Here is a 41,740-nt window from a genome sequence, read left to right on the forward strand (position 1 = left end):
GCCATGAGGCCGGGCTGACTGCGGATGGCCGGATCCGGCTGGAGGTCATACCGGGGACTACCCACTTCCTGCCGATGGAACGGCCAGACCTGGTGCGCCAGACCCTGACTGACCTGGTCGCGGGGTGAGCTTCCGGCGAGGGGCTGCGGCGAGACCGTAGACCCCCTCCGTCCCGGGGCCTTGGCCCCGGTCCACCTCCCCCTGATGGGGAGGAATTAGAGCCGCCCAATTGCTCCCCATCAGGGGGAGCTCCGGGCGGAGCCGGGTGAGGGGGTCACCGGATGCGCAGGGGTCCTTAGAGCCCGATCCCGGCGATGGCCCGGCTGCGGAACTCCGCCTGGGCCGCCTCCGAGATGTCGACCACCTTGCGCGCGTCGAGGTCGAAGCTGATCACCACCGCCTCGGCGCTGGCCCAGGGCCGGCCGGTGACCGGATCCACCATCCAGTGGAAGACCCGGCGGGTGCGGGACGTGCAGTCGGCAAAGCCCGAGCGGACCTCGACATGATCGCCGGCCGAGGGCCAGCCATGATGGACCACGCGGTATTCCAGGACGGCACCGCCGATGCGCAGGGGCAGGTCCCCGGGGGCGGTGTCCGGTCCAGGTCGGGTCGGGCCGAACAGGCGGGCGACACCGTCGGAGACCCGGCCGATGAACATTTCCGGCCGCATCCGCCCGAAGACATCGAGTTCATCGGCCCGCACGACGCCGAGGCCGATCCGGGTCATGCCGGTTTCCTCGGCGAAGGCGAGGCCCGCGCGGGTCTGGACCAGGGGGGCAAGGTCAATACTGCGAGGGGCGGCAAAGGCAGGAACCTCGCAGGCCAGGCCCGCGCAGGCCTTGCGAATGCGGTCTGGCCAGGGAAAGGGCAGGAGGTCTCCCGCCGTGGCATGGTCCACCTTGATCCGGAAGGTGGCGGCGGGCTCACCATCGGCGTGCCGCAGGACCACCAGAAGGTCGGCATCGGACTCGCCTAAGGCGATGACGCCGCCCGAGGCCCAGAGGCAGGCGCCCGCCCGAGCCTCACGCAGGAACCGCATATGCAGGTCGCGGACGGCCAGGGTGGCACCGCCGCCGCTCGCAAAGGCGTCGGGCATGCCCATCAGGCGCGACAGGCCGGCGAGGGCCTCCATGGCCTTGGCCACCCAGAACCGGACGTTCAGGTGACCCATCTCATCGCATTCCCAGGTGTTGACGCCGCCGCTCCACACCTCCACAGACTCACCCAAGACCGGTTCCCTTCGCCGTGACCACTCGAATCTGCAGAGGTTAGGCCCTGAAGCCCCAGGCGGCCAGTTCCCAAACCCGCCACAACCAGGCCCTGGTCCCTGGCGCTCTCGTGCGACTGGCCCACGTCCTGATCGCTGCCGGGGTCCTGCTATTGCTGCCCAGCGGCCTGCAGATCTTCAACGCCCATCCGACCCTCTATACCGGCGAGACTTCCGCCAGGGAGCAGGCCTGGCTGCAGATCGGTTCCCGGGAGCGGGGCGAGTCCCTCACCGGCTACCTCAGGCTGGGCGGACGCGAGATGGAGACCACGGGAGTGCTGGGATGGTCGGGGCCTGCGGGTGAGCGCGAGAAGCGGGCCTTTCCGGCCTGGACGACCCTGCCCAGCTACCCGTCCCTCGCCACGGGCCGGAACTGGCACCTGGCCGCCGCCTGGCTCCTGGGCCTGGGCCTGGGCGTCTACCTTGTGGTGGGCCTGGCGTCTGGCCGCCTTGCCTCGGTCCTGGCGCCGACGCGGGAAATGCTCCGGCCCAGGGCAGTCCTTGCGGACCTGGTCGGGCACCTGACCCTCAGGTTTCCGCCGGCGGAGCAGGGCTACAACCTCCTGCAGCGCCTGGCCTACCTTGCCGTCGTTGCCGTCGCCCTGCCCCTCATGATCGTCTCGGGCCTCGCCATGTCGCCTGCCGTCCACGCTGCAGCGCCCTGGACCGGAGACCTCTTCGGAGGGCGGCAGTCGGCCCGCTCGGCCCATTTCCTGGGCGCCCTGGCCCTCGCCCTCTTCTTTCTCGTCCACATGGCCATGCTCGTCCTGCACCAGCCCCTCCGCCGCCTGCGCCTGATGACCTTCGGCCCCGGGAAGGACAGGTCGTGACGGCCTCTCGGCGTTCCTGGCTGAGGGGTCTTTCGGCGGCGGCGGCGGCCGTCTTTGTCTCGGCCTGCGACCGGATCGCGGGCGACCCCGGGGTGCGCACGGGCCTGAGGAGCGCCGAGCGCCTGAACCTTGGCCTCCACCGGCGGTTGTTCGACCGCAGGACCCTGGCCCGGGAATATCCCGAGGCCGCCATCTCCGCCGACTTCCGGGCCAACGGCTCGACGAATCCCTCGGACCTGGACTACCGGGCCCTGGCCAAAGGCAGCTTTGCGGCCTACCGGCTCGTGGTGGACGGCCTGGTCGACAGGCCCCTGTCCCTCGACCTCGCCGCCCTCCGGGCGCTTCCGGCTCGCAGCCAGGTAACCCGACATGACTGCGTGGAGGGCTGGTCGGCCATCGCCCGCTGGTCTGGCGCGCGCCTGGGCCCCCTGCTGGCGCAGGCGGGGCTGAAGCCCGAGGCCCGCTATCTGGTCTTCCATTGCTTCGATACCCTGGACCCGGAGGCGGGGGAGCAGGGGCGCTATTACGAGAGCATCGACCTGGTGGACGCCCTGCATCCCCAGACCCTGTTGGCCTATGAGATGAACGGTGCCCCCCTCGGGATCGCCCATGGGGCGCCGGTCCGGCTGAGGGTCGAGCGGCAGCTGGGCTACAAGCACGCTAAGTATGTGCGGCGCATCGAGGTCGTGGCGGACTTCAGCCACATCTCGGGTGGCCGGGGCGGCTACTGGGAGGACCGCGGCTACGAGTGGTACGCGGGGATCTGAAGCGACCCCCGCGCCCGGTTCCGGCTTAGCTCGCCTTGGCGAACAGGTCTGCCCAGCGCCGCTTGCGACGGGTCTTCCAGGACCCGCGATGCCAGGCATCGGAGGCGATCAGGGGAATGACCGTGGTGGCCTCGGCGAAGACCATCTGCTCCCAGGTCACGTCCACCTTGCCCCAGGAGCAGGCCTCCTTGAGCGTCGAGGACGAGCAGGCACCGTCCCGGACGTCGGCCACGGTGATCTGGACCGCGTACTTGTGCATCTCGGCTTCGTGGCCAAGGATTTCTGCGCAGACGACGGTGTCCTGGGCGAAGTTCTTCGGCACGCCGCCGCCCACCATGAGGAGGCCGGTGGTCCCCGCCGCCAGCTTGATGTCCGTCAGTTCGCGGAAGTCGGCGATGGCGTCGATGGTCATGTAGGGCTTGCCCGCCTTCATCCGCTCGACCTGGTGTTTCACCAGGCCAAAGCCAGCCGAGGAATCGGTGAAGGCCGGGCAGAAGATCGGCGCGCCTTCGTGGAAGGCGGTCTCGATGAGGGAGCCGGGCTTGCGGGCGTTACCGGCCGCCAGCCACCGGCCCATCTCGTGGATGAACTCGCGGCTCGAATAGGGCCGGGGCTCCAGCATGTTGGCGATCTCATAGATCACCGCATCGCACTTCTGGAGCTCTTCCTCGTCGATGTAGGTGTCGTAGATGCGGTCGATGTAGAGGTCCCGCAGGTCGCGGTCGTCGACATTCGACTGGGCCTGGTAATGGCGGAAGCCCAGCGCCTCGAAGAAGTCCATGTCGATGATCGAGGCGCCCGTCGCCACGATGGCGTCGATCATCCCGTACTTCACCATGTCCCGGTAGATATGCATGCAGCCGCCGGCGCTGGTGGAACCCGCCAGGGTCAGCCAGGTCGAGCAGTCCGGGTCCTCAAGGGACATGGACCAGATATCCGCCGCGCGGGCGGTATCGCGGCTTGTAAAGCTCATGGCCCGCATGGCGTCGATCACCGGGCGGGCGTCATACTGGTCGATGGCTACGTGTTCGACCTTGGCCGACAGCAGCTCTTCCTTGCGATTGGGTTTCGAGGATTCAGCGTTCATTCTCTTCAGGTCTCCGGAGAGGTGAGCGCCCGTCGCAATGGGAGTGGCGCGGCCGGGACGGAGCGACCGACCGCGCTATTGGGGAATTGGGCAGTCCGACGAGCACTACTTCCGCCGCCGCTTGCGCCCGCGGGCCTTGTTCAGGCTCACCACGTTCTGGGTCTCGCTGCGGGGCACCGGTATGGACCTGCGGGCGAGGCCGAACATGGAGGCGGCGGGCGCGTCCTCGCAGGCCACGGTCTCGATGTCACCGAAGCCGTTGAAACGGGTGGCCATGGTCACGCCATAGGCCCCCAGCATGCCGATCTCGATGAAATCGCCTTCGGCGACGTCCTCGGGCAGCCAGAACGGGCCGGGCATGTAATCGATGGCGTCGCAGGTCGGACCGAAGAACCGGAACGGGCGCAGGGGGCCGTCCAGAACCTCCGCACCGTGCTCTGTCCGCCGCATGGCCTTGACCGGGAAGGGCCAGCGGGCATGGGCAGCGTCGAACAGGCCACCGTAGGCGCCGTCGTTCAGGTAGAGGGCGTCGTCCTTGCGCAGCTCCACGCAGGTGACGATGGACGAGGCCTCCGCCACGAGGGCCCGGCCAGGTTCGCACCAGAGCTCGGTGTTCTCATGGACCATCATTTCGGCGAAGCCGCGCTGGATGGCGTCGAAATAGTCGTCCAGGGCGGGAGGGGTCATGCCCGGATAGATTGACGGGAAGCCGCCGCCCACGTCGACCACGTCGGCCAGCACGCCGGCCCGCACGAGGGCGCGGGAGGCCTGGGCCATGGCCGCACTATAGGCGGTCGGGCGCATGCACTGGCTGCCGACATGGAAGGAGACACCCATCAGGTCCTGGGTCGCCCGGCGGGCGGCCAGCAGGAGGGAGGGGGCCTGGTTGAGATCGACGCCGAACTTGCCCGCCAGGGAATAGGCGGCTCCTTCGGTCTGGACGGCCAGGCGAACGATCAGGTTGAGGTCCTGGGCACCCTCGGTCGTCTCGAGGATCTTCTCGAGCTCCTCATGGGTGTCGAGGGCGAAGGTCCTCACTCCATGGTCGAAGTAGGCCGCGCGGATGGATGCACGGCTCTTGACCGGGTGCATGAAGGCCAGACGGGCGTCAGGCGCATGGGCACGCACGAGGGCGATCTCGGGAACCGAGGCGACATCGAAAGCCGAAACGCCGTTCTCTGCCAGGGCCTTGATGACCCAAGGAGACGGATTGGCCTTCACGGCATAGAAGACGTCGCCTTTGAAATTGTCCTGGAACCAGCGGGCCGCTAGAGACGCCGCAGCCGGTCGCGCAATGGCGACGGGATGCTCGGGCGACCGCTCGCGGACCAGGTCCAGGGACGTATGGTACATTTGCACCTCACGTAACCCCCAATAGATTGTTGAACCCAATCCGGCGTTAGCAGCGCTTTTGAGGACAACGGGTCCGCCGGAGCCGGGGAAATAGGGCCAGACGCCCCCTGTGTAAAGTATATTTTGAGTAACCTTGCCCCCCCTACGGCGGAGCGGGCTGGACCGGGGACGCCGCGCCGTGCGAATAAGCCGGTCGGGTCGTCGCCCTGCGCGGGCCCTGGAGTTATCAGGGGACGTCGCCGGTATGGCTGAGGAAGCGGTTCTGTCGATCCGGAACGTGTCGCGGACCTTCGGCACCCGCCGGGCGCTCGACGGCGTGTCCCTGGACGTCCGCCGCGGCGAGATGATCGCCCTCATCGGCCCCTCGGGATCCGGTAAGTCCACCCTTCTCCGGTCTATTTCCGGCCTCCAGGTGATCGATCCGGGCGCGGGCGTGATCGAGGCCTTCGGTGCGCCGGTCCAGTCGGGGGGGCGCATCTCCTCCGGCGTCCGCGAGGCGCGGATCCGGATCGGCTTCATCTTCCAGCAGTTCAACCTGGTGGGGCGCCTGTCCCTGTTCGGCAATGTCGCCCTGGGTTCGCTGGGTCGGATTTCCTTCCTCCGGGGCCTTCTCGGGCGCTGGCCGACGGAGATCGTCTCTGCAACCATGGCGGCCCTCGCCAGGGTCGGCGTGGCCGAGTACGCCGCCCAGCGCGCCAACACCCTGTCCGGTGGCCAGCAGCAACGCGGCGCCATCGCCCGGGCCCTGGTCCAGCGGGCCAAGATCATCCTCGCGGACGAGCCTGTGGCCTCCCTCGACCCGGTGTCGGCCCGCAAGGTGATGGAGATCCTGCGCGACCTGAACCGCACCGATGGCCTCACCCTGGTGGTCACCCTTCACCAGGTGGACTACGCCATGCGGTATTGCGACCGGGTGGTCGCCCTCAAGGCCGGCCAGATTGTCTATGATGGCCCCGCCTCGGGTCTGGACAAGGACCGTCTGATCGACATCTACGGCCCCGAGTTCGAGGACGTCTTCTGGGAAGGAGCCCCGCAATGATCGAAACCACGCTAAGCCGCCGCGGCCTGATCGCCGCCGCAGGCCTGGGTGCCGCCGCCCTCGCTGGCTGCAGTCGCCAGTCCCCCCCGCCCTCCGACGGATCTTCGGGCGTCCTGAAGTTTTCGATCGTTGCCCCGGAAAGCGCTTCCAGCCTGGAGTCGTTCTGGCGCCCGATCATCGTCGATATGGAGAAGGCGACCGGGCTGAGGATCGAGCCCTACATCGGGGCCAACTACACCGCCCTGGTCGAGGCCATGCGCTTCAAGCAGACCCATTTCGGCTGGTTCACCAACCTGTCGGGCCTCGAGGCCATCCGCCGGGCCAATGGGGAGGTCTTCGCCCGCACCTTCGATCCCAACGGGGACGATGGCTACAACTCGGTGATCCTGGTCCCCGCCTCCAGCAAGACCACCCTTGAGGATATCCTGCGCTGTGACCGCACGCTCAACTTCGGGATCGGCGACGCCAAGTCCACCTCGGGGACCCTGGCACCCAAGACCTTCCTGTTCTCGCCCAAGGGCATCGACGTTCAGACCTGTTTCAAGACCCTGAAGTCGGCCAACCACAACACCAACCTGGTGGGCGTTGCGAACGGCGTCCTGGATGCGGCGACGGGCAACACCACCAGCCTGCGCCTCCAGCGCGAGCGCGACGTGGAGCGCGCGGCCAAGGGCGAGCCAACCCTGGGCGACAAGGTGCGCGTGGTCTGGACCTCACCCCGCCTGCCCGAAGACCCGATCGTCTGGCGCAAGGATCTGGACCCCGCAATCAAGGAAAAGCTCCGCCAGTTCTTCCTGACCTACGCCCAGGGGGAGGGGCCCGAGGCCGAGCGCCAGCGGGGCCTGCTGGCTAAGCTCTCGATCGGCGGCTTCAAGCCCGCCGACGACAACCACCTCCTGCGGGTGCGCGAGATGGAGGCCACCGAGAACGTCCTCGAGTCCCAGCGCGGCGGGGATCCAAAGCGAATCGCCGACGCCCGTAAGGCGCTGGACGGGGTCAAGGCCGAGGAGGCCGCCCTACAGGCCCGCACTGGCCAGTCCGTCGACGCAAACTGATCCATGATCCAGACCGCACCCACCGTCCTTGAGCCGCCGTCCCGGCCCTTCGGGCAGAGGGTGTTCGACTTCGCCCTGTGGGGCGGGATCATCGTCCTGCTGATCGCCTCCTTCGGCCCGGCCGAGATCTCCAAGTTCCCGCTGTTGTTCTCCAACTCAGACAACATGCGGCAGTTCGCCTCGGGCTTCCTGCATCCGGACTTCTCGAACTGGCGCGACCTGATCGAGAAGATGTGGCTCACCATCCAGATGGCCCTTTGGGGCACGACCCTGGCCATCCTGCTCGCCGTGCCCATGGGGCTCCTCGGCGCGCGCAATGTAACCCCGCCCTTCATCCAGCTCCCGGTCCGCCGCTTGATGGACCTGATCCGGTCGGTGCCGGACCTCGTCATCGGCACGGCCTTCCTGGTGGCGGTGGGCCTTGGTCCCTTTGCCGGCGTCATGGCCCTGGCCCTCAACACCGGCGGTGTCCTCGCCAAGCTCTTCGCCGAGGCCGTCGAGTCCATCGATCGGGGTCCCGTCGAGGGCGTCCGGGCGACCGGCGCCGGGCGACTTCAGGAAATCGTATGGGGGGTGATCCCCCAGGTCGCGCCCCTGTGGACCTCCTACGCCCTCTACCGGTTCGAATCGAACAGTCGCAGCGCCACCGTGCTCGGTCTGATCGGCGCCGGTGGTATCGGCCAGATCCTGTTCGACAGCATGAACAGCTTCAACTATCCCCTCACCGCAGCCATCTCGATCGTCATCGTCACCGCCGTGACCCTGATCGACCTGCTCAGCCAGACCATTCGTGCGCGGCTGCTCTGACCCCGCATCGAAGGCGCCAACATCTGCGGCCTGACGGCGACCCTCGCCTTTCAGGGGGACGGTTTTAACAATCTCGGCCTCGACTTTGACGGTCCCGCGTCACCCGGAGCTCCGTAACGGCGGGCTGTGACAGCCAGGGTCGCGGGGGGTGTTCCCCTCGCCGGGAACACGCATCTTCATCTTGGCATCTGGGTCCGGAGCTTACAGATCCGAGCCCGGGATGACTTTTGAGTTCCACCCAAACGAAAGTGTCATGTTAAGCCGCTATTAACTCATGCAAACTGCGCATCTCCAGGCGCGGCCGCAGATCGGGAAGTTCTGAGACCAGGAGAGCACACTGATGACGTCCACTTCCTACCGGCCCCAGATCCGCCTGACCTTCGCCAAGATGGCACTGGCCGGATGCGTCACGCTTCTCGCAGGTGTCCAACCGGCCCACGCCGCTCGGGATTATGTCTGGGCCGCCGGCTCCTCCACCGTCTTTCCCTTCGCCACCCGGGTGTCTGAGCAGTTCGCTCGCAAGACCGGCATGAAGGCGCCCAAGGTCGAAAGCCTCGGCACCGGCGGCGGCATCAAGCTGTTCTGCTCGGGGGTTGGCGACGGCTTCCCCGACATTGCCACCGCCTCTCGCCGCATGAAGCGCTCGGAGTTTGACGCCTGCGCTGCCAAGGGGGTCAAGGACATCATAGAGCTGAAGATCGGCTTCGACGGTATCGTCGTTGCCGTGGACAAGGCGGGTCCCGACTACGCCTTCTCGACCTCGGCCCTCTACCTGGGCCTGGCGGCCAAGGTGCTGCGCTTCGGCCAGTACGAGACCAACCCCTACAAGACCTGGCCCGAGGTGGGCGCCGGCCTGCCGCGGGGGCGCATCCAGGTCTATGGGCCGCCGCCGTCCTCCGGCACCCGGGACGCCTTCGTCGAACTGGCCATCGAGGCCGGGGCCCTCATGTACCCCGCCAACCAGGCCCTCAAGAAGGCGGACGAGAAGCAGTTCAAGGAGAGGGTCGATCCCCTCCGCAAGGATGGCTGGATCGACGCCGGCGAGAACGATAACGCCATCGTCCAGACCCTCTCCAAGACCCCCGGGGCCCTCGGTGTGTTCGGTTGGTCCTTCCTCGAGGAAAACATGGACCAGGTGAAGGGCGCGGCGGTCAACGGCGTGAAGCCCTCCGTCGCCTCCATCTCGGACGGGTCCTACCCCCTGTCCCGGTCCCTTTACATCTACGTGAAGAAGGCCCACGTCGGCGTGACCAAAGGCCTGCGTGAGTACCTGGCCGAATTCGTCTCCGACGCCGCCACCGGCCGCGCCGGCTACCTCAAGGACCGCGGCCTGATCCCGCTACCCGCCGCCCAGCACGACGCCAATAAGGCGACGTCGGGCGCACTAACCCCCATGGCCCGGCCCGCAGCCTGACCCGCCGCTCCCAGCCATAGGCGCCTGCGCCGCAGATCTCAGGATCTGCGGCGCCTTTCGTTCAGGGGCAGGGCCGGAGCCGGGGCCGGGGCAGTGCCTAGACGTCCTCCCGACTTTTCCTGAGGCGGGTCATCCTCCGCAGGCGTCGCCAGAAGCGGTTCTTCTCAGGTTCCGGCCAGGGCTGGAGGTTGCGGACGAAATCCTCCGCGCAGGCCCGCCAGGAGAATCCCTCCGCGAAGCGGCGCACGGCGGTCCGGTCCAGCTTGACCGCCTCCAGGCAGGCTTCCCGCAGGCCCTCCGTGGCCGTCAGAGCCAGGACACCGGCACCAGATCCAGGGATGATGTCGATCGGCCCCGGGGCCGGATAGGCCGCCACGGGTGTTCCCGTTGCCATGGCCTCCAGGATCACCAGGCCGAAGGTGTCCGTCAGGGAGGGAAAGACGAAGACGTCGGCACCTGCAAAATGGGCGGCTAGGTCGTCATCGAACCGGGCGCCCCGGAAGATGGCTCCGGGGTATCGGGCCCCCAGCTCCTCGCGCTGCGGACCGTCCCCCACCACGACCTTCGTACCCGGCAGGTCAAGGGCCAGGAAGGCCTCGATATTCTTCTCAACCGCCACCCGTCCCACGGACAGGAAGATGGGGCGGGGCAGGCCTGCATAGACGTCCGGGTCTCCCTCCCCCAGGGGGTGGAACTGCTCGGTGTCGACGCCCCGGGACCAGGGGGTGATATTGCGAAAGCCATGCTGGACCAGCTCGTCGCGCATGGTCGGCGTGGCCACCATCAGCCGGCCGGATGGCTTGTGGAACCATCTCATATAGGCGTAGCCCGCCGATAGCGGCAGGGGCAGGCGGGCCGAGACGTATTCGGGAAACCGCGTGTGATAGCTGGTGGTGAAGGGCAGCTTCCATTCCACGCAGATCCGCCGGGCAGCCAGACCGATGGGTCCCTCGGTGGCGATGTGGATGGCCTGGGGCTCGAAGGCCTTGAAGTGCTCTCGCACGGGCTCATAGGCACCGACGGCGACCTTGATCTCGGGATAGGTCGGAAGCGGGAAGCTCCGGAACTGGTCCGGCGAGATGACCTCTACCGTGTGTCCCATCCCCCTCATCTCGTCGATCACCCGGGTCAGGGTCCGGACCACACCGTTCACCTGCGGCTCCCAGGCGTCTGTCGCGATCAGGATGCGGAGTTGCCGGCGTCCGTCGATCTCGGTCCGCACGCCCTCCCGGACCCGGCGCATGGAGGGCCGGCTTGGCGGCAGGCCCTCGGTCTGGAGCCGGGCCCAGAACGCGCCCATTAGGGCGTCGCGGGTGGGGAAATAGCGATAAACGGTCCGTTCGCCGACGCCGGCCAGGCGGGCGATCTCGGAGAAGGCGGCCTCTTCAAGCCGACCCTCTTCGAGCAGCCGGCTCACGACGTCGAGGATCCGCGCCTCGGTCTGGGCCTTCTGCTGGCCCCTGGAGAGACTCTCCGGCATATCGCCCATGGCCTTCATGACAGCTGTACTGCCACCAAATCAGGCGGCAGGTCAATGGGTTGGCTTCAGGCTGCCAGGCTGGGCTCGGGCGCTCCAGCAACCTCGCCCTGGGGGACGGCACGCAGAAGGCGCCTCTGCTCCCGGCTCCAGTCCAGCAGGATCAGTTCGCCGTCTTCCCGTTCGGCAATCGCCGTGCAGCTTTCGACCCAGTCGCCGTCGTTGACGTACAAGATGTCGTCGAACTGGCGGATCTCTGCCTTGTGAATGTGTCCGCAAATCACCCCGTCGACGCCCCTGCGACGCGCCTCCTCGGCGACAGCTTCCTCGTAATTTTCGATGAACTGGACGGCGTTCTTCACCTTCATCTTCAGGTAGGCGGACAGGGACCAGTAGCCAAAGCCGAACCGCCGGCGCAACCGGTTAAAGACTGTGTTCACGGTCAAGAGCGTCCGGTAGGCCCAGTCGCCGACAAAGGCCAGCCAGCGGGCGTGCTGCAGGACGCCGTCGAATTCATCGCCATGGGTCACAAGGAAACGCCGGCCATCTGCAGTCACGTGGATCGCGTCCCGCATGACCAGGACGTCCCCGAAGCGATGACCAACGAAGTCCCGCGCCGCCTCATCATGATTGCCGGGCACGTAGATAACCTTCACGCCCTTGCGGGCCAGCCGAAGGATCTTCTGCACCACGTCGTTGTGGGCCTGGGGCCAATACCAGCCGTTCCGGAGCTTCCAGCCGTCGATGATGTCGCCTACGAGGTAGAGGGTGTCGAATTCCGCGGTCTTGATGAAGTCGAGCAGGAGTTCGGCCTGGCACCCCTTGGTGCCGAGGTGGACGTCCGAAATGAAGACCGTCCGGTATCGGTGTTCGTTGTGCATCATCACCGCAGCCCCCCGCCGATGACCCCATGTCGGCAAAGTGAGCTAGTTTGATTGCATGTCAGATCAATGACGTGCGCAAGTGCCGGGCCGCGGTGCCCAAAGCTTTGACACAATGGGTGCGTCCGGACATCCGCGTCATGCTGGTCATTGCCACAGCGACGCCGAGCATGGACAAGGCCCGTCATGTCCGGAACTGAACAGGGTCGCCGCGGGACGCGGTCGGAGCGCACACGGCGCGCCTTGATGGAGGTCGCGGTTAACCTGATCGCGACCGGCGGGGTCTCGGTGGCGACGCCCGCCGCTGTGGCGTCCGGTGCCGGGGTCGCCCGCACCGCCCTTCTCTACCACTTTCCGGACCGTCCCGCCTTCCTGAGGGCCCTTGCCGCTCACCTTGCACGGGAGATGGCCGCGCTCTTCGACGCCTCAGGACGGCCCCCGCCGGGCGTCGACGCCTCAGACCATGCCATCGACACCTACTGGGCGCTTCTCCAGGAGCCGGTGTTCCGGGTCTTCGTGGAACTCCGTGCCGCCGCCCGGGGTGATGCAGAGGTCGCCTCCGCCCTGACCGGGCTGATGGCCGACTTCGACGCCGGCCGCCTCGGCGGGCGGTTCGGTGCGGTGTCCCAGGCCGGGGAGGATCCGCGGTCTCAGGCCAGCCGGGACCTGGGGCGGTTCCTCCTCGAGGGCCTCGCCCTTGGCGGCCTGACCTACGACTCCGACGACCGCCGCCGGCGGCTGATCGAGGTGGTCAAGCGCGCCGTCCGCGGCCTCAACCGGAAGGGCGCGGCCCAGGACCTCTGGCCGGGCTAGATCTTGTTCCGATAAGTGGGAACCGGTTATCGGAACAGGATCTCACTTTTTACCTAGGGCTTGCGCGCGGCCTCCGCCTCGGTCCAGGCCTGGATCCGGGTCTCCAGCATGTCCAGGGGCAGGGGACCCGCCAGCAGGACCGCATCGTGGAACCGCCGGATGTCGAACCGCTCGCCCAGTCGCCGGTGAGCCGCCTCGCGCAGGGCGACGATGCGCATCTCGCCGGTCTTGTAGGCCAGGGCCTGGCCGGGCCAGGACACGTAGCGGGCCAGTTCGACCTCGATGTTCAAGGGCGAAAGCGCGCTGTTCTCGATAAAGCAGGCCCGCGCCTGGTCCAGGGTCCAGCCCTTCCAGTGAATGCCCGTATCCGCCACCAGCCGGCAGGCGCGCCACATCTCATAGGACAGGCGGCCGAACCGCTCCCAGGGGTCGCGGTAGATCCCCATCTCGCCGCCCAGCTTCTCGGCGTAGAGGCCCCAGCCTTCGGTAAAGGCCGTCACGTCCGCCGAGCGGCGGAAGCGGGGAACCCCCGTCGCCTCCTCGGCCAGGGCGATCTGCAGGTGATGGCCCGGCACCGCCTCATGCAGGGTCAGGGCCGGCAGTTCGTAGAGCGGACGCTGGTCCAGGCGGGAGGTATTGACCATGTAGCCGCCCGCGACGCCCCGGGCTGCAGAGCCGCCGAAATAGCGCCCCGTGGTGTAGGTCTCCTCGATCTCGGCCGGCACCGGACGGACGCCATAGGTGAGCCGGGGCAGGGTGGCGAACCAGGCGGGCAGTTCATCGTCGATCCGCTTGGCAATCCGCGATGCCTTTTCCAACAGGGCCTCACGGCTGTCCGCATAGAACCGGGGATCGGACCGCAGCATGGCCAGGAAGGCCGGGAAGTCTCCTTTGAAGCCGGTCTCGCCGATCACCCCCTCCATCTCGCGCCGGATGCGTGCCACCTCCGCAAGGCCGATGGCGTGGATCTCGTCGGGTGTCATCCGGGTCGTCGTGTGGTCGGCCACGAGCCAGCGGTAATAGGCCTCTCCGCCCGGCAGAGAGCGGGCGCCCAGGGACTTGCGGGCGGCGGGCAGGTACTCGGTCTCGAGGAACTGGACGAAGCGCCGACGGGCCGGCTGCAGGCCATCGCGTACGGCGGCCTCCGCCTCGACCCTTAGGGCGGCGCGGGTGTCCGCCGCCATATCGGCGGGCAGACGCGACAGGGGCGAGAGCAGGGGATCCGTAGCCGGCGGCGTCGCGGCGGCTGCCCGGGCCCGGGCCAGGACCTGTTCCACGGTCGAACGCGGCTGGGTGAAGCCCGAGGCTACCCCCCTCCGGGCGTTGGCGATGTGGGCGTCGAAATAGGCGGGAGCCGCCTTCAGCCGGGCGATCCAGGCGCGGGCATCCGCCGCCGTCCGCATGGGCGTTCCCCCGGCGATGTAGGCCAGGGTCTGGTCGAAGCCGCCGTCGGAATTGAAGGGCATGCGGGCCTCATCAAAGTCGAGGCTGGCAATCCGGCGGTCCAGGGTCCAGCCCAGGAAGTCGCGGTTCAGGCGATCTGTGGCGTCGCCACCCCCGGCTGGCAGGGCCTGAAGCCGGGCACGGAAGGCGACAAGGGCGGTCCGGCGGCGGGCGTCTGCGGCGGGGCTTGGATCCGGAAGGCGCTCCAGGGCCGCCCGATCGCCCTCCCGGCTCGCATCGAAGGGATCGTCCGAAAGGCTCCAGGCCTCGTAGTCGGAGATCAGACGGGTCAGGGCCGGAGCGTCCGCCCGGGCGGCACCCGCAAGGGCCAGGACGACCGCCGCGGCCACGCCCGCAAGCTTTCCGAGTCCCGGCATGTGCAGCCCCCCTTACTTTCTTGAATGAGCTGGACTTCCTACCCCTCTTGCCCGCCTGCGCCAATGCAGGCCAAGGTCTGGTCGACAGTGGGTCCCTTTTGGGGGCTGGGGGACGACGACCATGAGCTTCATCACCCGGCGAAGGGCCGTGGATCAGCGGCCCGCCACCCAGGGCGAGCATGAGCTTCGCGCCACCCTGCGATGGCCCCACCTCATGGCCCTGGGGGTCGGCGCCATCGTCGGCACCGGCATCTACACCCTGACGGGGGTGGGGGCCGGCCTTGCGGGACCGGGGGTCATCCTGTCCTTCGCCATTGCTGGCGGGGTCTGCACCCTAGCTGCCCTCTGCTATGCCGAGATGGCTACCCTCATGCCCCATGCGGGCAGCGCCTATTCCTATTCCTACGCCGGCATGGGCGAGATGGTCGCCTGGATCATCGGCTGGAGCCTGATCCTCGAGTACACGGTGGTGTGCTCAGCCGTGGCTGTGGGCTGGTCCGGCTATGCCCAGGGCTTTCTGGCCGCCCGGGGGATGGACCTGCCTCCGGGCCTCGCCGCCGGACTTCTGGCCGGCCAGGCCGGAGGACTCGTCAACCTGCCTGCGGTGCTGATCACCCTGGCCGTAGCCGGCATGCTGCTGGTGGGCCTGAGGGAGAGCGCCAACCTCAATCTCGGCCTGGTGGTCCTGAAGATCGCCGCCCTGGCGGCCTTCGTCGCCCTGACCCTGCCGGCCTTTGACCCCGAACGGTTCACCCCCTTCCTGCCCTTCGGGTTTTCCGGACAGGTCGGGCCCGACGGGGCACCCCGGGGGGTCATGGCCGCCGCCGCCCTGATCTTCTTCGCCTTCTATGGATTTGACGCCATCTCGACCGCCGCCGAGGAGGCCGAGAACCCGGGCCGGGACCTGACCCGGGGCATCATCGGGTCCATGGCGGCCTGTGCAGTGATCTACATGGCGGTGGCCGCCGTCGCCGTGGGCGGCTCGCCCTGGCAGGTGTTCTCCGAGAGCGGCGAGCCCCTGGCCTTCATCCTCCGCTCCGGTGGGCATGACCTGGCCGCCGTCCTGATCGCCGCCGTCGCTGTCGTCGCCCTGCCCACCGTCATCCTGGCCTTCATGTTCGGCCAGAGCCGGGTCTTCTTCGCCATGGCCCGGGACGGTCTCCTGCCTCGCGCCCTGGCCCGGATCAGTCCGCGTGGCGCCCCTGTCCGCGTCACGGTCTTCACGGGGCTGCTGGCCGCCGTCATCGCCGGCGCCGCGCCCCTGAAGCTGATCGCCGAGCTTGCCAACGCCGGCACCCTGGCGGCCTTCGTGGCCACAGCGGTCTCGATGATGATCCTGCGGGTCCAGAGACCGGACCTTCCCCGGCCCTTCCGCACACCCCTCTGGTGGATCGTCGGCCCCCTGGCGATCGCCGGATGCCTCTACCTCTTCTGGAGCCTGCCGGCCTTGACCCGCTGGCTCTTCCTGGGCTGGAACCTGGTGGGCCTTACCGTCTATCTACTCTGGAGCCGCCGGCACAGCGTGCTGGCGGGCCGTTAGATCGCCCCGGCGGGTCCCGGGACCTGCAGGCGCATATGGGTCTTTCGCAGCCGGTTCTCGGCGACGTCGATTGGCCCTAGGCCCGCCCAAGGACGTCCACGGACAGGCCTTCCGGCCCCCGCCGCAGTGCCGTGCGCACGCCGAAGGCCCGGGCCAGGACGTCCGGGGCGAGGGCGGTCTCCGGCGCTCCGTCGGCGACGAGGGTGCCGTCGCCCAGCACCAGGACCCGGTCGGCGAGGCGGGCGGCCAGGGTCAGGTCGTGCAGGGTCAGGACCACGCCCTTTCCGGACTCCCGGGCCAAGCCCGACAGGGTCGTCGCCGCGTCGATCTGGTAGCCGGGGTCCAGCCCGGCGAGGGGTTCGTCCGCCAACAGCCATTCGGGCTCCCCGGCCAGGGCCCTGGCGATCATCACCCGCGCCCGCTCGCCGCCGGAGAGGGTGGAAGCGTCCCGCCCTGCAAGGTCCGCGGCGCCCGCCCCGGCCAGGGCCGCATCGATGATCCGGGCATCCTCCGACGACAAGCCCCGGGCGCCGACGTGGGGGATCCTTCCCAGTCCGACCAGGATCCGGACCTCGAGGGGCCAGGCGATCTCATGGGTCTGGGGCAGGAGTCCGATCCGCCGGGCCCGCGCGGCGGGCGCTAGGGCGGCCAGGTCGCCGCCGTCCAGCAGGACCTGTCCGGAGGCGGGCCGGAGCAGGCCACAAAGAGCCTCTAGCAAGGTGGACTTTCCTGCACCATTGGGGCCCAGGAGGACGGTGACCTCCCCGGTGCGGAGGGTCACGTCGATGTCGCGGACCACTGGGCGGCTGCCCCGGGTGAGGGTCAGGCCCCGGGCTTCGAGCCGGCTCATCCCAGTCTCCGTCGCAGCATCAGCAGCAGCCCGAGGAAGAAGGGGCCGCCCAGGCAGGCCATGGCCACACCCAGCCTCACCTCAGCCTCCGAGGGGATGAGGCGGACCGCCAGGTCGCCGGCAAGGACCAGGACGGCGCCTCCCAGGGCCGAGGGCCAAAGGAGCCCGCCGGGCCGGGCGCCGATCAGTGGCCGGAGCAGGTGGGGCGTCACAAGGCCTGCAAAACCGATCACCCCAGCTACGGCGACCCCGGCACCCACCGCCAGGGCCGTTCCCGCCGCCAGGACGACCCGCGTCCGGTCGAGGTCGACCCCCAGGCTCCGGGCCCCGGTCTCGCCCAGGGTCAGGGCGTCCAGGGCCCTGCCCGTGCTGGAGAGGAGAAGTAGGCCGGCAAGGATGAAGGGCGCTGCGAACAGGGTCTCCGGCAGGCCGCGGTCGACGAGGGAGCCCATCAGCCAGTCGATGATCCCGTTCACCGCCCAGGGCGTGGGAGCCAGGGACAGGGCGAGGGCCACGCCGGCACCGGCGATCGTGTTCAGGACCACCCCGGCCAGCAGGAAGACGGTCATGGAGCTTCCCCCGGCGGCCAGGGCCAGGAGGAGGCCCGTCCCGGCCAGGGCGCCCGCCATGGCCGCCGCGGGCTGGACCCATCCTGCGGCGGCGGGAATCCAGAGGGTGAGGACGGCCCCGAGTGCAGCGGCGGAGGAGACACCGAGGACCCCCGGGTCGGCCAGGGGGTTTCGGGTAAAGCCCTGCAGGGCGGCACCTGAGAGGCCCAGGCCGGCGCCGATCAGCACGGCCAACAGTGTCCTGGGCAGGCGGAGTTGGACCAGCACGGCCCAACGGGGGTCCGAGGGATCGGTGGCCATCTCGGCTAGGGGCAGGGGAATCCGGCCGGTCATCAGGCTGGCAGCGACGAGGGCCGTCAGCAGCAGGGCCAGCAGGGACAAGACCACCAGGCGTCGACGGCTCATGGACGCACCCCCAGGGCGGAGTCGCGAATCCGCGCCAGTTCCGCCGCAGCCTCAATCAGGACCGGTCCGCCGCAGAACAGCAGGCGTTCGGGAAGATCGCGCTTCAGGACCCGGGCGTCCAGCGCCACGAGGGCCGGGTGTCTTACGGTCTGGTCGGCGCGTCCCGAGCGGCCCCCGTCATCTGCCAGGACCAGGACTTCTGGTGGCGCGGCGAGCAGGGCCTCGAGGCGCACGAGCCCCCAGCCGCGCACGCCCAGGCGTCCCGCTGCATTGTTGAGGCCCAGCCGGGACAGGAGGTCGTCGGTCAGGGTGCCGGCTCCCGGGCTGATGCCTCCGGACATGCGGATCAGGACCTCGGGCCGCCGGCTCCCCGGCCGCGGCGCTGCCGTTTCGAGGGCGGCTCGGATGCGCGCCGCCAGGGCCTCGCCGCGCTCGGGCCGGTGCGCCAGGGACGCGATGCGGCGCACCTGGTCCAGGCTGGCGGCGAGGCTGGCCGGGGTCTCGAAGACCGCGACGGGCACCCCGAGTCGCTCGAGAGCCCGCCGGGTCGCGGCTGAGGTGTGCGCACTGGCCAGGACCAGGTCGGGCCGCTTCAGGATGACCGCTTCAGCGGTGTCGCCCACCGAGGGCAGGGTGGCGGCAAGGTCGGCCAGGGTCGAGGTCGCTGGATCCCGGGACAGGCGGCTGAGGCCGGCGATCTGGCGACGATCGGCGATGTGGACCAGCTGGGCGTCCAGGCAGGGGTTGAGCGAGACGATCCGGTGGGGACCCACCGGCGCCGCGCCCAGCCCCACCGCCGCCGCAAGCCCTCCGGCCGCGACCCTCCGGCTCACCGTCCTGTGGAAACCCGCCGCCATGGTCAGAATCGGCCTCTCAGGCCGAGGGTCGCCACCCGGCCGGGTGCGCCATAGCCGCGTACGGTCTCGGGTGCCTCGTCTGTCACATCTTCAATCCGTCCGTATACAGATAACATAGGTCCCAAGGGCATCTCGGCCCGCAGGCCGGCGGTCAGGTAGGACTTCAGGGGCGGACCGCCCCAGAGGTCGCTGAGACTTTCGCCCACGTAGTTCAGGCTCATCCCCAGGCGGAGGTCCCTGGCGAGGGTCCGGCTGACGTCGAGCGCGGCCATGTCCCTGGGCCGGCGCGCCAGGTCCTGGTCGGGCGCGCCGGCCTGGCCCTCAAGCCGGGCTTGCGTCCAGGTATAGCTGGCGTCGATGTCGAATCCGGCGAGCCGTCCGGAGGCCGCCGCCTCCAGGCCGAAGGCCATCGTCCGGTCGAGGTTGGCGTAGTAGCCGTAGCGCCCACCTGCACAGTTTGGGTCGCCTCCGCCCGAGCAGACGGCGAAGTTGACCTGGTCCTCGGTGCGTCGCCCGAACAGGGTCAGGGAGAGGCGGACATCGCCGGCCTTCTGCTCGACGCCCAGGTCCCCGGCGACGGCGGTCTCGGGCTGCAGGGCGGCGTTCCCGTACTCGCTATAGAGCTGATAGAGGCTGGGCGCCCGGAAGCCCTGTCCCAGGCTCGCCCGCAGGAGGGTGTCGCCACCGCCGGGGTGCCAGGCCAGGGCCACCTGCCCGGAGCCGTGGTCCCCGAAGGCGTCATGCCGGTCGAGGCGGGCCGCCAGCGTCAGGGTCAGGTCCGCCGCCGGGGTGCCCAGGGCCTGGATCCAGGCTGAGTCCACGCCGGTCGAGCGGGTCAGGGCCTCAGGTTCCGGATCGAAGGACGAGGGCGAGGCGATCCGCATCCGGCTGCGTTCGCTCTCTGCGCCGAAGGTCAGCCGCCAGGCGGGGGTGAGGCTCGCTTCGCCCTGGTACTCCAGGCGGCGTACCTGCCCCTCGGCGCGGAAGGTCTGGTCGGTCACCGCCTGGTCGGGGTCGTAGGTCCGGCGCTGGGTGTCGGTGAGGGCAAGGCCCAGCCGGTTCTTCACCCGGCCGCCTGCGACCGGGAAGGTCAGGCCGGCATAGCCGAGGGCTTCCCGGGTGCGGCCTCGCTCGCGGGTATCGGCGAAGACATAGGCGGGGGCGGGATAGCCGTCGAAGGCGTTGCGGGCGTCCGACCAGACGGCCCGGAGGTCCAGGCGGACCTCGGGGGCCAGGTCTGCGGTAAGCCGCCCCGAGGCACCGGTCCGCCGGTAGCCGTCGCGCTCGGTCCCGCTGCGCGCCGCCGAAACCCCGTCGGTGGCATAGGAGTCCGCGGCCAGCCGCCAGGCCAGGGCCTCGCCCGCGCCGCCGACGCCGCCGCGCAGATAGGTGGTTCCCAGGCCGCCGGCTTCGGCCGCGGCATCGCCGGTAAGCGCGCCCTTCGGCGGAAGGCGGGTCTCCAGGCTGACCACGCCCCCGATGGCCTGGCCACCCCAGACGGCCGACTGGACCCCCCGCAGGATCTCAATCCGGGAAATATCGCCCACCAAAAGGTTGGCGGCGTCGTAGGCCCCGCCGACGACGGAGGGGTCGTTCAGGCGCACACCGTCAATGACGAACAGGGTCTGCTCGGCCTCGGCGCCCCGGATCCGCACGGCCGTCACCCCGCCCGGTCCGCCATTTCGGCTGACGCCGACCCCCGGGGTCGAGGCGAGGAGGTCCGAGATCACCAGGGCCTGGCGGTCGCGGATCACTGCCTCGGGGATCACCGTCACGCTGCGCCCGCTTTCGGAGGCCGCCACGGGGATCCGGTTGGCCACCACAACTACGGCCTCCACCGGGACGTCCACCGGAGCCTTAGGGGAAATAGCGGCCAGGGCCGCGGCCCCGGCCAGACTCACAAGACTCATCGCGCCCTCCTCCGGACGATATGCGGCCGCGAACTGCAGCCGAACAGGCTTCCCCGGCCCGCAAATGCGGTCCGGTTGTGTCTGTCGCCGGTCGGGAGAGACCCGTCCTTCAGGCACACCCCGGCCTGTCGGATGACGACGGCGTCAGGCAGGTCTCCTGGCTCGCGGGTCAATGTCCCTTGCGCGTCGCCTTCCCAGCTGGGTTCCCGAAGGTTCCTGGCCAGTGGCTTTGTGACACGCGGACTCGCCGCTTACAGTTGCGGGGGCAGCCCGGGCCTTACACCCGAGTTCCCTTTTCATCTCCCTCTCGGGAGAACCTGACGCAGAAGGCGCTCTAGACCTCCGTCCTGCGAGGGTCAACCGGCGTCAAAAGGGTTGCGCGGGCGAGGCGCCCTGCGCCATCAAGCCTGCAGCCTTTGCTCCGGAGTTTCCCATGTCCTTCCGCGCCCCCCTGCAGAGCCTGGACCTCGCCCTTGCGGCGGCGGGTCTGCCCGCCCTCATGGCGGACGGCTATCCCGACCTCGACGCAGAGACGGTGACGGCGGTCCTGGCCTCGGCGGCCGCCTTCGTGGAAGCCGAGCTGGCTCCGCTCAACGCCGACGGCGACCGCATCGGGGCCCGGTTCGAGAACGGCGTGGTCTCGGCCGCCCCGGGCTTCGCCGAAGCCTACCGGGCCTTCGCGGCCCAGGGCTGGAATTCCCTGGCGGCGGACCCGGAGTTCGGCGGCCAGGGCCTGCCCAAGGTGCTTGAGCTGGCCGTCTTCGAGATGGTCCACGCCGCCAACATGGCCTTTGGCCTCTGCCCCATGCTGACCCAGGGCGCCATCGAGGCCCTGACCCTACACGGCACCCCGCGCCAGAAGCGGCTGGTCCTGCCCCGCCTGGTCTCGGGCGAGTGGACCGGCACCATGAACCTCACCGAGCCCCAGGCCGGTACGGACCTGGCCGGCGTCACCGCCCGGGCCGAGCCCGACGGCGATGGCGGTTACCGGCTCACCGGTCAGAAGATCTACATCACCTGGGGCGACCATGACGCCGCCGAGAACATCTGCCACCTGGTGCTGGCGCGCCTCCCGGACGCCCCGCCCGGGGTCAAGGGCATCAGCCTCTTCCTCGCTTCCAAGCGCCTGATCGACGACGAGGGCCGGCTAGGTGCGGCCAACGCCCTGCGTGCCGCTTCGATCGAGAGGAAGCTGGGCATCCATGGGTCACCCACCTGCGTCATGCTGTTCGAGGGCGCCCGCGCCGAATTGGTGGGAGAGGCGAACAACGGCCTGGCCCATATGTTCGTCATGATGAACGCCGCCCGGCTTCAGGTGGGTGTGCAAGGGGTGGCCATCGCCGAGCGCGCCCTGCAGCAGGCCCTGGCCTATGCCCAGGACCGGGTTCAGGGCCGCCCGGCACTGGGAGGGGAATCCATCTTCGGCCATCCCGACGTCCGCCGGAGCCTGGCCCTCATGCGCGCCAAGGTCGAGGCGGCCCGGGCCATCTGCCTCCTGACCGGCGTGCTGGCCGACCAGGCCCGCCTCGCCCCGGAGGCTTCGAGCCGGGACCTGGCCCGGGGCCGCCAGGAACTGCTGACGCCCATCGCCAAGGCCTGGTCCACGGATGTCGGCGTCGAGGTCGCCTCCATGGGCGTCCAGGTCCATGGGGGCATGGGTTTCATCGAGGATACGGGCGCCGCCCAGCACTATCGCGACGCCCGGATCGCCCCGATCTACGAGGGCACCAACGGCGTCCAGGCCGTCGACCTTGCCGGCCGCAAGCTGTCCATGATGGACGGCGTCCTGATGCCGGGCCTCTGCGCCGAGATGGCCGCCGACGCCGCGGCCCTCGAGGCCGAGGCGGGGCTGGAGGGCGTGGGCCGACGCCTGGCCGTTGGGGTCGCGGCCCTCTCCGCCGCCACGGGCTGGATGCAGCAGAACCGGGGCCCCGACGCCCTGGCCGGCGCCACGGCCTACCTGCGCCTGTCCGGCGATGTCATCGGCGGCTGGATGCTGGCCCGCCAGGCCGTCCTGGCTCGCAGCCGCGCACCGGCCCTGGCGGAGTCCCGCGCCGCCCTGGCCCGCATCTTCGCCGACCAGGTCCTGGCCCAGGCGCCGGGCGTCGCCGAGGGGGTCATGGCCGGCGGCGGGGACCTGGCCCTCCTGGACGCAGACTCCCTGGCCGGCTGAGGGTTCACGGGAGAGGCCCTTGACCCCCTCCGTCCCAGGGCTTCGCCCCGGTCCACCTCCCCCTGGGGGGAGGAATTAGGGAGGGCAGCTGATGGGGGGTGACCTGGGCCTAAAGCCTAAGCGGCGCGGCGTAGCCGGTCAGCTCCAGGTAGCCTGAACCGCCGGGGACGCGGACGGCGCCTTCCCAGTAGACAGGTCCTCCCGAGGGGCGGCTGTCCAGTTCCTGGTCGTCGAACAGGGGCGTCAGGGTCCAGCGTCTCTCCCCCTGGGGCGTTTGCATGCGCACGGTCGGCGCGACCGGATAGACCGCGCCCGTGCGCGGCGACTTCCAGGTGCGGCCCGGATCGAAGGCCACGGCGCCATTGGGCGCGCTCCAGGTCCGACCCTGCGCCGTGCGCAGGGAGCCACCGGTCCAGATAGGGCTCCCCTGGGCGTCGCGCACCCGGAAGGCCGTCAGGGTGCCGCCGTCATCGAGGTTTACCCCAGTCCAGTCCCAGCCCACCGCCGAGGGATCGAGCAGGGTCGAGGACCATTCCCGGTCCAGCCAGGCCTGGCCGCGGACCTGCCGGCGCCGTCCCTCGCGCCCCAGGACGCCGGAGACCTTCAGGTGCGGCAGGCTGTAATAATAGCTGGCCTGCCCGGGACGAGGCCCCTTGCGGCTGAAGCCCTCCTGTCCCTGGAGCAGGAGGGGCTGGGTGGGCGCAAGTGTCAGGTCGAGGCTGAAGCCCTCGCCCGCGGCCTGGGTCTTCAGCTCGCCCGTGGGCGTGCGGACCAGGCGCCAGTCGTCCAGCACGACGTCCATGTCCCGGGTCGAGGCGCCCGCCAGTCCAAACCCCTCCCGGGCGATCCTCTGGCCGTGGAGCAGGCGACCGGTTCGGGGGTCGGAAAGGGCGGCGTGGGCAAACAGGACCTGACGGGGCGCGAAGCGGCTGGGATTATCCTCACCCAGACCCGTCCGTGTCCGGAAGAACGTGATCTGGAAACCGAGGGGTGCGCCAGACTCTTCGAGCCAGCCGGTGATGTACCACCACTCGGTCCGGAATTCGGGGTGGGCGCCGTGGTCCCTTGGAAAGACCAGTCGGCGGCCCGGAACCACCGGGGCGAAGGCCGGGGCGGCCGCGACGGCGGGTGCAGCTGCAAGGGGGACCGCCGCGGTGAGGAGGGTCCTGCGCGTGAGGTCCGCCATCCTACCAGTCCTCCCGCACGGCCCGCACCGCGTCCGCCGAAAGGGCGCTGCGGCCTGCGAGGAGGGCGGTGAGGGCCGAGGCCAGGGTCAGGGCAAGGGTCAGGCCCCCCAGCAGGCCCCAAGGCCAGCGGGTGTCCATGGTCCAGTTGAAGGACTGCGGGTTCACCACCTGGATCAGAACCTGGCCCATGGCCGCCCCAAGGGCGAGGCCGGCGACCGCGCCAATGGCGCCCAGGAAGGCGCCTTCAAGGGCCAGCATGGCGAGGATCTGGCCACGCCCCGCACCGACGTGCCTCAGCATGCCGAACTCCCTTCGCCGGGCCAGGGTCTGGGCCGAGACCGTCGCGGCGACCCCGGCGACCCCTACAAGCACCGCGACCGCTTCCAGGGCGTAGGTCACCGCAAAGCTCCGGTCGAAGATTTTAAGGGCGGCCCGGCGGATCTCGCCAGCGGGCGCGATCTCGGTCTGGGCAGCGAGGTCCGGGGGCAGGTACCCGCGCACCCGCGCCAGGACCTCTGCCCGGTCGGCGTCCGGAGCCAGGGTCAGCGCCGCCTCGTTGGCCCCGGTGTCACCGGTCAGGCGGGCATAGTCCGAACGCGGCACGGCCAGGGCGCCGAACTGCCGGCCATAGTCCCGCCAGACCCCCGCCACCCGAAGGGGCACGGATCGGCCCGCCAGGGGAAGATCAAGTTTGTCTCCCGGTGCCAGGTGGTAGAGGCGCGACAGGGGCTCGGAAATCCAGACCGGGGTTTCTCCCGGCCCGACGGTCGTCGGGGCGCGTCGCCAGGGCAGGTCGGGGGCGCGGGTGCCTGGGGGTACGGGGATCGCCAGCAGGGTGACCGCTGGGCGCTCGGGCGTAAGCTTCAGGGTCAGGGACCGGCGGGACTCCATGCCGGTGACGCCAGGAAGGGCGGCCAGGGCGGCCTGCAGGCCGGGATCCAGGCCCGAGGTCTCGGCCGCGGCGACCCTGAGGTAGATGTCCGCGGGCAGGATGGCGACCAACCATTCGTCCACGGACCCCCGGAAGCTGGAGACCATCAGGCCCATGGCCGCCATCAGGCCGGCGCTGGCCACCAGTCCGCAGAGGGCGACAGCCGCCTGGTCAGGGGCGCCCGCCAGGCGCGCGGCCGCCAGCCGGACGGGAACCGGCGCCCTCATCCTGGCCAAGGGGGCGATCATCACTCGCGCCAGCCAGGGCATGGCGGCGACACCTGCCGCCAGGATGAGGGCGATGGCGGCATAGCCGAACAGGGGCAGGCCGGCGACCGGGGGCGCGAAGGCCGCTGCAAGGCCGACGGACCCCAGGACAAGGGCCGGGACCAGGGGCGGCCGGCGCTCGGGGTCCCCGGACCGTCCCGCCGCCTTCAGGGCCTCGGCCGGGGGGGCTCCGGCGGCCTCGAGGGCGGGAAACAGGCTTCCGGCGATGGCCACCGCCAGCCCCAGGCCGGCGTGAAAGGTCGCCCAGGCCGGCGAGATCTCAAGGACAGGCCGGCTGCCGCTGAAATAGCCACCCCCGAGATCGCCGCCGAGGAGGCCCAGGACGCCCCAGGCCAGCCCCGCCCCGCCGGCAAGCCCCAGGGCCGCGCCGACGACCCCCAGGCTGGCGCCCTCGGCCAGGACCTGCAGGAACAGGCCCCGCCGCTGGAGTCCCAGCACCCGGAGCAGGGCGAAGGCGGGTCGCCGCCGCGCGATCGACAGGGACTGGGCCGAAAAGACCAGGAAGCCCCCTGTCAGCAGGGCGACCATGGCCAGCATGCCCAGGTTGACCCGATAGGCGCGGGACAGGTCGCTGGTGCGGCGGGTCTCCGCCTCCGGCGTAACCAGGCGCGCATCCGGGGGCAGGACGGCCGAGATATCCCGGGCCGCGGCATCTGGCCGGATCCCGGGTGCAAGCATGACGTCGAGCCGCGTCAATCGGCCGACCCTGTCGAACCTCTGCTGGACGGCAGCGATATCGGCGACGGCGATCCGCCGGCCAGCCTCTACCCCGGGCAGGGCCCCCGCCACGGGCATGACGACTCGTCGCCCGCCTTCCCGGATTTCGAAAGTGGTGGACTTCGCGCCGGGTTCAGCCCGCCATCCCGTGGCCGGGGACAGCCAGACGGCGTCTTCCATGTCCCTCCCGGGCCCCGAACCGAACCCCATGCCGGATCCCGGTCCCGAGGCGGCGGCCAGGGCTGGCGTCACCCGCGCTGCCCTCAGCGGGTCCAGCCCGATGACGGTCAGGGGATCGCCGGCTGTCGTCCGGGCGGCGATCTCGATCACCGGGCTGACAGCGGCAAGTCCCCGCAGGCGGGCAATGCGCGGATAAAGGGCCTCGTCGAACCCGGCCGGGGCCACCGCCTCGATCCGGATGTCCGCCGAACCGCTGACGCTGCGCACGGCGGAGTCGAACTCGGCGAGGGCCGAGCGGTTGACGAGGTGAACGGCGAAGCCGAGCGCCACGCCCACGGCGATGGCGAGCACCGCCACCAGTGTACGGACCGGGTTGGCCCTCCACTCGCCGCGGACCATCCAGCCTAGGAGGGTCGGGGGAAGCGCCGAATCAGCCGCCATGCCGGTTCCTGAGTCCGGCGCGACCGAGGACCAGGGTCCGGTCGGCCGCCTCGGCGGCGCGGACCGAGTGGGTGACGAGGAGGACAGAGGCCCCCCTGGACCGCGCTGCATCCAGCAGCAGGGCAAGGCTGCGGTCGGCGGTCTCCGGGTCCAGGTTGCCTGTGGGCTCATCTGCCAGGATCAGGCCGGGCTGGTGCACGAGGGCCCGGGCGATGGCCGTGCGTTGCAGCTCGCCCCCCGACAGGCGCGACGGGAAGTCAGCCTCGCGGCCGCCCAGGCCGACGGCGACCAGAAGCTCTGCGGCCCGGGTCAGGGCGGTGTCGCCCTCCACCCCGGCCAGCACCAGAGGCAAGGCCGTGTTCTGCGCCAGGGTCAGGTGGGGAAGGATATGAAAGGCCTGGAAGACGAAGCCCAGCTGCTCCCGCCGCAGCCGGGTCCGTTCCGTCTCATTCAGGCCAGAGAGAGCCCGGCCACCGATCCAGATTTCGCCGCCGTCCGGGGCGTCGAGGCCAGCGACCAGGTTCAGGAGGGAGGACTTGCCAGCGCCGGACTCCCCGGTGATCGCCACCACCTCGCCGGCGGAAAGGTCAAGGTCGAGACCCTCGAACAGGACCCGTCCACCGGGCACCGTCTTGGAGAGGTCGCGAATCCTGAGGGGTGCCGGGAGAGCCATTGCCCCTATCTAGGGCCGCTGGGACGCCGGGGGAATATCCGCCCTGGAACAGACGTCTTCAGGGTGCGTCGCGAGGGCGGGCGGTGTATGGGGCAAGACAGGAGATCGTCCATGCACCTGGCCCGCTTCCCCCGCGCCCGCTTCGCCCACCTGCCGACGCCCCTGGAGCCCATGCCGCGCCTGTCCGCTGCGCTTGGCGGCCCGACCCTGTGGGTCAAGCGCGACGACTGCACCGGCCTGGCCGGCGGTGGCAACAAGACCCGCAAGCTCGAGTTCCTGGTCGGCGAGGCCCTGGAGGCCGGGGCCGACACCCTGGTGACCCAGGGGGCGGTCCAGTCCAACCACGTCCGGCAGGCGGCCGCCGCCGCGGCCCGGTTCGGGCTCGCCTGCGAGATCATCCTGGAGACCCGGGTGGCGACGGAGGCTGAGGACTACAACCAGTCGGGCAACGTCCTCCTCGACCGGCTACTGGGCGGGCGGCTGCGCCGGGTCCCGGCCGGGAGCGACATGAACGCGGCTCTTGCGGAGGTGGCGGACGAGGTCCGGGCCCGCGGCGGTCGGCCCTACATCATCCCGGGCGGGGGTTCGAATGCGGTCGGGGCCCTGGGCTATGCCGACTGCGCCCGCGAACTCCTGGTCCAGGCTGATGCCCAGGGCCTGAAGATCGACCGGATCGTCACCGCCACCGGCAGTGCGGGCACCCACGCCGGCCTCATCGCTGGCCTGGCCGCGATCGGTGCGGACATCCCCGTCCACGGCTTTGGCGTTCGCGCACCCCGGGACCGCCAGGAGGCCAACGTCCACGCCCTGGCCGTCGAGACCGCCGCCCTGCTGGGCTCGGCGGACCGGGTGCGTCGGGAAATGACCGTCGCTGACTGCGACTATGTTGGCGCGGGCTACGGCATTGCCGACGAGGGGGTCTTCGAGGCCCTGCGCCTTGTTGCCCGCACCGAAGGCCTGCTGCTGGACCCGGTCTACACCGGCAAGGCCGTGAAGGGGCTCATCGACTATGCCCGCAAGGGTCGCTGGGCCACCGAGACCGTTGTCTTCCTGCATACCGGCGGTGCGCAGGGCCTGACGGGCTATACATCCGTTCTGGAAGGACATCTCGAATGAACCAGGTTCTCGGCGTCCTTGGCGGCATGGGACCCGCCGCAACCCTGGACTTCCTGGGCAAGCTCCAGGCCCTGACGCCTGCGAACAAGGACCAGGACCACATCCGGGTCATCGTGGACATCAATCCCCAGGTGCCCGACCGAAACGATCCCTTCGCCCAGGCCGGGCCGGTCCTCGCGGAAATGGCCGGCGGTCTCCAGGGCGCTGGCGCCCAGGTCCTGGCCATCGCCTGCAACACCGCCCACGTCCACGCAGACCTGATCAGCCGGGCCTCGGGCCTTCCCCTGGTGGACATGATCGAGACCGCCTGCCGGGTGGCCCGGGACACGGGCGCCCGCAGGGCAGGGGTGCTGGGAACCCGCGACGCCCTCCGGCTCTACCACGAGTACATCGCCGCCCAGGGCATGGGTCTGGTCACCCTGTCCCGGGACGACCAGGCCCGCTTTATGGACCTGTTGGCGCGGATCAAGGGCGGCGACCTGGGACCCCAGGTCCGGGAGGGCATGGCCACCCTCGCGGAGGCCCTGGTCGCCGAAGGCGCAGAGGCGGTCATCGCTGGCTGCACGGAAGCGCCCCTGGTGCTCGACCCGGCGGATGTCCGCGTCCAAATGATCGACGCCAGCGAGGAGTTGGCGCGGCGCTGCGTCTCGGTCTGCCTGGGACTCGAGCCCCTGCCCCAGGGCCGCTGAGGCCCGCGGAACAGGCTCTAACATATTGAAATTAGAGCCTTTTTTCCTTTTCAGACGTTCCGTCTTAAAGGAACAGGCCCTAGGGCTTCAGCTTCTTGGGCAGGGCTGCGGCCTGTTCGGGGGTCAGCCGCTCGATCGACTTGATGATGCAGCGCCGGGACATGGGTCCGGCCACGCCGAGGTTCAGGTCCATGGGCTTGCAGATCTGGCTGGAGGCGCCGAGGGGCTCCAGAACCAGGGGGTCCGAAGTGGTCACACCCGCGAGGCACGACCCGCTGAAGGTAAACTTATAGACCTCCTTCCGGCGCACGGAATAGTAGAGGGTGTCCGAAGAAGCGATTGTGTGTCCGCCAAGGTCGCTCAGGCGAAAGCAGGGTGTAGAGGCGCGGGCGGGATCTGCCGGCGCTGCGGGCGCGGCTGAGGAAGCCGCGGGCGCGGCTGCCAGGGTGGCCAGGGCAAGGACGGCGGCTCGGAACATCATTTTTTGGTATCTACTCCGGTCAGGTCAGCGGCGATCCCCAGCCAAGGACTAATCTCGCCCCTCACCTCCCGTTACGTCAAGTCGAAGGTGCCGTTTCCTCGTCAGTCCAGGGCTGGCGGCGGCGGGGAGCCCTAGGTTAGGTTCGGGACATGACCGCTCATGTTTCCCCCGACACCCTTCCCATCTGGCGTCTTGATGACCTCTACGCTGGCCGGGAAGATCCCCGCATCGACGCCGATTTTGATGCCGCCGCCGCCGCCAACGCCGAACTGCTCACCCTGGAGGGGCGGTTGGTGGGTTCACGGTCCGATCCCGCCGCCCTGGGCGGGCTCCTGGACCAGGGGGTCCGGCTCCATGAGGCGGCCTCCAACGCGCTCTGGCGCATCGGGGCCTTCGCCGGCCTGGCGGCGTCTACGGCCCGGGATGATCCAGACTGGGCGCGCTTCGAGGCGGATATCCGGACCCGGTCGGCTGGGATCGGCGCCGAGAGCCTGTTCTTCACCCTCGAGATCAACCAGTTGGAGGACGCCGAGATCGAGGCCGCCCTGGCGGCGTCATCCGATGCCGCGCGCTGGCGACCCTGGCTGCGCCGGGTGCGGGCCTTCCGGCCGCATGAACTCTCGGCGGACCTGGAGCGCATTCTGGTCGACCGGGGCCCGGCGGTGGCCAACTGGACCCGGCTCTACGATGAGACCCTGGCCCGGATGAAGGTGCGGGCGGGCCGGCGTCGGCTGACCCTGCCGGAGGCGCTGAACGCCCTTTCCGACCCGAACCCGGAAGAGCGCCGGAGGGTGGCCTCGGGCCTGTCCTCCGCCCTCGCCGAGTCGGGACCGACCCTGGCCCTGGCCCTCAACACCCTGGCCTTCGAGAAGCAGGTCGAGGATCGCTGGCGGCGGTATCCGGATCCGGTGGCGGGCCGCCACCTTGGCAATGAGGTCGACCCCGAGGCCGTCCACGCCCTCGAAACAGCGGTTTCATCAGGCTATGCCCGGGTCAGCCATCGCTACTACCGCCTGAAGGCGAAGGTGATGGGGCGGACCGCCCTGGATCACTGGGACCGCAATGCGCCCCTGGACTCCGTCGCGCCCCGGACCTGGACCTGGCCCGAGGCGCGCGCAATCGTCGAGGCCAGCTTCCGGGACCTGGCGCCCCGGTTCGCGGACGGGACCCGCGACCTCTTCGAACAGCCCTGGATCGACGCCCGGCCCCGCCCGGGCAAGCAGTCGGGCGCCTATTCCCACCCGGTGATCGCGCCGCACCATCCCTATGTCTTCCTGAACTATATGGGCGAGCGCCGGGATGTCCTGACCCTGGCCCACGAGCTGGGCCACGCTGTCCACCAGCGCCTCTGCGCCCCGCTGGGCACCCTGCTGGCCGACACGCCCCTGACCCTGGCGGAGACCGCCTCTATCTTCGGCGAGGGGCTGGTCTTCGAGCGTCTCCTGGCAGAGGCGGGGCCGGCGGAAAGGCGGGGCCTGCTGGCCGGGCAGATCGAGGACGGCCTGAACACAGTCGTCCGGCAGATGGCCTTCCACCAGTTCGAGACCCGGTTCCACGCCGCCCGTCTCAATGGCGAGCTGTCCCCCGAGGCGATCGGCGGGCTCTGGCTGGAGGTGATGGGCGAAAGCCTTGGCCCGGCGGTGCGGCTGAACGCCGGATACGAGCACTACTGGGGCTATATCAGCCACTTCGTGCACTCGCCCTTCTATGTCTACGCCTACGCCTTCGGCGACCTGCTCGTCCGGTCCCTCATGGAAAGGCGCCGGGAGGACCCGGTGGCCTTCGTGCCCCTCTACGAGGACCTGCTGGCGTCCGGGGGAACCCGGACCTGTGCCGAAGCCCTGGCGCGTTTTGGTCTCGACCCCCGGGACCCGGACTTCTGGGCGGCGGGCGTGCGCCAGCTTGAGCGCCAGGTTGACGCCTTCGAGGCTCTGGTGGGCTGACGCGCCGGTCCGACAGGCCCTAGCGGTGCTTGTAGGCGGGTGGCAGGGGCGTTCCGAGATCCAGGTAGCGGTCCCTGAGCTCCGTCTGGCGGGTGGTCAGGGACTGGGCCTGGCCGCGGATGTAGACGGCCCGGGCGGTGGTCAGCGGCTCAAAGGGGTCGCCAGACCAGACCACGAGGTCCGCATCCTTGCCCGGTTCGAGGCTTCCGGTCCGGTCGCCGACGCCAAACATCCGCGCGGGATTGAGGGTCACCGCCGCCAGGGCCGCGTCCCAGGGCAGGCCCCAGGCCACGGCGGTTCCAGCGGCGTAACGGGTCTCGCGCGCCCGATGGGCCGCGCCCTCGGGGGCCGTGAGGGCCACGGTCACTCCGGCAGCCTGGAGGCGTGCCGCGTTCTCCAGGGTCGAGCCGAGGACCTCGAAACTCTCAGGCCTGTCGGCGTAGGGATAGAGGATGACCGGGACCCCGGCCCGGGCGATGTCCGCCGCTGCCATCCAGCCTTCCTCGGCACCCTCGAGGATGACCTTGAGTTTTTCTTCCCTGGCCAGCTTGAGCACCGCGCGGATGTCTGCCTCCTTATGGACCCGGGCGATGAGCGGGGTCCGCCCCTGCACCACGGGCACCAGGGCCTCGAGGTCCGCCCGGGACAGGCCGAGCTCGCGATAGCTTCCGCGCTCCCAGGCTGACCGGTTGGCTGCATAGGCCCGCACATCGGTGAAAACGGACTTCAGGGCGGCGATCTGCGCCCCCCGGGCGCCACCAGCGGCGCGGGCGCCAGTATTGCCGAAGGCCACGACCTCCCCGATCCCGCCGCGCACCACCATGTCGTCGGAGCCATCGAGCCGGATGACTGCGCCCTGGCCGGCGAACAGGGTGTTGGGCCGAGGGCCCTGGCCGCCGCCGGCCGTCATGCGCTCGCCGGCGACGTCGCCTTCACCCTCGTGGTACTCATAGCCTCCGCCCGCCGGTTGGGGCAGGACCACGGCGCTGGTCAGGCCGCCCGTCCGCGCCACCGGGATCAGGGTCGAGGCTGGATCGAGGCCATCGCGGATGTCGAAGGCGGCGCCGATCTGGGGATTGTCCACCGACAGGTCGTCGCCCAGGGCGCTGATCTCCACCGCTCCCAACAGGCTTCCTGTGGCGAAGAGGCCAGGGGTGATGACCGCGCCTGAGGCGTCGATGACCCGGGCACCCGCAGGCGGTGACCCCTTGCCGACCGAGACGATCTTTCCGTCGCGGACGACGAGGACCCCTGGGTCCAGGGTTCCGGCCGGTCCGGCGGTGACGATGCGGGCACCCGTGAAGGCGACGGTTTCGGCCGCTGCTGGGACAGCGGAAGCCAGGGCAAGGGCGGTGGCGAGGCGAACTAGACGGCGCATCAGCGGACTCCCTCGCCAGGTTGGCCAAGATCGAAGTCGGACCGCGGCTGGTAGCGCGGGTCCCGGCGGTCCCAGGTCAGGGCCCCGTCGATGAAGACCTTTTCCGTCCGGGCGTAGACCGAGAAGGGATCATGGTCCCAGATGACGATGTCGGCGCGCTTGCCGGGCTCCAGGGTGCCGGTCTGGTCGAGGACGCCCAGGGCCTTGGCCGGGTTGGCGGTGATCCAGCGGATGGCCTCGGCCTCGGAGATCTGCAGTCCGGCGGCCCGTCCGGCGGCCAGGGCCACGGCGGCTTCCTGGTTCAGCCTCTGGGTAAGGTCCGGGTCGTCCGACTTGATGATGCCGCAGCCCTTGGCCGCATGGATCAGGGCTACGTTGGCCTCGACCGAGTCGTACATCTCCAGCTTGGCACCCCACCAGCCGGCCCAGGTGGCCACGCAGATGTCGTTGGCCGCCAGCAGGTCGGCGATCTTGTAGGCCTCCACGGCGTGGTGGAAGGCGGTGATCCGGTAGCCGAACTCCTTGGCGATATCGATCATGATCGCCATCTCGTCGGCCCGGTAGCAGTGGTTCTCGACCAGGATCTCGCCGCGCAGGACGCCGGCCAGGGTGTCGAGCCCGAGGTCCCGGCGGGGCGGATCAGCCTTTTCTCCGCGCCCTACCTTCGCCCGGTAGTCATCCCATTTCCGGACGTAGTCCGCGGCCTCGATCCAGGCGGCGCGGTAACCGGCGACGTTACCCATCCGGGTGGAGGGCGCCCGGCCCCTGGACCCGTAGACACGCTTTGGGTTCTCGCCGCAGGCCATCTTCAGCGTGTAGGGCGCGCCGGGGAACTTCATGCCCTGCACGGTGCGAGAGGGAACGTTGCGTAGGGTCACCCCACGGCCGCCGATCAGGTTGCCCGATCCCGGCAGGATCAGGACGGTGGTCACGCCGCCGATCCTGGCGGTGTTGAATCCGGGGTCCTGGGGCCAGACGGAGTGCTCCGCCCAGACCTGGGGGGTCGTTGGGCTGGTCATTTCGTTGCCGTCGGAGTGCGCCGCCACGGCGGGCGAGGCGTAGACGCCCAGATGAGAATGGGTGTCAATTAGGCCGGGCGTGACCCACTTGCCCCGGGCGTCGACGGTTGTCACGCCAGCCGGGACCGTGAGGCCCTCGCCCACCGCCTCGATCCGCCCGTCGCGCACCAGGACGGTGGCGTTGTCCAGGGCCTGGCCGGTTCCCGTCAGGGCGCGGGCACCGACGATGGCGAAGGCCGCCGAGGGCAGGGGCCTGTAGGTCGAGGGAAAGGCATCGGGCCGCACACCTGGGTCCAGTCCGGCTGGCAGGGGCTTGGCAGCGGCGGCCTTGGCCTCCGCCTTTGGGGTCGGGCCCTTCGTCGTGGCGCAGGCCGAGAGGGCCAGGGCGGCCAGTCCGACCGCCAGCACACCGGATCTCAACATTCCGACTGCCCCCCAAGAACTTCAGGAGCCCCCTATCAATCATGTGCCGGCGCCCCCGCCAAGCCGGAAGGCGCTTGCCATTTTCCGGGGCTCCTTTAGTCACCCCATCGCTATGTCCGATGACCTGACAGAAGGCCCTACGGCCGTTGTGCCCGACGGCTTCGTGATCAATCTCTGGCAGCACGGCTTCGGCCGCACGGTCGGGCCCTTCTATTCGCGCCGTGATCCGGAGACGAATCTCGAGGTCCTGGCCTTCCGGGTCGAGGGCCATCACGCCAACGGCATGAACAACTGCCACGGCGGCATGCTGATGAGCTTCGCTGACATGGCCTGGGGCCGGGTGATCTCCAACCAGCGCGAGATGGGCTGGGTGACGGTCCGCCTGGTGACCGACTTCATGGGTCCGGGACTGATGGGCAACTGGGTCGAGGGGACCAGCGAAATCCTCGCGGAGGACGGCGATATCTTTACTGTTGCGGGGCGGATCTGGTCGGGTGACCGGATACTGATGACCGGCACCGGGGTATACAAGGGCATCCGGTCTATCCGCCGAAAAGCGGGCTACCGGGAGGCGCAGGAGTAGAACATGCCGATCGATCCCGCGATCAAGGAAGGCGCGCCCGTCGGGTATTACGACGACCGCCCGATACACACCGAACCGGGGGCGTTGCCGCCAGAGGTCCAGGCACCGCTCGCCCCCTTCCGCGGCGGGGAGCCGGACTCCCCCGAATGGTTCCGGAACGCCCTGGCCCAGGCACCGGAGCGCAGTCATGTGGAGTCCCTCGGCGCCCGGATCGAGATGCTGGTCTGGGGACAGCGGGGCAAGCCCGGCCTGCTCCTGGTGCATGGCAACTCCGCCCACGCCGACTGGTGGAGCTTCATCGCCCCCTTTCTCGCCCAGGATTTCCGGGTGGCCTCAATGTCCCTGGCGGGCATGGGCGATTCGGATTGGCGCGAGACCTACGCCTTCCAGGACTTTGCCACCGACGCGGAGGCTGTGGCCCAGGCCGCGGGGCTCTACGAAGCTGGAAAGCCGATCTATATCGGCCATTCCTTCGGCGGCTCGCAGGTCTTCTTCGCCGCCGCCAGTCATCCCGAACGCATGCGGGCCGCCATCCTGGTGGACACGGGTTTCGGCGGGCCGCCCCCGGACTCCGCCGAAGGCAAGCGCATGGCCGAGCGCATGGCCGAGCAGGTCCGGAACATCCCAACGGGCGACCGGGCCCAGCGGGTCTATCCCAGCCTGGAAGAGGCCCTGTCCCGATTCCGCCTCATGCCTCCACAGGTGGCCGGCAACCTCTTCATCGCGGACTACATCGCCCGCCAGTCCCTGAAGAAGGTGACCAAGCCGGACGGCTCGGAGGGCTGGAGCTGGCGCTTCGACCCCAACATGTGGGCCAAGCTCGACCGTGGGTTGATGAGCGGGATGATGGGCGGCGGTCCCCCCCAGGTCGCTATCCCCCTGGTCCATATCTATGGCGACCGTTCGGCCATCATCAGCCGTCGGAAAGAGGGCGGACCCTCGCCCCTGCCGCCCCAGACCCTGGAGATCGCCATTCCGGACTCCGCCCACCACATCATGATCGACCAACCCCTGGCGCTGATTTCGGCACTCCGCGGCCTTCTGGCGGTCTGGCCCGGTGCCTGAGCCCGACCTCACCGGCGGACTTGAGCGGCGCGGCTGGAGCGTGTAACCCCCCGTCCACAGACCCTGTATCGGAACAAGAGAGTCCCGAATGCCCTCCGAATATCATCACGGCGACATGGATATCAGCGAGCAGGCCGCCACCTATGGCGGCTTCATGGTCGTCACCAAGTGGGGCTCCCTGGCGATCGCCGCCCTGCTGGTCCTGCTGGTCCTCTGGTTCTGCACCCCCGCCGGCTTCCTGGCGGGCCTAGGCGCGTCCCTGGCCCTGACTGTGATCGGCATTGTCGTTCTTCGGGAAAAGCCCGACGCGGCGCATTAGGGTCGGGCTGAGCCTGTACCATCATCGGGAGACCGGAACGACCTATGGCCGTCATCGCTGTTATCCGTGAGTCCCATCCCGGGGAAACCCGGGTCGCCGCCACGCCCGAGACTGTTCGCAAGCTGATCGCCGCCGGCTTCACCGTGGCCGTCGAGGCCGGAGCTGGCCAGCACGCTGCCTGCCTCGACGCCGACTACGCTGCCGCAGGCGCGCGGCTGGCCCCGTCCGCCGCCGACGCCGTCAAGGGTGCAGACATCCTCTTCGGCATCCGGATGCCCTCCGCCGAGGCCCTTTCGGCCCTGAAGCCGGGCGCCATCGTCGCGGCCTCGCTCAACCCCTACCAGGACCGCGCCGGGCTCGAGGCCCTCGCCGCCAGCGGGGTGGACGCCTATGCCCTGGAGTTCATTCCCCGGATCACCCGCGCCCAGGTGATGGATATCCTGTCCTCCCAGGCCAACCTCGCCGGCTACCGCGCCGTGATCGAGGCCAGCAGCGCCTATGGCCGCGCCCTGCCCATGATGATGACCGCCGCTGGCACCATCGCCGCGGCCAAGGTGTTCGTGATGGGGGTCGGCGTCGCCGGGCTCCAGGCCATAGCCACGGCCCGCCGACTGGGTGCCGTGGTCACCGCCACCGACGTCAGGCCGGCCACCAAGGAGCAGGTGGAGTCCCTTGGGGCCAAGTTCATCGCCGTCGAGGACGACGAATTCCGCAACGCCCAGACCGCCGGTGGCTACGCCAAGGAGATGAGCGCGGAGTACCAGGCCAAGCAGTCCGACTTGATCTCTGGCCACATCGGCAAGCAGGATATCGTCATCACCACCGCCCTGATCCCGGGCCGGCCGGCACCCCGCCTGGTCACGGCGGCCCAGGTCGCCTCCATGAAGGCCGGCTCGGTCCTCGTCGATCTCGCCGTTGAGCAGGGCGGAAATGTCGAGGGCGCGAAGGCCGGCGAGACCGTCGAAACGGACAACGGGGCAAAGATCCTCGGTATCGCCAACATGCCGGGTCGGGTTGCGGCGGACGCCTCGGCCCTGTTCGCCCGGAACCTGCTGGCTTTTTCGGGCCTTCTTCTCGACAAGGACGGGGCCCTTGCTCCCGACCTTGAAGATGAAATCCTCAAGGCTGCCCTGGTCGTCAGCGGTGGAAAGATCGTGCATCCGGCTCTCGCCGGATCCTGATGGAGGTGCACATGGACGTTGATCCCACAGTCTTTCGGCTTGCCATCTTCGTTCTGGCCATCTTCATCGGCTACTACGTGGTCTGGAGCGTCACTCCAGCCCTGCATACGCCCCTGATGGCGGTGACCAACGCGGTCTCCTCGGTGATCATCGTGGGGGCCCTGTTGGCTGCGGCCGCACAGGGCGCACCGGGCGCCGGCGCAGGTGCGGCGATGATCTCCAAGGGTGCAGGCGCCCTTGCCGCTGGACTGGCGGCGGTGAACATCTTCGGTGGCTTCCTCGTCACCCAAAGGATGCTGGCCATGTACAAGAAAAAAGAGCCCGCCAAGAAGGATGCCGCCAAGTGAGCGCCAACCTCGCCGCCATCCTCTACCTGGTCTCCGGGGTGCTCTTCATCCTGGCCCTGCGCGGACTGTCCAGCCCGGTGACCAGCCAGGCGGGCAACCGCAACGGCATGATCGGCATGGCCCTTGCGATCGGCGTGACCCTCGTCACCCTGTTCAGCCAGGACAAGCTGGATGGCCTGACCGTCGGGCTGATACTCGGCGGCGTTGGCGTCGGGGGTGGGATCGGTGCGGTGATCGCACGCCGGGTGGCCATGACCTCCATGCCCCAGCTGGTGGCCGCCTTCCACAGCCTGGTCGGCCTTGCCGCCTGCCTCGTGGCGGTAGCCGCCGTCTATACGCCGGGCGCCTACGGGATCGGCGCGCCGGGCGCCATCCACGGCGGTTCCCTTGTGGAGCTGTCCCTGGGCCTGGCCATTGGCGCGGTGACCTTCACGGGCTCGGTCATCGCCTTCGCCAAGCTGAACGGCAACATGTCGGGGGCGCCCATCCTGCTTCCCGCCCGGCATGTCGTGAACATACTGATCGGCCTTGCCCTGGTGGGCCTGGTCGGCGTTCTGGTGGTCAGCGGCGGTTCAGCCCTCTGGGCCTTCTGGGCCATTTTCGCCCTGGCCCTCATCCTCGGGATCACCCTCATCATCCCCATCGGTGGCGCGGACATGCCCGTCGTGGTGTCCATGCTGAACAGCTATTCGGGCTGGGCGGCGGCGGCCCTGGGCTTCACCCTCGAGAATATCACCCTGATCATCACCGGTGCCCTCGTCGGCTCATCGGGGGCGATCCTGTCCTACATCATGTGCAAGGCGATGAACCGCAGCTTTGTCTCGGTCATCCTGGGCGGCTTCGGCGCTGACGACAGCGCAGCGGCGGCCGGCGGCCGGGTGGAGACCCGCCCGGTCAAGAAGGGCTCGGCGGAAGACGCGGCCTTCATCATGAAGAACGCCTCCAAGGTGATCATCGTTCCCGGCTACGGCATGGCCGTCAGCCAGGCCCAGCATGCCCTGCGCGAGATGGCCGACAAGCTGAAGGAGGAAGGCGTCGACGTGAAGTACGCCATCCACCCCGTCGCTGGCCGCATGCCCGGGCACATGAACGTCCTGCTGGCCGAGGCCAACGTACCCTACGATGAGGTCTTCGAGCTCGAGGACATCAATGCCGAGTTTCCGACCGCGGACGTGGCCTTCGTCATCGGGGCCAACGACGTCACCAACCCGGCGGCTAAGACCGACCGCTCCAGCGCCATCTACGGCATGCCCATCCTGGACGTCGAAAAGGCCCGGACCGTTCTGTTCGTGAAACGCGGAATGAGCTCGGGTTATGCCGGCGTCGAGAACGAGCTCTTCTTCCGCGACAACACCATGATGCTGTTCGGTGACGCCAAGAAGATGGTCGAGGGTATCCTCAAGTCCCTGTGAAGCGCGACTTTCAGGAATTCAGCCTCCGCTTGCAGCACCCTTCCTCTGGGTACATGCTCCCTGTCGCCATCAGGGAGGCAAGTCATGCGAAGTCTCGTAAACGGGCTTTTGCTCGCGTCGATTGTCCTACTTACATCGTGCTCAGGACCCAAGTCACCGGAAGCACCTGCCGCGCCCATCGTCTTTTCCATCCCCCTCGAGCCGAACACCAACGGAGTTCTCGAACCCCGGTCCGGGCGCGTCACGGTCGGGACCGGCCCCAAGGCCTATTCGGCGGACGTCGGCCTCAGCCCCAGCTGGTGGGTGACCGGCGACGGTTTCAAGATCGTCTGGTTCGCCGGATTGAGCCAGACCCAGCGCTATTTCCAGATCAGCGGCGAGGCTCCCGGAGAGGCCGCCCGGCCCAAGCTGCTGAAGTCGCCCGAGGAATCAGTCCGGGAGGTGAGGGTGGCCTTCGATGGCGCGCCGCCTATCCGGGTCCTGCCCGAGGCGACGCGGGCCGTGTTCAAGCCACCGGCGGGGGCCAAGGCCGTGACCTCGGTGGAGATCACCTTCGGCCCTGTGGCCGCCCCGGTCTCCTACACTTGGAAATAGCCCCGACGGCTGCGACCTCCGGGGGGCCGTCTTGAGGGGCGAAGGCGTCGATATCGGCGGCCGGCGTCTGCGCGCCGTGAGGGCCGGACCTTCGGAAGGTGGACCGCTGGTCGTGTTGGAATGCGGCGCTTTCGGCTGCGCCGCCGACTGGTTCGTCGTCCAGACCCTGCTGGCCGAGCAGGGCGTCCGGAGCCTGGCCTACGACCGGGCCGGCCTCGGGTATTCGGATCCGGGCCCGGATCCCCGCGACGCCCGGGCCATCGCCGCTGACCTGGAGGCCCTGGTCGCCTGTGTCGACCCGAACTCGCGCCTGGTTCTCGGCGGCCACTCCATGGCTGGGCTCTTCCTTCGCAGCCTCGCCCCCCGGGTCCGCCATCGCCTGGACGGCCTGGTGCTGGTGGACGCCGTGACCCCAGAGTCCAGCAAACATCCAGCTGTGGCCTGGATGGTCGGCGGCTTCCGCCTGGCCATGTTCGGGCTCGACCGGGTGGCCGACCTCGGCGTCATGCAGGCCTGGGCCCTGGTGGCCGGGGACCGGATCGGTCTTCCGCCTGAGGTTTCCCTTGAGAAGCGACAGATCTACGCCTCGGCCTCGCATGCGCGGACGGCGGCCCGGGAAGTGCAGCAATGGCCCGCCTCGGCCGAGCAGGGGCGGATGCAGGGGCCCTTCGATCCGGATCTGCCCGTGGCTGTCGTGACGGCGGGTGCCGTACCCCTGCCCGCCGACCTCCAGGCCCTCCAGAACGCGCCTGCTGTCGATTCCCGCGCCGGATGGGTGGACCGCGTTCCCGGGGCCCAACACGCCAGCCTTCTGGGCCCCCGGTTCGCCCACCGGGTCGTCCGCGGCTTCGAGCACGTTCTTTCCGTCAATCCTGCAGGCTAGCCTCAAGGGCCGCTGCCCCGGCTTCGGTGGCGACGCCGCCGCAGGCCGCGATAAGGCGCGCTCGCGCCAGGGGGCGGAGCCGAACGCCTGAGCCCGGCGTCCCGGCGAGCCGGACGCCCTCCTCGGACACCACCGCGGCCAGGGCGCCCCGGCAGGGTGCAGGCGCTGCGGCCAGGGCCGCCCGAACCAGGGGTTCCAGGCGCGCCATCCTGCCGGCCAGCAGGCTGACGCGGGCAGGCCGGTCCGCCACGATCTCGAAGCGCCCGTCGAAGACCCCCGTCTCCCCGGCCTCCAGCACCAGGTCGACGACGCCTGAACGCCGGGCCTCCCCGGGTGACCGGGTCCAGAGGATCCGGGTGCCGTCGGCAAGGATAAGCGCCCCGGCCAGTGTGGCGTGAACGGCTCCGTCGCCGGACAGCCGCTCGCAGAGCGCCCTGAGGGTGGCGGACCTGGGCGGCCTCGCGGACCCGGCGGCGGCCAGACAGGCGGCGCCCGCCACCTGGATCGCCGCGCCCCTGTCCGCCGTCCGGAAACGTCTACGGTCCAGGACCAGTCCGAAGGGTACCGCCTGCGCCTCGGCCGACAGGGCTGCAGCGGCCCCGTCCGCTTCGCCGAGGGAAATTTCCATCGCCTCCCTGTCGGGCTTGCTGGACAGGGCGAGCCGGGCGCGACTACGGGCGAACCGGACGTCGCTGTTGGCCGGATCCTCGATCCAGGATTCGCCCCGGGCGGCGAGCCACGCCCGCAGGTCTGACCGGTGGATTGCGAGCAAGGGGCGCAGGAGAAAGACGCCTCGGCCCTCGGGCCAGACGGGCGAAGGTGTCCATTCCCGGGGAGAGGGTGTGGTCCCGCCCATCGTCCGCATGACTTCGGCCTCCGAACGGTCGTCCGCCGTGTGCCCCATCAGGATCACGCGAGCACCCGCCGCGCGCGCGGCGTCAGCCAGGAGCCGGTGACGGGCCTGACGGGCAGCCGCG

The 41,740-nt window shown here is 69.6% G+C and carries 36 protein-coding genes, 2 pseudogenes and 1 riboswitch; of the genes and pseudogenes, 20 read left to right on the top strand and 18 right to left on the bottom strand.

Features of this window, described 5'->3' with window-relative positions; translation table 11 throughout:
- Positions 1-295: 295 nt before the first annotated feature.
- Positions 296-1,228, bottom strand: coding sequence for a thioesterase family protein (locus WCJ52_RS00005; RefSeq protein ID WP_336901232.1), 933 nt, complete (start codon positions 1,226-1,228; stop codon positions 296-298).
- A 110-nt stretch (positions 1,229-1,338) separates the two neighbouring features.
- Between WCJ52_RS00005 and WCJ52_RS00010 the strand changes: the two genes are divergently transcribed.
- Together WCJ52_RS00010 and WCJ52_RS00015 are read left to right on the top strand one after the other, a co-directional pair.
- On the top strand, positions 1,339-2,097 hold the full coding sequence (locus tag WCJ52_RS00010) for a cytochrome b/b6 domain-containing protein (RefSeq protein WP_336901233.1): 759 nt from the start codon (positions 1,339-1,341) through the stop codon (positions 2,095-2,097).
- On the top strand, positions 2,094-2,864 hold the full coding sequence (locus WCJ52_RS00015; RefSeq protein WP_336901234.1) for a molybdopterin-dependent oxidoreductase: 771 nt from the start codon (positions 2,094-2,096) through the stop codon (positions 2,862-2,864). Before WCJ52_RS00010 ends, WCJ52_RS00015 begins: the two co-directional genes overlap by 4 nt.
- 25 nt (positions 2,865-2,889) lie before the next feature.
- Here WCJ52_RS00015 and WCJ52_RS00020 read toward each other — a convergent pair whose 3' ends face one another.
- Together WCJ52_RS00020 and WCJ52_RS00025 are read right to left on the bottom strand one after the other, a co-directional pair.
- A complete protein-coding gene (locus WCJ52_RS00020; RefSeq protein ID WP_336901235.1) occupies positions 2,890-3,951 on the bottom strand; it encodes a deoxyhypusine synthase in 1,062 nt (353 codons plus the stop codon).
- Between the two features lie 105 nt (positions 3,952-4,056).
- Positions 4,057-5,310: a type III PLP-dependent enzyme gene (locus WCJ52_RS00025; protein ID WP_336901236.1), complete on the bottom strand. Its 1,254-nt coding sequence runs from the start codon at positions 5,308-5,310 to the stop codon at positions 4,057-4,059.
- A gap of 238 nt (positions 5,311-5,548) precedes the next feature.
- On the opposite strand from WCJ52_RS00025, the gene phnC reads away from it, so the two are divergent.
- The 4 genes from phnC to WCJ52_RS00045 all read left to right on the top strand — a co-directional run bounded on the left by phnC (position 5,549) and on the right by WCJ52_RS00045 (position 9,619).
- Complete coding sequence (phnC, locus tag WCJ52_RS00030) at positions 5,549-6,343, top strand: phosphonate ABC transporter ATP-binding protein (protein WP_336901237.1); 795 nt, start codon at positions 5,549-5,551, stop codon at positions 6,341-6,343.
- A complete protein-coding gene (gene phnD, locus WCJ52_RS00035; RefSeq protein ID WP_336901238.1) occupies positions 6,340-7,398 on the top strand; it encodes a phosphate/phosphite/phosphonate ABC transporter substrate-binding protein in 1,059 nt (352 codons plus the stop codon). The genes phnC and phnD overlap by 4 nt, the downstream gene beginning before the upstream one ends.
- 3 nt (positions 7,399-7,401) lie before the next feature.
- Positions 7,402-8,205 (top strand): phosphonate ABC transporter, permease protein PhnE, encoded by an 804-nt coding sequence (gene phnE, locus WCJ52_RS00040; protein WP_336901239.1) that lies wholly within the window; start codon positions 7,402-7,404, stop codon positions 8,203-8,205.
- A 388-nt stretch (positions 8,206-8,593) separates the two neighbouring features.
- Positions 8,594-9,619, top strand: coding sequence for a substrate-binding domain-containing protein (locus tag WCJ52_RS00045; RefSeq protein ID WP_336901266.1), 1,026 nt, complete (start codon positions 8,594-8,596; stop codon positions 9,617-9,619).
- A 97-nt stretch (positions 9,620-9,716) separates the two neighbouring features.
- Here WCJ52_RS00045 and WCJ52_RS00050 read toward each other — a convergent pair whose 3' ends face one another.
- The 3 genes and pseudogenes from WCJ52_RS00050 to WCJ52_RS00060 all read right to left on the bottom strand — a co-directional run.
- Positions 9,717-10,862, bottom strand: a complete 1,146-nt coding sequence (locus WCJ52_RS00050; RefSeq protein WP_336901267.1) for a glycosyltransferase family 1 protein — start codon at positions 10,860-10,862, stop codon at positions 9,717-9,719.
- Positions 10,863-10,922: 60 nt separating this feature from the next.
- A pseudogene (locus WCJ52_RS00055) lies at positions 10,923-11,117 on the bottom strand (helix-turn-helix domain-containing protein); the annotation flags it as partial.
- A gap of 122 nt (positions 11,118-11,239) precedes the next feature.
- Positions 11,240-11,980, bottom strand: a pseudogene (locus WCJ52_RS00060) (UDP-2,3-diacylglucosamine diphosphatase); the annotation flags it as partial.
- Positions 11,981-12,223: 243 nt separating this feature from the next.
- Here WCJ52_RS00060 and WCJ52_RS00065 point away from each other — a divergent pair.
- On the top strand, positions 12,224-12,790 hold the full coding sequence (locus WCJ52_RS00065; RefSeq protein ID WP_336901240.1) for a TetR family transcriptional regulator: 567 nt from the start codon (positions 12,224-12,226) through the stop codon (positions 12,788-12,790).
- 53 nt (positions 12,791-12,843) lie between these two features.
- Here WCJ52_RS00065 and WCJ52_RS00070 read toward each other — a convergent pair whose 3' ends face one another.
- Entirely contained in the window at positions 12,844-14,610 is a 1,767-nt protein-coding gene (locus WCJ52_RS00070; protein ID WP_336901241.1) for a DUF885 family protein, read from the bottom strand.
- 121 nt (positions 14,611-14,731) lie between these two features.
- On the opposite strand from WCJ52_RS00070, the gene WCJ52_RS00075 reads away from it, so the two are divergent.
- Positions 14,732-16,150, top strand: a complete 1,419-nt coding sequence (locus WCJ52_RS00075) for an amino acid permease (RefSeq protein ID WP_336901242.1) — start codon at positions 14,732-14,734, stop codon at positions 16,148-16,150.
- A gap of 76 nt (positions 16,151-16,226) precedes the next feature.
- Here WCJ52_RS00075 and WCJ52_RS00080 read toward each other — a convergent pair whose 3' ends face one another.
- The 4 genes from WCJ52_RS00080 to WCJ52_RS00095 are packed head-to-tail and all read right to left on the bottom strand — an operon-like array spanning position 16,227 to position 20,741.
- On the bottom strand, positions 16,227-17,000 hold the full coding sequence (locus WCJ52_RS00080; RefSeq protein ID WP_336901243.1) for an ABC transporter ATP-binding protein: 774 nt from the start codon (positions 16,998-17,000) through the stop codon (positions 16,227-16,229).
- Entirely contained in the window at positions 16,997-17,974 is a 978-nt protein-coding gene (locus tag WCJ52_RS00085; protein ID WP_336901244.1) for an iron ABC transporter permease, read from the bottom strand. Before WCJ52_RS00085 ends, WCJ52_RS00080 begins: the two co-directional genes overlap by 4 nt.
- Positions 17,971-18,831: an ABC transporter substrate-binding protein gene (locus WCJ52_RS00090; protein ID WP_336901245.1), complete on the bottom strand. Its 861-nt coding sequence runs from the start codon at positions 18,829-18,831 to the stop codon at positions 17,971-17,973. Before WCJ52_RS00090 ends, WCJ52_RS00085 begins: the two co-directional genes overlap by 4 nt.
- Before the next feature lie 2 nt (positions 18,832-18,833).
- On the bottom strand, positions 18,834-20,741 hold the full coding sequence (locus WCJ52_RS00095; protein WP_336901246.1) for a TonB-dependent receptor: 1,908 nt from the start codon (positions 20,739-20,741) through the stop codon (positions 18,834-18,836).
- A 129-nt stretch (positions 20,742-20,870) separates the two neighbouring features.
- Positions 20,871-21,077, bottom strand: a riboswitch (cobalamin riboswitch).
- Between the two features lie 97 nt (positions 21,078-21,174).
- Here WCJ52_RS00095 and WCJ52_RS00100 point away from each other — a divergent pair.
- On the top strand, positions 21,175-22,914 hold the full coding sequence (locus WCJ52_RS00100; RefSeq protein ID WP_336901247.1) for an acyl-CoA dehydrogenase: 1,740 nt from the start codon (positions 21,175-21,177) through the stop codon (positions 22,912-22,914).
- Positions 22,915-23,023: 109 nt separating this feature from the next.
- On the opposite strand, the gene WCJ52_RS00105 is transcribed toward WCJ52_RS00100, so the two are convergent.
- Genes WCJ52_RS00105 through WCJ52_RS00115 form a run of 3 tightly spaced genes read right to left on the bottom strand, consistent with a single transcriptional unit; the run spans position 23,024 to position 27,330 of the window.
- Positions 23,024-24,100 carry a carotenoid 1,2-hydratase gene (locus WCJ52_RS00105; RefSeq protein WP_336901248.1) on the bottom strand — a complete coding sequence of 359 codons (1,077 nt, stop codon included), beginning with the start codon at positions 24,098-24,100 and terminating at the stop codon, positions 23,024-23,026.
- A 1-nt stretch (position 24,101) separates the two neighbouring features.
- Positions 24,102-26,657: an ABC transporter permease gene (locus WCJ52_RS00110; protein ID WP_336901249.1), complete on the bottom strand. Its 2,556-nt coding sequence runs from the start codon at positions 26,655-26,657 to the stop codon at positions 24,102-24,104.
- The gene (locus WCJ52_RS00115; RefSeq protein WP_336901250.1) at positions 26,647-27,330 is read right to left on the bottom strand and encodes an ABC transporter ATP-binding protein; all 684 of its coding nucleotides are present in this window, start codon (positions 27,328-27,330) and stop codon (positions 26,647-26,649) included. The genes WCJ52_RS00110 and WCJ52_RS00115 overlap by 11 nt, the downstream gene beginning before the upstream one ends.
- A 111-nt stretch (positions 27,331-27,441) precedes the next feature.
- Between WCJ52_RS00115 and WCJ52_RS00120 the strand changes: the two genes are divergently transcribed.
- Together WCJ52_RS00120 and WCJ52_RS00125 are read left to right on the top strand one after the other, a co-directional pair.
- Entirely contained in the window at positions 27,442-28,446 is a 1,005-nt protein-coding gene (locus tag WCJ52_RS00120) for a D-cysteine desulfhydrase (protein WP_336901251.1), read from the top strand.
- Positions 28,443-29,135 (top strand): amino acid racemase, encoded by a 693-nt coding sequence (locus tag WCJ52_RS00125; protein WP_336901252.1) that lies wholly within the window; start codon positions 28,443-28,445, stop codon positions 29,133-29,135. Before WCJ52_RS00120 ends, WCJ52_RS00125 begins: the two co-directional genes overlap by 4 nt.
- A 79-nt stretch (positions 29,136-29,214) precedes the next feature.
- Here the strand turns inward: WCJ52_RS00125 and WCJ52_RS00130 are convergent, their stop codons facing one another.
- On the bottom strand, positions 29,215-29,616 hold the full coding sequence (locus WCJ52_RS00130) for a DUF6491 family protein (RefSeq protein ID WP_336901253.1): 402 nt from the start codon (positions 29,614-29,616) through the stop codon (positions 29,215-29,217).
- A 149-nt stretch (positions 29,617-29,765) separates the two neighbouring features.
- On the opposite strand from WCJ52_RS00130, the gene WCJ52_RS00135 reads away from it, so the two are divergent.
- Positions 29,766-31,559, top strand: coding sequence for a M3 family oligoendopeptidase (locus WCJ52_RS00135; protein ID WP_336901254.1), 1,794 nt, complete (start codon positions 29,766-29,768; stop codon positions 31,557-31,559).
- A 19-nt stretch (positions 31,560-31,578) separates the two neighbouring features.
- Here the strand turns inward: WCJ52_RS00135 and WCJ52_RS00140 are convergent, their stop codons facing one another.
- Both WCJ52_RS00140 and WCJ52_RS00145 read right to left on the bottom strand, forming a co-directional pair.
- Entirely contained in the window at positions 31,579-32,937 is a 1,359-nt protein-coding gene (locus WCJ52_RS00140; RefSeq protein ID WP_336901255.1) for an amidohydrolase family protein, read from the bottom strand.
- A complete protein-coding gene (locus WCJ52_RS00145; RefSeq protein WP_336901256.1) occupies positions 32,937-34,379 on the bottom strand; it encodes an amidohydrolase in 1,443 nt (480 codons plus the stop codon). Before WCJ52_RS00145 ends, WCJ52_RS00140 begins: the two co-directional genes overlap by 1 nt.
- 112 nt (positions 34,380-34,491) lie before the next feature.
- On the opposite strand from WCJ52_RS00145, the gene WCJ52_RS00150 reads away from it, so the two are divergent.
- The 8 genes from WCJ52_RS00150 (at position 34,492) to WCJ52_RS00185 (ending at position 40,763) form a co-directional block, all read left to right on the top strand.
- Positions 34,492-34,962, top strand: coding sequence for a PaaI family thioesterase (locus WCJ52_RS00150; RefSeq protein WP_336901257.1), 471 nt, complete (start codon positions 34,492-34,494; stop codon positions 34,960-34,962).
- Positions 34,963-34,965: 3 nt separating this feature from the next.
- Positions 34,966-36,027, top strand: coding sequence for an alpha/beta hydrolase (locus tag WCJ52_RS00155; protein ID WP_336901258.1), 1,062 nt, complete (start codon positions 34,966-34,968; stop codon positions 36,025-36,027).
- Positions 36,028-36,115: 88 nt separating this feature from the next.
- A complete protein-coding gene (locus WCJ52_RS00160) occupies positions 36,116-36,346 on the top strand; it encodes an aa3-type cytochrome c oxidase subunit IV (RefSeq protein WP_336901259.1) in 231 nt (76 codons plus the stop codon).
- 44 nt (positions 36,347-36,390) lie between these two features.
- A complete protein-coding gene (locus WCJ52_RS00165) occupies positions 36,391-37,527 on the top strand; it encodes a Re/Si-specific NAD(P)(+) transhydrogenase subunit alpha (protein ID WP_336901260.1) in 1,137 nt (378 codons plus the stop codon).
- 11 nt (positions 37,528-37,538) lie between these two features.
- Positions 37,539-37,874, top strand: coding sequence for an NAD(P) transhydrogenase subunit alpha (locus tag WCJ52_RS00170; protein WP_336901261.1), 336 nt, complete (start codon positions 37,539-37,541; stop codon positions 37,872-37,874).
- A complete protein-coding gene (locus WCJ52_RS00175; protein ID WP_336901262.1) occupies positions 37,871-39,286 on the top strand; it encodes an NAD(P)(+) transhydrogenase (Re/Si-specific) subunit beta in 1,416 nt (471 codons plus the stop codon). The genes WCJ52_RS00170 and WCJ52_RS00175 overlap by 4 nt, the downstream gene beginning before the upstream one ends.
- 84 nt (positions 39,287-39,370) lie before the next feature.
- Positions 39,371-39,880, top strand: coding sequence for a hypothetical protein (locus WCJ52_RS00180; RefSeq protein WP_336901263.1), 510 nt, complete (start codon positions 39,371-39,373; stop codon positions 39,878-39,880).
- Positions 39,881-39,911: 31 nt separating this feature from the next.
- Positions 39,912-40,763, top strand: a complete 852-nt coding sequence (locus tag WCJ52_RS00185) for an alpha/beta fold hydrolase (protein WP_336901264.1) — start codon at positions 39,912-39,914, stop codon at positions 40,761-40,763.
- Here WCJ52_RS00185 and WCJ52_RS00190 read toward each other — a convergent pair.
- Positions 40,747-41,740, bottom strand: a 994-nt coding sequence (locus tag WCJ52_RS00190; RefSeq protein ID WP_336901265.1) for an ATP-binding protein, incomplete at its 5' end; no start/stop codon positions are given. The genes WCJ52_RS00185 and WCJ52_RS00190 overlap by 17 nt on opposite strands.

This window comes from Phenylobacterium sp., from assembly GCF_037138395.1.
Lineage (GTDB): Bacteria > Pseudomonadota > Alphaproteobacteria > Caulobacterales > Caulobacteraceae > Phenylobacterium.

Excerpts from the sequence above, each read along its gene's own strand:
- WCJ52_RS00020 (WP_336901235.1), bottom strand. The coding sequence starts at position 3,951 with ATGAACGCTGAATCCTCGAAACCCAATCGCAAGGAAGAGCTGCTGTCG.
- phnC (WP_336901237.1), top strand. The coding sequence starts at position 5,549 with ATGGCTGAGGAAGCGGTTCTGTCGATCCGGAACGTGTCGCGGACCTTC.
- phnD (WP_336901238.1), top strand. The coding sequence starts at position 6,340 with ATGATCGAAACCACGCTAAGCCGCCGCGGCCTGATCGCCGCCGCAGGC.
- phnE (WP_336901239.1), top strand. The coding sequence starts at position 7,402 with ATGATCCAGACCGCACCCACCGTCCTTGAGCCGCCGTCCCGGCCCTTC.
- WCJ52_RS00045 (WP_336901266.1), top strand. The coding sequence starts at position 8,594 with ATGGCACTGGCCGGATGCGTCACGCTTCTCGCAGGTGTCCAACCGGCC.
- WCJ52_RS00050 (WP_336901267.1), bottom strand. The coding sequence starts at position 10,862 with ATGCGCCGGGTCCGGGAGGGCGTGCGGACCGAGATCGACGGACGCCGG.
- WCJ52_RS00065 (WP_336901240.1), top strand. The coding sequence starts at position 12,224 with ATGGAGGTCGCGGTTAACCTGATCGCGACCGGCGGGGTCTCGGTGGCG.
- WCJ52_RS00070 (WP_336901241.1), bottom strand. The coding sequence starts at position 14,610 with ATGCCGGGACTCGGAAAGCTTGCGGGCGTGGCCGCGGCGGTCGTCCTG.
- WCJ52_RS00075 (WP_336901242.1), top strand. The coding sequence starts at position 14,732 with ATGAGCTTCATCACCCGGCGAAGGGCCGTGGATCAGCGGCCCGCCACC.
- WCJ52_RS00080 (WP_336901243.1), bottom strand. The coding sequence starts at position 17,000 with ATGAGCCGGCTCGAAGCCCGGGGCCTGACCCTCACCCGGGGCAGCCGC.
- WCJ52_RS00085 (WP_336901244.1), bottom strand. The coding sequence starts at position 17,974 with ATGAGCCGTCGACGCCTGGTGGTCTTGTCCCTGCTGGCCCTGCTGCTG.
- WCJ52_RS00090 (WP_336901245.1), bottom strand. The coding sequence starts at position 18,831 with ATGGCGGCGGGTTTCCACAGGACGGTGAGCCGGAGGGTCGCGGCCGGA.
- WCJ52_RS00095 (WP_336901246.1), bottom strand. The coding sequence starts at position 20,741 with ATGAGTCTTGTGAGTCTGGCCGGGGCCGCGGCCCTGGCCGCTATTTCC.
- WCJ52_RS00100 (WP_336901247.1), top strand. The coding sequence starts at position 21,175 with ATGTCCTTCCGCGCCCCCCTGCAGAGCCTGGACCTCGCCCTTGCGGCG.
- WCJ52_RS00105 (WP_336901248.1), bottom strand. The coding sequence starts at position 24,100 with ATGGCGGACCTCACGCGCAGGACCCTCCTCACCGCGGCGGTCCCCCTT.
- WCJ52_RS00110 (WP_336901249.1), bottom strand. The coding sequence starts at position 26,657 with ATGGCGGCTGATTCGGCGCTTCCCCCGACCCTCCTAGGCTGGATGGTC.
- WCJ52_RS00115 (WP_336901250.1), bottom strand. The coding sequence starts at position 27,330 with ATGGCTCTCCCGGCACCCCTCAGGATTCGCGACCTCTCCAAGACGGTG.
- WCJ52_RS00120 (WP_336901251.1), top strand. The coding sequence starts at position 27,442 with ATGCACCTGGCCCGCTTCCCCCGCGCCCGCTTCGCCCACCTGCCGACG.
- WCJ52_RS00125 (WP_336901252.1), top strand. The coding sequence starts at position 28,443 with ATGAACCAGGTTCTCGGCGTCCTTGGCGGCATGGGACCCGCCGCAACC.
- WCJ52_RS00130 (WP_336901253.1), bottom strand. The coding sequence starts at position 29,616 with ATGATGTTCCGAGCCGCCGTCCTTGCCCTGGCCACCCTGGCAGCCGCG.
- WCJ52_RS00135 (WP_336901254.1), top strand. The coding sequence starts at position 29,766 with ATGACCGCTCATGTTTCCCCCGACACCCTTCCCATCTGGCGTCTTGAT.
- WCJ52_RS00140 (WP_336901255.1), bottom strand. The coding sequence starts at position 32,937 with ATGCGCCGTCTAGTTCGCCTCGCCACCGCCCTTGCCCTGGCTTCCGCT.
- WCJ52_RS00145 (WP_336901256.1), bottom strand. The coding sequence starts at position 34,379 with ATGTTGAGATCCGGTGTGCTGGCGGTCGGACTGGCCGCCCTGGCCCTC.
- WCJ52_RS00150 (WP_336901257.1), top strand. The coding sequence starts at position 34,492 with ATGTCCGATGACCTGACAGAAGGCCCTACGGCCGTTGTGCCCGACGGC.
- WCJ52_RS00155 (WP_336901258.1), top strand. The coding sequence starts at position 34,966 with ATGCCGATCGATCCCGCGATCAAGGAAGGCGCGCCCGTCGGGTATTAC.
- WCJ52_RS00160 (WP_336901259.1), top strand. The coding sequence starts at position 36,116 with ATGCCCTCCGAATATCATCACGGCGACATGGATATCAGCGAGCAGGCC.
- WCJ52_RS00165 (WP_336901260.1), top strand. The coding sequence starts at position 36,391 with ATGGCCGTCATCGCTGTTATCCGTGAGTCCCATCCCGGGGAAACCCGG.
- WCJ52_RS00170 (WP_336901261.1), top strand. The coding sequence starts at position 37,539 with ATGGACGTTGATCCCACAGTCTTTCGGCTTGCCATCTTCGTTCTGGCC.
- WCJ52_RS00180 (WP_336901263.1), top strand. The coding sequence starts at position 39,371 with ATGCGAAGTCTCGTAAACGGGCTTTTGCTCGCGTCGATTGTCCTACTT.